The sequence below is a fragment of the Dehalococcoides sp. genome, assembly GCF_041654235.1.
In the GTDB taxonomy this organism is placed as follows: domain Bacteria; phylum Chloroflexota; class Dehalococcoidia; order Dehalococcoidales; family Dehalococcoidaceae; genus Dehalococcoides; species Dehalococcoides mccartyi_B.
In genome coordinates this window covers 1-56,066 of sequence record NZ_JBAZDW010000001.1, presented here as the reverse complement: position 1 = coordinate 56,066, position 56,066 = coordinate 1, and the positions used below count along the sequence as shown (strand labels likewise).

62 protein-coding genes and 2 tRNA genes (1 of these 64 running past the window's edge) are annotated in these 56,066 nt (G+C 49.1%); 35 read left to right on the top strand and 29 right to left on the bottom strand.

The window, feature by feature from the left end; all coding sequences use genetic code 11:
* The 9 genes from WC259_RS00320 to WC259_RS00280 form a co-directional block, all read left to right on the top strand.
* Positions 1-387, top strand: the 3' end of a protein-coding gene (locus WC259_RS00320) for a cation diffusion facilitator family transporter (protein WP_236888135.1). The gene continues 522 nt to the left of window position 1, outside the view; only the last 387 of its 909 coding nucleotides appear in the window; the start codon falls outside the window, past its left edge; it ends in the stop codon at positions 385-387.
* Positions 388-674: 287 nt separating this feature from the next.
* Positions 675-2,039 (top strand): Trk system potassium transporter TrkA, encoded by a 1,365-nt coding sequence (gene trkA / locus WC259_RS00315; RefSeq protein ID WP_011928565.1) that lies wholly within the window; start codon positions 675-677, stop codon positions 2,037-2,039.
* A gap of 3 nt (positions 2,040-2,042) precedes the next feature.
* Entirely contained in the window at positions 2,043-3,488 is a 1,446-nt protein-coding gene (locus WC259_RS00310) for a TrkH family potassium uptake protein (RefSeq protein ID WP_011308666.1), read from the top strand.
* A gap of 76 nt (positions 3,489-3,564) precedes the next feature.
* Entirely contained in the window at positions 3,565-3,993 is a 429-nt protein-coding gene (locus tag WC259_RS00305; protein ID WP_011308665.1) for a universal stress protein, read from the top strand.
* A 3-nt stretch (positions 3,994-3,996) separates the two neighbouring features.
* Positions 3,997-4,401: a TrkA family potassium uptake protein gene (locus WC259_RS00300; protein WP_011308664.1), complete on the top strand. Its 405-nt coding sequence runs from the start codon at positions 3,997-3,999 to the stop codon at positions 4,399-4,401.
* Positions 4,402-4,405: 4 nt separating this feature from the next.
* Positions 4,406-5,071, top strand: a complete 666-nt coding sequence (locus WC259_RS00295) for a TrkA family potassium uptake protein (protein ID WP_011308663.1) — start codon at positions 4,406-4,408, stop codon at positions 5,069-5,071.
* 177 nt (positions 5,072-5,248) lie between these two features.
* On the top strand, positions 5,249-5,749 hold the full coding sequence (locus WC259_RS00290; protein WP_011928563.1) for a helix-hairpin-helix domain-containing protein: 501 nt from the start codon (positions 5,249-5,251) through the stop codon (positions 5,747-5,749).
* Positions 5,746-8,136, top strand: a complete 2,391-nt coding sequence (locus WC259_RS00285; RefSeq protein WP_372642727.1) for a DNA internalization-related competence protein ComEC/Rec2 — start codon at positions 5,746-5,748, stop codon at positions 8,134-8,136. Before WC259_RS00290 ends, WC259_RS00285 begins: the two co-directional genes overlap by 4 nt.
* Before the next feature lie 56 nt (positions 8,137-8,192).
* Positions 8,193-8,333, top strand: coding sequence for a hypothetical protein (locus WC259_RS00280; RefSeq protein WP_011308660.1), 141 nt, complete (start codon positions 8,193-8,195; stop codon positions 8,331-8,333).
* Between the two features lie 81 nt (positions 8,334-8,414).
* Here the strand turns inward: WC259_RS00280 and WC259_RS00275 are convergent, their stop codons facing one another.
* On the bottom strand, positions 8,415-8,801 hold the full coding sequence (locus WC259_RS00275; RefSeq protein WP_012983979.1) for a PH domain-containing protein: 387 nt from the start codon (positions 8,799-8,801) through the stop codon (positions 8,415-8,417).
* Between the two features lie 102 nt (positions 8,802-8,903).
* Here WC259_RS00275 and WC259_RS00270 point away from each other — a divergent pair, with 102 nt between their 5' ends.
* Positions 8,904-9,656 carry a hypothetical protein gene (locus tag WC259_RS00270; protein WP_011308658.1) on the top strand — a complete coding sequence of 251 codons (753 nt, stop codon included), beginning with the start codon at positions 8,904-8,906 and terminating at the stop codon, positions 9,654-9,656.
* A gap of 53 nt (positions 9,657-9,709) precedes the next feature.
* On the opposite strand, the gene WC259_RS00265 is transcribed toward WC259_RS00270, so the two are convergent.
* Positions 9,710-10,138, bottom strand: coding sequence for a Fur family transcriptional regulator (locus WC259_RS00265; RefSeq protein ID WP_011308657.1), 429 nt, complete (start codon positions 10,136-10,138; stop codon positions 9,710-9,712).
* Between the two features lie 51 nt (positions 10,139-10,189).
* Positions 10,190-10,651 (bottom strand): D-aminoacyl-tRNA deacylase, encoded by a 462-nt coding sequence (gene dtd, locus WC259_RS00260; protein ID WP_011308656.1) that lies wholly within the window; start codon positions 10,649-10,651, stop codon positions 10,190-10,192.
* A gap of 302 nt (positions 10,652-10,953) precedes the next feature.
* On the opposite strand from dtd, the gene WC259_RS00255 reads away from it, so the two are divergent.
* A complete protein-coding gene (locus tag WC259_RS00255; protein ID WP_011308655.1) occupies positions 10,954-11,217 on the top strand; it encodes a hypothetical protein in 264 nt (87 codons plus the stop codon).
* Positions 11,218-11,230: 13 nt separating this feature from the next.
* A complete protein-coding gene (locus WC259_RS00250) occupies positions 11,231-11,446 on the top strand; it encodes a hypothetical protein (RefSeq protein WP_011308654.1) in 216 nt (71 codons plus the stop codon).
* On the opposite strand, the gene WC259_RS00245 is transcribed toward WC259_RS00250, so the two are convergent.
* From WC259_RS00245 to WC259_RS00235, 3 genes are read right to left on the bottom strand one after another with little or no spacing between them, the layout of a single operon-like run.
* Positions 11,429-12,745 (bottom strand): folylpolyglutamate synthase/dihydrofolate synthase family protein, encoded by a 1,317-nt coding sequence (locus tag WC259_RS00245; RefSeq protein WP_012983976.1) that lies wholly within the window; start codon positions 12,743-12,745, stop codon positions 11,429-11,431. The two genes, WC259_RS00250 and WC259_RS00245, sit on opposite strands and share 18 nt — an antisense overlap.
* A gap of 45 nt (positions 12,746-12,790) precedes the next feature.
* A complete protein-coding gene (locus WC259_RS00240; protein WP_034376960.1) occupies positions 12,791-13,585 on the bottom strand; it encodes a GIN domain-containing protein in 795 nt (264 codons plus the stop codon).
* A gap of 38 nt (positions 13,586-13,623) precedes the next feature.
* Positions 13,624-14,319 (bottom strand): GIN domain-containing protein, encoded by a 696-nt coding sequence (locus WC259_RS00235; protein ID WP_015406701.1) that lies wholly within the window; start codon positions 14,317-14,319, stop codon positions 13,624-13,626.
* 146 nt (positions 14,320-14,465) lie between these two features.
* Between WC259_RS00235 and pyrF the strand changes: the two genes are divergently transcribed.
* The 5 genes from pyrF to WC259_RS00210 all read left to right on the top strand — a co-directional run bounded on the left by pyrF (position 14,466) and on the right by WC259_RS00210 (position 18,439).
* Entirely contained in the window at positions 14,466-15,278 is an 813-nt protein-coding gene (gene pyrF, locus WC259_RS00230; protein ID WP_011308650.1) for an orotidine-5'-phosphate decarboxylase, read from the top strand.
* Between the two features lie 70 nt (positions 15,279-15,348).
* Positions 15,349-15,537, top strand: coding sequence for a DUF951 domain-containing protein (locus WC259_RS00225; RefSeq protein WP_011928553.1), 189 nt, complete (start codon positions 15,349-15,351; stop codon positions 15,535-15,537).
* Positions 15,537-16,709, top strand: a complete 1,173-nt coding sequence (dinB, locus tag WC259_RS00220; RefSeq protein ID WP_015407363.1) for a DNA polymerase IV — start codon at positions 15,537-15,539, stop codon at positions 16,707-16,709. The genes WC259_RS00225 and dinB overlap by 1 nt, the downstream gene beginning before the upstream one ends.
* 153 nt (positions 16,710-16,862) lie before the next feature.
* Positions 16,863-17,783: a branched-chain amino acid transaminase gene (locus WC259_RS00215; protein WP_078409423.1), complete on the top strand. Its 921-nt coding sequence runs from the start codon at positions 16,863-16,865 to the stop codon at positions 17,781-17,783.
* 32 nt (positions 17,784-17,815) lie between these two features.
* Positions 17,816-18,439, top strand: coding sequence for a glycerol-3-phosphate acyltransferase (locus WC259_RS00210; RefSeq protein WP_011308646.1), 624 nt, complete (start codon positions 17,816-17,818; stop codon positions 18,437-18,439).
* Here WC259_RS00210 and WC259_RS00205 read toward each other — a convergent pair.
* Together WC259_RS00205 and hisS are read right to left on the bottom strand one after the other, a co-directional pair.
* Complete coding sequence (locus tag WC259_RS00205) at positions 18,436-19,599, bottom strand: saccharopine dehydrogenase NADP-binding domain-containing protein (RefSeq protein ID WP_372642720.1); 1,164 nt, start codon at positions 19,597-19,599, stop codon at positions 18,436-18,438. The genes WC259_RS00210 and WC259_RS00205 overlap by 4 nt on opposite strands.
* Entirely contained in the window at positions 19,596-20,852 is a 1,257-nt protein-coding gene (hisS, locus tag WC259_RS00200; RefSeq protein WP_034376966.1) for a histidine--tRNA ligase, read from the bottom strand. Before hisS ends, WC259_RS00205 begins: the two co-directional genes overlap by 4 nt.
* Positions 20,853-20,979: 127 nt before the next feature.
* Between hisS and WC259_RS00195 the strand changes: the two genes are divergently transcribed.
* On the top strand, positions 20,980-23,166 hold the full coding sequence (locus tag WC259_RS00195) for a bifunctional (p)ppGpp synthetase/guanosine-3',5'-bis(diphosphate) 3'-pyrophosphohydrolase (protein WP_011308643.1): 2,187 nt from the start codon (positions 20,980-20,982) through the stop codon (positions 23,164-23,166).
* A gap of 204 nt (positions 23,167-23,370) precedes the next feature.
* The gene (gene gyrB, locus WC259_RS00190; protein ID WP_011308642.1) at positions 23,371-25,299 is read left to right on the top strand and encodes a DNA topoisomerase (ATP-hydrolyzing) subunit B; all 1,929 of its coding nucleotides are present in this window, start codon (positions 23,371-23,373) and stop codon (positions 25,297-25,299) included.
* 82 nt (positions 25,300-25,381) lie between these two features.
* On the opposite strand, the gene nadD is transcribed toward gyrB, so the two are convergent.
* The 3 genes from nadD to dnaA form a co-directional block, all read right to left on the bottom strand.
* Positions 25,382-25,996, bottom strand: coding sequence for a nicotinate-nucleotide adenylyltransferase (gene nadD / locus WC259_RS00185; protein ID WP_012983966.1), 615 nt, complete (start codon positions 25,994-25,996; stop codon positions 25,382-25,384).
* Positions 25,984-27,258 (bottom strand): GTPase ObgE, encoded by a 1,275-nt coding sequence (gene obgE / locus WC259_RS00180; protein WP_015406697.1) that lies wholly within the window; start codon positions 27,256-27,258, stop codon positions 25,984-25,986. The genes nadD and obgE overlap by 13 nt, the downstream gene beginning before the upstream one ends.
* Before the next feature lie 330 nt (positions 27,259-27,588).
* Positions 27,589-28,923, bottom strand: a complete 1,335-nt coding sequence (gene dnaA / locus WC259_RS00175) for a chromosomal replication initiator protein DnaA (RefSeq protein ID WP_012983965.1) — start codon at positions 28,921-28,923, stop codon at positions 27,589-27,591.
* Positions 28,924-29,206: 283 nt separating this feature from the next.
* On the opposite strand from dnaA, the gene fmt reads away from it, so the two are divergent.
* The gene (fmt, locus tag WC259_RS00170) at positions 29,207-30,154 is read left to right on the top strand and encodes a methionyl-tRNA formyltransferase (RefSeq protein ID WP_015407361.1); all 948 of its coding nucleotides are present in this window, start codon (positions 29,207-29,209) and stop codon (positions 30,152-30,154) included.
* On the opposite strand, the gene WC259_RS00165 is transcribed toward fmt, so the two are convergent.
* The 3 genes from WC259_RS00165 to rpsT form a co-directional block, all read right to left on the bottom strand.
* Positions 30,151-30,732, bottom strand: a complete 582-nt coding sequence (locus WC259_RS00165; protein ID WP_015407360.1) for an aldolase — start codon at positions 30,730-30,732, stop codon at positions 30,151-30,153. The genes fmt and WC259_RS00165 overlap by 4 nt on opposite strands.
* Before the next feature lie 11 nt (positions 30,733-30,743).
* Positions 30,744-31,388, bottom strand: a complete 645-nt coding sequence (gene lexA / locus WC259_RS00160; protein WP_015407359.1) for a transcriptional repressor LexA — start codon at positions 31,386-31,388, stop codon at positions 30,744-30,746.
* Positions 31,389-31,488: 100 nt separating this feature from the next.
* Positions 31,489-31,755, bottom strand: a complete 267-nt coding sequence (gene rpsT, locus WC259_RS00155) for a 30S ribosomal protein S20 (protein ID WP_011310072.1) — start codon at positions 31,753-31,755, stop codon at positions 31,489-31,491.
* Positions 31,756-31,893: 138 nt separating this feature from the next.
* Here rpsT and WC259_RS00150 point away from each other — a divergent pair, with 138 nt between their 5' ends.
* Entirely contained in the window at positions 31,894-32,592 is a 699-nt protein-coding gene (locus tag WC259_RS00150) for a zinc metallopeptidase (RefSeq protein ID WP_015407358.1), read from the top strand.
* Between the two features lie 119 nt (positions 32,593-32,711).
* A complete protein-coding gene (gene mazG / locus WC259_RS00145) occupies positions 32,712-33,497 on the top strand; it encodes a nucleoside triphosphate pyrophosphohydrolase (RefSeq protein ID WP_011310070.1) in 786 nt (261 codons plus the stop codon).
* Between the two features lie 11 nt (positions 33,498-33,508).
* Here the strand turns inward: mazG and WC259_RS00140 are convergent.
* Positions 33,509-33,586, bottom strand: a tRNA-Pro gene (locus WC259_RS00140).
* Between the two features lie 72 nt (positions 33,587-33,658).
* Between WC259_RS00140 and WC259_RS00135 the strand changes: the two genes are divergently transcribed.
* From WC259_RS00135 to WC259_RS00125, 3 genes are all read left to right on the top strand, one after another.
* Positions 33,659-34,840 carry a cofactor-independent phosphoglycerate mutase gene (locus WC259_RS00135; protein ID WP_011310069.1) on the top strand — a complete coding sequence of 394 codons (1,182 nt, stop codon included), beginning with the start codon at positions 33,659-33,661 and terminating at the stop codon, positions 34,838-34,840.
* Positions 34,841-34,863: 23 nt separating this feature from the next.
* A complete protein-coding gene (locus WC259_RS00130) occupies positions 34,864-35,067 on the top strand; it encodes a hypothetical protein (RefSeq protein WP_011310068.1) in 204 nt (67 codons plus the stop codon).
* 114 nt (positions 35,068-35,181) lie between these two features.
* Positions 35,182-36,399 (top strand): aspartate kinase, encoded by a 1,218-nt coding sequence (locus WC259_RS00125; protein WP_012984569.1) that lies wholly within the window; start codon positions 35,182-35,184, stop codon positions 36,397-36,399.
* A gap of 57 nt (positions 36,400-36,456) precedes the next feature.
* Here the strand turns inward: WC259_RS00125 and WC259_RS00120 are convergent, their stop codons facing one another.
* Positions 36,457-36,675 (bottom strand): NifU family protein, encoded by a 219-nt coding sequence (locus WC259_RS00120; RefSeq protein ID WP_011310066.1) that lies wholly within the window; start codon positions 36,673-36,675, stop codon positions 36,457-36,459.
* A 212-nt stretch (positions 36,676-36,887) separates the two neighbouring features.
* On the opposite strand from WC259_RS00120, the gene WC259_RS00115 reads away from it, so the two are divergent.
* Positions 36,888-37,694 (top strand): tetratricopeptide repeat protein, encoded by an 807-nt coding sequence (locus tag WC259_RS00115; protein WP_011310065.1) that lies wholly within the window; start codon positions 36,888-36,890, stop codon positions 37,692-37,694.
* Positions 37,695-37,697: 3 nt separating this feature from the next.
* Positions 37,698-40,127: a DNA gyrase subunit A gene (gene gyrA / locus WC259_RS00110; protein WP_011310064.1), complete on the top strand. Its 2,430-nt coding sequence runs from the start codon at positions 37,698-37,700 to the stop codon at positions 40,125-40,127.
* 76 nt (positions 40,128-40,203) lie between these two features.
* Here gyrA and WC259_RS00105 read toward each other — a convergent pair whose 3' ends face one another.
* A complete protein-coding gene (locus WC259_RS00105; RefSeq protein WP_372642709.1) occupies positions 40,204-42,036 on the bottom strand; it encodes a TIGR03960 family B12-binding radical SAM protein in 1,833 nt (610 codons plus the stop codon).
* Positions 42,037-42,090: 54 nt separating this feature from the next.
* The gene (locus WC259_RS00100) at positions 42,091-42,864 is read right to left on the bottom strand and encodes an MBL fold metallo-hydrolase (RefSeq protein WP_011310062.1); all 774 of its coding nucleotides are present in this window, start codon (positions 42,862-42,864) and stop codon (positions 42,091-42,093) included.
* A gap of 154 nt (positions 42,865-43,018) precedes the next feature.
* Between WC259_RS00100 and WC259_RS00095 the strand changes: the two genes are divergently transcribed.
* The 5 genes from WC259_RS00095 to WC259_RS00075 all read left to right on the top strand — a co-directional run bounded on the left by WC259_RS00095 (position 43,019) and on the right by WC259_RS00075 (position 46,458).
* Positions 43,019-44,722 carry a cation:proton antiporter gene (locus WC259_RS00095; protein ID WP_015407355.1) on the top strand — a complete coding sequence of 568 codons (1,704 nt, stop codon included), beginning with the start codon at positions 43,019-43,021 and terminating at the stop codon, positions 44,720-44,722.
* A 55-nt stretch (positions 44,723-44,777) separates the two neighbouring features.
* Positions 44,778-45,803 carry an N-acetyl-gamma-glutamyl-phosphate reductase gene (argC, locus tag WC259_RS00090; RefSeq protein ID WP_012984566.1) on the top strand — a complete coding sequence of 342 codons (1,026 nt, stop codon included), beginning with the start codon at positions 44,778-44,780 and terminating at the stop codon, positions 45,801-45,803.
* A 49-nt stretch (positions 45,804-45,852) separates the two neighbouring features.
* Positions 45,853-45,928, top strand: a tRNA-Glu gene (locus tag WC259_RS00085).
* Positions 45,929-46,049: 121 nt separating this feature from the next.
* On the top strand, positions 46,050-46,259 hold the full coding sequence (locus tag WC259_RS00080) for a hypothetical protein (protein WP_012984565.1): 210 nt from the start codon (positions 46,050-46,052) through the stop codon (positions 46,257-46,259).
* A gap of 31 nt (positions 46,260-46,290) precedes the next feature.
* Complete coding sequence (locus tag WC259_RS00075; protein ID WP_011310058.1) at positions 46,291-46,458, top strand: desulfoferrodoxin FeS4 iron-binding domain-containing protein; 168 nt, start codon at positions 46,291-46,293, stop codon at positions 46,456-46,458.
* Positions 46,459-46,624: 166 nt separating this feature from the next.
* Here the strand turns inward: WC259_RS00075 and WC259_RS00070 are convergent, their stop codons facing one another.
* From WC259_RS00070 to WC259_RS00035, 8 genes are all read right to left on the bottom strand, one after another.
* The gene (locus WC259_RS00070; RefSeq protein ID WP_011310057.1) at positions 46,625-47,068 is read right to left on the bottom strand and encodes a PPC domain-containing DNA-binding protein; all 444 of its coding nucleotides are present in this window, start codon (positions 47,066-47,068) and stop codon (positions 46,625-46,627) included.
* Positions 47,069-47,162: 94 nt separating this feature from the next.
* Positions 47,163-48,461 (bottom strand): InlB B-repeat-containing protein, encoded by a 1,299-nt coding sequence (locus tag WC259_RS00065; RefSeq protein WP_078409802.1) that lies wholly within the window; start codon positions 48,459-48,461, stop codon positions 47,163-47,165.
* Positions 48,462-48,495: 34 nt separating this feature from the next.
* Positions 48,496-49,257 carry an ABC transporter permease gene (locus WC259_RS00060; protein WP_012984563.1) on the bottom strand — a complete coding sequence of 254 codons (762 nt, stop codon included), beginning with the start codon at positions 49,255-49,257 and terminating at the stop codon, positions 48,496-48,498.
* Positions 49,254-50,195 (bottom strand): ABC transporter ATP-binding protein, encoded by a 942-nt coding sequence (locus WC259_RS00055; protein ID WP_012984562.1) that lies wholly within the window; start codon positions 50,193-50,195, stop codon positions 49,254-49,256. Before WC259_RS00055 ends, WC259_RS00060 begins: the two co-directional genes overlap by 4 nt.
* A 3-nt stretch (positions 50,196-50,198) precedes the next feature.
* Complete coding sequence (locus WC259_RS00050; protein ID WP_015407352.1) at positions 50,199-50,390, bottom strand: PLDc N-terminal domain-containing protein; 192 nt, start codon at positions 50,388-50,390, stop codon at positions 50,199-50,201.
* A gap of 18 nt (positions 50,391-50,408) precedes the next feature.
* The gene (locus tag WC259_RS00045; protein WP_011310052.1) at positions 50,409-50,723 is read right to left on the bottom strand and encodes a YbjQ family protein; all 315 of its coding nucleotides are present in this window, start codon (positions 50,721-50,723) and stop codon (positions 50,409-50,411) included.
* Positions 50,720-50,992 carry an AbrB/MazE/SpoVT family DNA-binding domain-containing protein gene (locus WC259_RS00040; RefSeq protein WP_011310051.1) on the bottom strand — a complete coding sequence of 91 codons (273 nt, stop codon included), beginning with the start codon at positions 50,990-50,992 and terminating at the stop codon, positions 50,720-50,722. The genes WC259_RS00045 and WC259_RS00040 overlap by 4 nt, the downstream gene beginning before the upstream one ends.
* A gap of 146 nt (positions 50,993-51,138) precedes the next feature.
* Entirely contained in the window at positions 51,139-51,630 is a 492-nt protein-coding gene (locus tag WC259_RS00035) for an HIT domain-containing protein (RefSeq protein ID WP_011310050.1), read from the bottom strand.
* Positions 51,631-51,791: 161 nt separating this feature from the next.
* On the opposite strand from WC259_RS00035, the gene WC259_RS00030 reads away from it, so the two are divergent.
* The 3 genes from WC259_RS00030 to WC259_RS00020 are packed head-to-tail and all read left to right on the top strand — an operon-like array spanning position 51,792 to position 54,189.
* Entirely contained in the window at positions 51,792-53,039 is a 1,248-nt protein-coding gene (locus WC259_RS00030; protein ID WP_011310049.1) for a homocitrate synthase, read from the top strand.
* 53 nt (positions 53,040-53,092) lie between these two features.
* Positions 53,093-53,536, top strand: coding sequence for a tRNA (N6-threonylcarbamoyladenosine(37)-N6)-methyltransferase TrmO (gene tsaA / locus WC259_RS00025; RefSeq protein ID WP_015407350.1), 444 nt, complete (start codon positions 53,093-53,095; stop codon positions 53,534-53,536).
* Positions 53,518-54,189: an endonuclease III domain-containing protein gene (locus WC259_RS00020; RefSeq protein WP_015407349.1), complete on the top strand. Its 672-nt coding sequence runs from the start codon at positions 53,518-53,520 to the stop codon at positions 54,187-54,189. The genes tsaA and WC259_RS00020 overlap by 19 nt, the downstream gene beginning before the upstream one ends.
* A 26-nt stretch (positions 54,190-54,215) precedes the next feature.
* Here the strand turns inward: WC259_RS00020 and WC259_RS00015 are convergent, their stop codons facing one another.
* The 3 genes from WC259_RS00015 to WC259_RS00005 form a co-directional block, all read right to left on the bottom strand.
* Positions 54,216-54,914 (bottom strand): glycerol-3-phosphate acyltransferase, encoded by a 699-nt coding sequence (locus WC259_RS00015; RefSeq protein WP_011310046.1) that lies wholly within the window; start codon positions 54,912-54,914, stop codon positions 54,216-54,218.
* Complete coding sequence (locus tag WC259_RS00010; RefSeq protein WP_012034250.1) at positions 54,911-55,774, bottom strand: PHP domain-containing protein; 864 nt, start codon at positions 55,772-55,774, stop codon at positions 54,911-54,913. The genes WC259_RS00015 and WC259_RS00010 overlap by 4 nt, the downstream gene beginning before the upstream one ends.
* Before the next feature lie 2 nt (positions 55,775-55,776).
* Positions 55,777-56,066: YmdB family metallophosphoesterase (locus tag WC259_RS00005; protein WP_372642699.1), on the bottom strand; the 290-nt coding region annotated here is incomplete at its 5' end.

The following is a 56,066-nucleotide window of genomic DNA, read 5'->3' as shown; positions in this document are numbered from 1 at the left end:
AGTGTAATTATCGGCCTTATTATCAGTCTGGGAGGCATAAATATTTTCCGCCAGGGTCTGCGGGTAATACTGGAAGCCAGTCCCAAAGATATAAACATCAGCCAGTTGGCTACTTCAGTTAAAAACATTCCGGGGGTAAAAGACTTTCACCATATACACATCTGGAGTATCAGCCCCGAAATCCACGCCCTTTCCGCCCACGTGCTGATAGACGACTGCCCAGTAAGCCAAGCTGATTATATCCGCCAGCAAATAGAAACCTCCCTCAGAGAAGGCTTTGCTCTAAATCATATCACCCTTCAGATGGAATGCCGGGTTTGCCGGGCAAACGATATTCTCTGCCAGTTGGAAATAGGCCGGCAATCTCACTCCCATAAACACCACTAAAATATCCATCATAGCTAAATATGCCCATTATTTGACAGCAGCCCTTCAACTGCCTAAAATGCCTAAGCCTGAAAAACACACTTGACCATTGGGTGGCCTAGGTGCCATGATAGAAATATATTTTTGAGAATATGCTAAAAGAAGAAATACTTAAACCTATCTCTCATCACGAGCACTGCCATCATAAGGTCTTTCGGGTAGAGAGAAAACAGAAAAGCCGGATTAGTTCGCTTTTGAGCCAGCTGAAGCAATTCAGAAACTCTATAAGCAAACAGCGAGACTAGAAAATGTATATTGTGATTGCCGGCGGCGGCACGGTAGGCTACAATATAGCCTCCATGCTGGTCGTGGAAGACCACGAAGTGGTAGTTGTTGAGCAGTCTGAAAAGGCTGTTGAATACCTTAACCAACAGCTGGACATTAAAACTATTTTCGGTAATGCCGCCATTCCCCGCATACTGCGTGATGCCGAAGTTCAACGGGCCGATCTGGTTTTAGCAGTAACAGACCGTGATGAAACCAATATGGTTATCTGTTTTATTGCCAAAGAAATGGGCGCCGCCACTACTGCCGCCCGAATCCGCAATTCCGAATATACCGGTTATTTTATACCTCCCGCCAAGTCCACTCTGTCTGCCAGACGGATTATCCGCCCCAAATCACTGGGTATTGATGTATTTATAAACCCTGAAGTAGAGATGGCTCGTGAAATACTGGGCATTCTGTCCAGTTTCTATTCCACCCCGGTGGAACAGCTGGCTAACGGGCTGGTCCAAATACGGAGTTTTACTATTGAAGGCTCACCCATGGCCGGCAAGACCCTGAGTGAGTTAAATTTTGCCAAACCCTGCGTGGTGGCCGCTATTGCCCGTAAAGAAGAGCTTCTCGTACCCCGGCCTGACCTGGTTTTGGAAAACGAAGATGCCCTTTATCTGGTGGCCGAACGTGACAATATGGACTATCTGGGGCGGATGTTCAGTGCCATCCAACGCCCTGCCCGCAGCGTTTTTATACTGGGAGGCACCCAAATAGGAATGCTAGTTGCCGAGGGGCTGGCAGACCATGACGTTGTTGTAAAGCTGATAGAACCTGACGAAGAAAAAAGCCAGAAGGCGGCTGTAAGGCTGGAAAAGGCGGTGGTACTCAAAGGAGACCCTACCGACCGGGATTTTCTGACCGAACAGGGCGTACCTTCGGCTGATGCTTTTGTGGCCACTACCGAAAATGACGAATTCAATATTTTAAGTTGTCTGGTAGCCAAAAATCTGGGGGTAGACCGTAGCCTGACGGTTATCAACAAACCTTCTTACATACCCTTGGCCGAAGCTGTAGATATAGATGTTGCCGGTTCTCCGGCTATTATTACTGCCCGGAAAATAGCTCACTTTGTGCTTTCCGGCGGAGCTATTGCCGCTACTTTGCTGGAAAGCGGCCAGCTGGAAGCCGTGGAATTTGTGGTAAGCCCACAAGCCGGTATCATAAACCAAAAGGTTAGCCAGATTGAAATCCCCAAGGAAGCCACCATCGGGGCTGTTGTCCAGAATAATCAGGTTATTATTCCCCCTGACGAAGCTGTTATCCATGCCGGAGACCATGTTATTGTGGTCTCCCAGCTAAACGTTCTGCATGACGTGGAGAAGCTGTTTAAATAAACCATGAAAATAAATAACGTTCTCCATTACCTGGGGCTGGTTATTGCCATTGTGGGTGGCTTTATGCTTATCCCCTTTATCTTCAGCCTGATAAACGCAGAGCCGGACCAAATGGCCTTTGGCATTTCCATTGTCATCACCTTAAGTGCCGGCTTTCTGCTGTGGCGTTTCACCCCCATCACCGAAAGGCGTATCAGCCTGCGCGAATCTCTGGCTATTGTAGCCGGAAGCTGGATTATGGCCGCCCTGTTCGGTTCACTCCCTTTTATCATTTCAGGGGTACTCCCCAGTGTTATTGACTGTATCTTTGAAGCTATGAGCGGCTTGACTACCACCGGTGCCAGTGTGTTCAGCAGTGTAGAAAACCTGCCTCACGGCATACTTGTCTGGCGCTCCCTGACCCAGTGGATAGGCGGCTTGGGTATCATTATGCTGTTTGTCACCATCCTGCCCATGCTGGGCATTGGTGCTTCCCAGCTTATGGAAGCTGAAACACCCGGTCAGCAGGAACGGCTGACCTCACGTATCCGGGATACCGCCAGAACCCTGTGGCTACTGTATCTGGGTTTTACAGTGGCAGGCTTCATAGCCCTTGTTATTGCCGGACTGCCCGGATTTGATGCCTTTAATGTCATTTTGGCTACTACCCCTACAGGCGGTTTTGCACCCGTAAGCAGTATCGGAGTATATAACAACCTGGCTGTTGAACTTATTCTTATTTTCTTCATGGTGGCCAGCGGGGTAAACTTCGGACTTTATTACTACCTGCTCTGGAAAGGCCGTCCCGCCAAATTTTTCGGCAACCCGGAGTTCAAGTTATATATAGGTATTCTGGCAGGCTGTATACTCCTTATAAACTGGGATCTGGTAGCCAATGCCGGCATAGGTATTTTTGAGGGTTTGCGTCAGGCCAGCTTCCAGACTACCTCAGTTATGACTACCACCGGTTTTGCCACCGCTGATTTTGCCACCTGGCCGCACTTCTCACAGGCTATTTTACTGGTACTGATGGTAGTGGGTGCATCTGCCGGTTCTACCGGCGGCGGTCTGAAAGTAATCCGCCTGCTGGTTTTGTTTAAATACACCTACCGCCGCATACTCCTGACTTTCAACCCCAACGCAGTTATACCCATAAAAATAGGCGGCAATGTTATTTCCGACAAGCTTATCTCGCGTTCAGTAGGCCTGACTATACTCTATTTTGCCGCCCTGTGGGCAGGTTTTCTAATCATGAGTGCTATAGGGCTGGATTTTGTTACTGCCCTATCCAGCATTACCTCCTGTTTGGGAAACATAGGCCCGGCTCTGGGTACTGTCGGCCCCATGTCCAGTTATGCGGACATACCGGGCATAGGCAAACTGGTACTCCTTATAGCCATGCTGGTAGGCAGAATAGAGCTTTTCACCTTACTGGTTTTATTCGTGCCGGCCTTCTGGCGCTGGCGTTAAACACCCCCTTAGTTGTAAAGTATTAAACTGCAGTTTATAATGGACTTTGTGGAAATGAGGGGCTATCCGATAAACTATGGAATTTGAACGTATACTGGTACCTGTAGACGGCACGGAAACTGACGAAGAGGCTATAAGCCTAGCTTGCACTATATCTAAAGTTTCCGGCAAAACCAGAGTATTTGCTGTTCATATCATTCCGGTTGAGCGGGCTTTGCCTCTTGACGCAGAGCTTTCATCTGCTATAAACAAATCCGAAGGCATTCTGGCCAAAGCTGAAGAAATAGCTGAAAAACAAGGCGTCAAACTGGAAACAGACCTTCTGCAGGCACGCGAAGTAGCCAACGCCATTATTGACGAAGCTGTAGAAAAAGAAATAGACCTCATACTTATAGGTCTTAGCTATAAAACCCGTTTCGGAGAGTTTTGCATGGGTGGCGTACTTCCCTACATACTCCAAAACGCCCCCTGCCGGGTAATAGTTTATCATCAGCGCAAGGTGTAAAAGATGAAAGTAGTCATAATGGGTTGCGGGAGAGTTGGCGCCCAGTTGGCCACCATGCTGGATAAAGAAGGCAACGAAGTTATCTCTCTGGATATAGATGCGTATAGCTTCCGCCGCCTGCCGGCAGATTTTAAAGGTACAGCCCTTTTATGCAACGGCATGGACGAAGAGTCCCTGAAGAAGGCTGGTATTGAAACCGCAGATGCCTTCGTAGCCGTTACCCAAGGTGACAACCGCAATATTATGGCCGCCCAGATAGCCAAAAAGATTTTCAACGTACCAAAAGTGGTCTGCCGCATATATGACCCCCTCCGCCGTGACCTTTACACTCTGCTTGGGCTGGACGCCATAAGCCCCACTACTATCTTTGCCCAAATGCTAAAAGACAAGATAGAGAGCAAGGAATAAACCTATGTATGTTGTAGTAATTGGCGGCGGACGTTTGGGTTATTACCTCCTCAAAGCCCTTCTCAATGACGGACACGAGGTGCTTCTTATTGAAAAAAATTCTTCCCTGTGTGACGGCATCAACAAAGAAATGGGCAGTGTTTGCCTGCATGGTGACGGCTGTGAAACCGCCGTTCTGACCGAAGCCGGCACTTCCAGAGCTGACCTGCTTATTGCCGTAACCGGAGATGACGAAGATAATCTGGTAGCCTGTCAGGTTGCCAAGTACAAGTTTAACGTACCCCGCACCATTGCCCGGGTCAGAAACCCCAAGAACGAATCCGTCTTCAGGCAACTGGGGGTAGACTCCACCGTAAACTCCACCAATATTATACTTGAGCATATTGAACACGAAGTGCCCAGCCACGCTATGACCCACCTGCTGACATTACATGGCAAAGACCTTGAGATTATAGATATACGCATTCCTGAAAATGCTCTGACTGTAGGCAAGCAGATACACGAGCTGGTACTGCCGCCCCAAACCATTATCTCCCTCATTGTACGCAAGGACGGCAAACCGATACTGCCCCGCCCCGAAACCACTGTTCAGGTCGGTGACCAGTTTATGATAGTCACTTCGGCAGCCAAAGAAGCCGAGATACGTGATATCCTGACCGCCACCGCTTAAAGCCCGGTAACCCTCTTGCCCCCATGCCTGAAATATTTTTATATCGCCCCTTTTTATTTATCTCTCAGCCCGCGTCAGACTATTTACAGCCTTCTATCCAATATATATTGACGGGTAAATCCTTTTGGTATAGCCTAGAAACATTTATACATCCCTTTTACAGCTTCGGGAGGACATATGAAGGTTTCCAAAAGGTTTGGTCTGCTGCTGGGACTTGCTCTTTCGGTCATAACCGCCCAAGGGTGTTCGGAAACTACACCACTTGCGGTATACACCCCTCCTCAAATTACCGAAAAACCACTTGAGATATATATTTCAGGAAATATAAACTTGCCGGGTATTTATCCTGCCGGTACCCAAGACACTCTCCAGAGCCTGCTTGAATCCTCAGGCGGGTTAAAAGACAACTCTGAACTGACAACTATCTACCTCAGTTTCAACCCGCCCCCATTAGCCTCTTCAGCCCAGAAAATAGACCTGAACCGGGCGGAAATCTGGCTGCTGGTTGCCCTGCCCGGCATAGGTGAAGCACGGGCGAGCGACATTGTCAGCTATCGCAACCAGAACGGGGGGTTTAAGAATACTCTGGAGCTAATGCTGATACCCGGCTTCAGTCAGAGCCTGTATGACCAGATAAAAGATATGATATGCGTTTCTGAAACGGCGGATATATCTTGATTATCAGCCTGTGCAGTCTGGGACTGATTGCCGGAGTGGCATTAAGCCGCCTGGGTTTACCTGTTTTGCCATTTATTATTTTGGCACTGGCACTAGGCGTATTCTGGTTTATTTTCAGAAAAAAAACCCGCTTATTACTGGGCTTAAGTCTGGGTTTTTTGGCTCTCTCAGGCGGATTGTGGCTGGCAAACAGCCAGATTACCATAAATTCAGACCCTTCCCGGCTAGATTACTATAATGACAGCGGCAAACTGGAACTTCAGGGCATAATAACCGAAAACCCTGACAAACGCGACCGCACCAGCCTGATATTACTGGAGGCAAGCGGGATTGCCACATCAAGCGGCTGGCAAGAAGTATCCGGAAATGTCCTGCTTACCCTGCCAAGTTATCCTGAGTACAGTTACGGTGACCAGATTCGGATAAGCGGATACCTAAAAACTCCGGAAAACTTTGACGGGTTTGATTACAAGTCCTATCTGGAAAACCAGCAGATATACTCTGTCATGGTATACCCGGAGACAACCCTACTTTCTGAAGACAACGGAAACCCGGTGATGACGGCTATTTTCAGCTTCCGCCAAAGCCTGTCCGAAAGCCTGAGCAGGGCTATGCCCGAACCCGAAGCCTCCCTTGCCAAAGGGATACTGCTGGGTGAACGAAGCGGCATACCCGAAGATATTCAGACGGAGTTCAGTATATCCGGCACTACCCACCTGCTGGCTATATCCGGTGCCAATCTAAGCATACTCTCAGGCATACTTCTGGCGGCTCTGGGCTGGATACTGGGCAAGAGGGGATACATTTATATATACCTAACCCTGATACTTATCTGGGGATATTCCCTGCTCAGCGGATTTGACCCGCCAGTGGTCAGGGCAGTGATTATGGCCAGTATATTCCTTTCAGCCGAACTGCTGGGACGCCAGAAAAATGCTATGCCGGCTTTGTGTCTGGCGGCGGCAGTCATGGTGGCCTTTTCACCCTCTATCTTGTGGTCTGTCTCTTTCCAGCTCAGTTTCATGTCCATGCTGGGGCTGATACTGGTTTACCCCATGCTGAAGGAACTAAACATCAGGCTGCTTGACCGCTTAGGCCTTGCCGAAGGAATATTCAGAGCAACTCTGGGATTGGTACTGGACGGTCTGGCGGTTTCTCTGGCCGCCATTGCCGGCATCTGGCCGGTACTTCTATATTACTTTGAAAATATATCTCTGATAGGACCGGTGGCTACCCTGCTGGCCATGCCTGCCATGCCGTTTATCATTGTACTGTCATTTTTAACCGCCTTGCTGGGTCTGGTTTTTCCGGCTGGGGCAATATTTATGGGCTACCTGACCTGGCTGCCCTGCCGGTATATGCTGGTGGTGGTATCCCTGACTGCTTCTGTGCCGGGAGTGCTGATGTCCGGGTTACGCCCCGGTGCCATGCTGATGGGCATTTATTATTTCCTGCTGGGAATGCTCTACTGGCTGTATAAACATATACTGAAAATGCCCCCTTCCCGCCCCAATACCAATCCGGCTTCTACCCTGAACCTGCGCTGGCTGCTGGCGGGTATTGCCGTGCCGGTGCTGTTTTTTTCTTTCAACCTGAGCCCATCAACTGACCAGAAACTCCACGTTTATTTTCTGAACGTGGGACAGGGTGATGCCATACTTATCCAGTACCAGAACCAGGATATCCTGATAGATGGCGGCCCCAGCCCCCAGACACTCTGCAGCGAACTGGACAAGCACCTGCCATTTTTTGACCGCAGTATAGAAATGGTTATCCTGACCCACCCGGATTCAGACCATTTGAACGGGCTTTTGGAGGTACTGGAACGTTACAGAGTGAAAGAAGTGATTTTGCCCCAAACCCGGAGTCAGGACAGCCTCTACCAGAGCTACCAAAACCTGATAGCGGAAAAGGCCATACCGGCCAGAATTGCCGAAACGGGTATGCAAATAACTATGGCAAACGGGGCAGTACTTGAGGTAATAAGCCCGTTTGGGGGGCTTTCAAGTAAGGCAGCAGATACGGACAATAACCACAGCACAGTGCTGAATCTAAGCTGCGGGCAAATAAACTATCTCTTTTGTGCCGATATTGAAACTACCGTGGAATACCAGTTAATAACCCAACGCCTGCTTGCAGATACTACCGTCCTGAAGGTATCCCACCACGGCTCAAAATATTCTTCAAGTGCATGGTTTCTAGATGTAACCTCACCCGAATTCGGGCTTATTTCGGTCGGCGCAGACAACCGCTACGGACACCCCCATCCCGAAACCCTTTCCCGCCTGATTTCGGTTATGGCTGAAAACTGCATCTACCGCACAGATATATGGGGCAGTCTGGATTTTGCCACCGACGGCCAGAGCCTTTATATTTTGCAGTCATAACCTTTCCCCGCCGGTTGCGTTATATTAAGTAACGAACACCGGAAAGGAGAAAAGAAATGGCTAACAGAATTGCTGAGCAAATTGACCGCACCTTTTTCCAGTTCAAGTGGCTTTTTATGCCCCCGAAGGCAAAATATGTCTACCTCTGGAACAGAAGCCGTGCAAGCCTGCAGGCCGACTATTACGGCTTAAGATAACCGCTTTAGCCTGGTCTGCTTGTCCTGCATGCGGGCAAGTTTATTATATGGCAGGGTGAACGTTCACCCTGCCAATATTTTTTAATTAAGCACGTAGGTCATAATAATATCATGAGCCTGATGGGCCTTGTCACCACCCCGAAACTCAAATTCTTTGACCGCCTGGCCGGATACGCCCACGTAGAGTTTGTCACTCACCATAAAACCCTTACGGAATATGAGTCCCCCTTTGTCTTCACTGCCCACTGTTGCCACCCGGTTGTAGGGTATACTGACAATAGCCTTGGCCTTTTTGGCAAACTCCTTGTCATAGAAAATTATCCGTTTGTTGGTCAGTCCGATAAATCCGGTACCCTGCCCTTTCAGGTCAAAAACTGCGTGGATAAGCTCATCAGGCAGGCAAATACCTTCAATCTGCTCCAGCTGGTCTTTTTTGTCCGCCACCATATCCGGTGCGTACTTTGCCATATCAGCCTCCTTTTTAGATCTGTCAATATTTTAGTTGAGGGGATAAAGGCGGTCAATCCTGTATATATTGACAAGCAAGCCATTATAAAGTTAAATAACCCTATGGAAAGCCGTAAATTAAGCCGTTTTATTATCATCGTAGCCATAATCAGCCTAGCGGCTTCGGCCCTTCTGTACTTGCTCCATTACTATATTTTTCAGGACAGCCACCACATATTTATTTACATGCTGGGAGACCTAGCTTTTATTCCGTTGGAAGTTTTTCTGGTGGTAGTGGTTATTGAAAGGATACTTACCAGCAGAGAAAAGCACGCCATTTCCCAAAAAATGAATATGGTCGTGGGGTCTTTTTACAGCGAACTGGGTAATGCCCTGCTGGGTAAAATACTGGGTAGCTTTGATGACCCCGAACAGATTGACTCACACATGGGAGTAAATAAAAACTGGTCAAGTCCCGAATTCAAACAGGCACTGGTTTATTCGTCACATTTCAATCACACGCCAAACCCCGGCAAGCTGGACTTACAGCACCTTAAAAACCTGCTGGCTGCCAAACGTTCCTTCATGCTAACCCTGCTGGAAAACCCGAACCTGCTGGAAAAAGACGACTTTACCGACCTGCTCTGGGCAAGTTTCCATCTGGGGGAAGAGCTGGATGCCCGCCCCAGCCTTGAAAACCTGCCGGAAACAGATAAAGCCCACCTGGCCAATGACGTAAAGCGCATGTATGCCCTGCTGCTGAACCAGTGGATAAAATACCTTATCCACTTAAAATCCCAGTATCCCCATCTGTACTCACTGGTGCTGCGCACCCACCCCTTCCAGGCAAACCCGAATGCGATCATAAAGGAATAAAAAAACCGCCCATTTTTAGGCGGTGAATATATTTCACTCTAAATTTCGGTTGGTTAGTCAGAAGCACTACACTTTTGGCATTGCCCGTAGATTACCAGATTCTTAAAATCAGCCGCAAAGCCATATGTTTTAAAAATACTCTGTTCCAGCTGTTTTACCATATCTTCACTCAAGTCTGTTACTTGGCCGCACTTTCGGCAAACCAGATAATGGTGTGACTCTTTGTTGACACTATGATAGCGTAACCGCCCGTCACCCATATCTGTTTCCAACACCAGACCCTGCCCTTTCAGAAGCTCCAGTGTACGGTAAACAGTGGATATATTTATATTAGGGTATTCCTGCCCAACCTCAGCATAAATATCCTCTGCACTTATATGCCCTTCAGCCATATCCAAGGCTTCCAGAATAAGCACCCTTTGTGGAGTCAGACGGAAACCGTCACTTGCCAGTTCACCGGCTATGGAATTTTGTTTGTGCATAAAGTTAGTCTAACAGTTGCCTTTCATTATTGCAAATAGTTGCAACTACTATTACAGGCGGGGGTTCAAACGATCACGACTGTCCAGAATAATAGTCACCGGACCGTCATTATAGATTTCCAGCATCATCATAGCCCCGAACTGTCCGGTTGCCACCTGCGTACCTTCCTCACGGCAAAGACGGATAAATACATTGTACAGCCCGTCTGCTTCCTGAGGCTGGGCAGCCTCAATAAAACTGGGGCGGCGCCCCTTGCGGGTATCTGCAATAAGGGTAAACTGGCTGACCACCAGCATCTCGCGGCAGAGGTCTTTTAAAGAAAGATTAAATTTGCCTTCGGCATCAGAAAAGATACGCAAATTTATTATTTTGGATGCCAGATATTCAGCATCTTCTTCGGTATCCCCTTCCGCCACTCCCAGCAGAACCGCAAGGCCAGGCCCTATTTCCCCAACAGTCTCTCCGCTTACCCTGACAGACGCCCGGCTAACCCTTTGGACTACCGCTTTCATACTTTCCTTACCTCCATACCGTTTTATTTTAAACCAAGTAGCTGGCAAAAACGAAATGAGAGGCATAAGAGAGATACAGCTACTTCCAGAGATTTATCAGGCACAAATAAACTTGCTATAAGACGGCATCTGGTGTTGTTGCCTCTAGACTTCTGGCACAAGCAGGGATTACAATGTAATTAGTAAAAGCGAGAGTGAGAGCAGATGCTGAAAATTCTCATTTTTTATCACTCAATTGAACCTTGGGTATAAGGCACCGGTCATAGCTGACCAGTGCCTTTAATATTTTAGGAGGTGGCGAAATGCAGTCTAGCCTGATAGGCAAAATAGAAAAAGCCAAACGCTATGCTCAAGAGAAAGACCGCATAAGATTTAACCAGCTGTCTGTCCAGTTCCGGGGTGAAAATGATATCCACACCACCGAATATATAAACAGCAAATGGCATTGCACCTGTAATTTCTTTGCTGCTTGGGGTATGTGCAGCCATACCATGGCTATGGAAAAAGTACTGGAGAATATGCTGCCGGATGAGGCCCTAAGCAACGTATTTGCCGAACTGCCTTAACAAGGAGCACAAAATGTCCTGCTATTTCAGGCATATGGGGGATATTTTTCTGGCCGCCGGGGTAGACCCGCAAGGAGAAAAACGCCGGGAACTGGATAAAATAATCCACCGTTTTCTGGGAATAGAATACAAAAGCTGCCCGGAAACCTGGAAAAAACTGAAAGAAGAAGTTATCCCCTACCCGGACAAGAAAATTAAACTTATAGAATTACTAAGAGCCAGTTCCTGACCGGGGCTGGCTCTTCCCTTTTAAGGCCTCGGCGGCTACAAAGAGAGAACCGGTGGCACATATGAGGCCGTCTGCCGGGCTAATTTCCCCTGCCAGTTCCAGAGCCTTAGGCACTCCATCCGCTTCAAGAACCTGCAAACCCCTACCTTCAAAAGCCTGCTTCAGCAAATCCATTTTCATAGCCCGCGGGTGAGCGGAGCGGGTAAGCACCACTGTTCCGAAATACCCCCCAAGCAATGCCGCCATGGCCTGAGCGTCTTTATCAAAGGAAGTGCCGAAAACCAAAACCCTTTCCCCTTTTTCTATTTTGGCGGTAGCGGGATATTCTTCAAGTGAAAGCACCAATTCGGCAACTGCTTCTTCATTATGGGCACCGTCAATAACCAGTAGCGGATTCCCCTTTATAACCTCAAACCGTCCCGGCCATCTGGCCTGCCTGAAACCTTCACAGATATCTTCAGGGCTTATTTTAAAACCAGCTTCTATCAGCACCTCTAAAGATGCCACAGCGGTAAGGGCATTTTGACGCTGGTAATGCCCCAGAAGGGACAGACAAAGACAGTATTCACCCAACCTGCCGGTAAGTTTAACCAACTGGCCATTGCCTAAATAACCTAAAAATTCCGCCTTGTACCCGTCACTCACCTCAATCAGCCTTGACTGGTTCTTAAGGCAACGTTCGCGGATAACTGCCATAGCTTCCGGCCTTTGGGCGGCAGATACCACCGGCACAGACTGTTTGATAATGCCGGCTTTTTCAGCGGCTATTTTGTCCAGACTGTCACCCAGGACCTCCGTATGGTCCAGACTGATGGGGGTAAGCACCGAAAGGTTGGGGGTAATAACATTGGTAGCATCCAGCCGTCCGCCCAGCCCGGTTTCAATCACCTGAAAAGTGGCCTGCTGGCGGTGAAAAAATTCAAAAGCCAGAGCAGTCATCACTTCAAACGAAGTTATCTTGCCCAAATAGGCATGGGCATTCATTTCATCTACCAAAGGCCTGATAGAAGCCATAAGCCGCACCAGATGGTCTTTGGAAATCATCTTGCCATCCAGACAAATACGTTCGCGGAAATCCAGCAAATGGGGCGAGGTATAAAGACCGGTACGATAACCGGCCACAGACATAACCGAAGCAATCAGGGAGGCGGTACTGCCTTTGCCCTTGGTACCGGCCAGATGCACAGCCGGAATACCCATGTGGGGGTTTCTGAGCCTCATCAGAAGCTCCACTACCCGCCTGAGATCATAATTGGCAGCCGCCCGGCTGGTAGCAGATTCATAATCTGTCAGCCCCAATATGTAGTTTAAAGCCTGCTGGTAGCTGTCTTCCAGAGTATCCCCCTAACCCTTGCCTGCCGAAGAAATATCCGAAATGTTTATATCTTTGATAATCGGGTTGCCAAAATATTTTACTGAAGAGACACCGCTGGCTGTTATATACAAATCGCCATTTGTATATACCCGGATATTGCTTACGCCGGTAGCCGTAACTTCAGCACTTGCCGCCAAAAACTTTTCCAGATTAACAGTACTGGCACCTTCAGTCAATACATCTATATCAACGCCCTGCCCCGAAAGTTCCAGACGGGAAGCCCCGGACACTTCTAGACTGGCATTTCCGCAGATCAAATCTCCGCTAGCGAAACTGGCACCGCTTATATAAAGACGGGTTTGCCCGACCCTCATGTTAAAAAGAGTAATGCGGCTGGCACCGGACACCAAAGCCGTAAAATCATTTACCGAGTTAAAACCGCTTACTGTAGCTTTGGAAGCGCCAGAAATATCCAGCCCCACCAGCTCCGGCAGACGAATACTGGCCTCTATTTTTACATTTGTAAAGCTGTAATTATCTTTTAACCCAATCTTGAGGGTCTGGCCGCTTTTCTCCAGTTCCAGATATTCAAAAATATTTTCATTAGTAGAAACAGATACTTCAAAAGAATCTGCACGGGAGATGTCAGCCGTAATAACATTTGATATCTCCACCCGGTTAAAATCAGCATAATCAAAAGGCTGGCTCTCTACCTCACCGCTGCCCGTAATAAACCCGCCAACCCCCGGGATACACCCGCCTCCAAGCAGGACAAGCATTCCCGTAAAGCATATAGATAAACACAAAAGAACTGCCTTTTTCACCTGAAGCCTCCTTGAAAGGGATTGATTATACCATTTTATCAGCTTTTGCTCAGGCTGGAAGAACCTTTTATTTCCACTTCATTAAAACAGGGACTTCCGGCATATTTCAGTTCAGAAGCGCCGTTCAGTTTCACGTTAAGCACTTCTTCAACCCGGAGTTCCGCCTGACTGGCATTTTCCAGTTTTACTTTTGCCTGCTTGCAGACCATTTTATCCAGTTCAATCTGGCTTACGCTTTTTGCCTCGGCTTCCAATTCCTCAGTCCAGCCTTCCATCTGCACCTTGCTGCCGCTTTCCAGTTCCAGTTTCAGCTTCTTAAAAACCCCTTTTAGCCTTACCTCGCTAGCCGCTTCAGCCTTAATTTCGGCTTCCCCCGCCTTCACTTCACCCTCAAGCTGACTGGCACCGCTTAGCTTTATTTCCAGTTTCCCGTTCGAATCAAAACCTTCCAGTTTAGCTCTGGTTGCCCCGTTTATGTAGAGTCCGCCCAACCGGGGCATTTTAACGGTAGCTCTGGGCAAGTACCAGCCCGGCAGCAGGTTTTTCAGGCTGAAAATACTGGGGCTATACATCAGCCACAGCTTGTCGCCTTCCTGCTTTATTTCAATATTTCTAAACCCGTCTTCAGATGCATCTACAGTTACTTCAAAACTATCTGACCGTATCAGGCTTATCTCAAAACCATGCCCGGCCTCTATCCGTTGAAAATTTTTATTCGGAAATTCTTTCTTCATGGCGCATTCCTCCATGTTTATTCTCCCGCTTTATGTTACCACCTGAAATAAAGCATTTAAATATACTGCCCTCCATATTTCCTGATTTTATTCTCTTGACTGGAAGGCATTACAGTTGCTAATATCCTTTCCAGAGGATTACACACATGAAGTTTTTAGAAAAACTAAAACAGGCCGGCAACAGAAACAAAAGCCTGCTTTGCGTAGGGCTGGACCCCGACCCGAAACTTATGCCGGTGGGCATGAGCGCACTGGAATTTAACCGCGAAATTATAGAAGCCACCGCACCTTTTGTCTGCGGATACAAAATAAATCTGGCCTTTTACGAAGCTTTGGGCAAACAGGGCTGGGAAATTTTATCTGAAACCTGTGAGTTTATTCCCCGTGAACTCATAACCATAGCGGATGCCAAAAGGGGAGATATAGGCAATACCTCAAAAGCCTATGCCAGAGCCATATTAGACGAACTGGATTGTGATGGCGTAACTGTCAGCCCGTATCTGGGTTATGACTCTCTTGAACCCTTTATTGAGTATCAGGACAAGGGTATATTTATCCTCTGCCTCACCTCCAATCAGGGCTCAACAGATTTCCAGATGCTGAAGACCGAATATCTGGGGCAAAAACGCTTTCTGTATGAAGTGGTGGCAGACAAGGCTTCCCTTTGGAACCGTTATGAGAATATTGGGCTGGTGGTGGGTGCTACCCAGCAGGAAGAGCTTAAAAAACTCCGCCTCAGCTACCCCAAACTACCTTTTCTTATTCCGGGTATAGGCGCTCAGGGCGGAGACCTGAAGGCTACCATAGAAAACGGGACTAACCCCAACGGTGAACTGGCTATTATATGCGCTTCCCGCGGCATACTTTACGCCCGTAGCGGCAGTGAATTTGCCCAAGGGGCAGCCGAAGCCGCCGAACAGATGCGGGACGCCATAAACCATTACCGAAAACGTTTTTAATATACGGAAAAGGCTGCTGCTTTTATATCCGGCACATTTCGGATAAACGCACACGCCATACGGAAGTAAAATGCCAGAAATAAACCCCGGAGATGTATACAAGCTGCGTAAACCCCACCCCTGCGGCGGTACAGACTGGAAGGTGGACTTTGCGGGGTCAGATATAGGCATTACCTGCCTGCGTTGCGGTCACCACCTGCTACTATCCCGACCCCTGTTTGAGAAAAAGGTTAAATGCCTGATAAAGCCCGGCGAGTAATGAGTATCAGACGGGTAATGCACGTAGACTTGGATGCCTTTTTTGTTTCGGTAGAACAGGCAGTCCGCCCTGAACTCAAAGACAAACCGGTTATAGTAGGGGGCAAACCCGAACGGCGGGGCGTAGTAGCCGCCGCCTCATACGAAGCCCGCAAATTCGGTATCCACTCCGGCATGCCGCTTATCACCGCCAAAAATCTCTGCCCTCAAGCTATATTTATTGAAGGCAATCACCAGCTTTACCGTGAGTATTCCGAAAAATTTATGCTTATACTCTCAGATTTCTCACCCTTCCTTGAACCCATGGGTCTGGATGAAGCCTATCTGGAAGTAACCGGCTTTGAATCCCTGCACGGCAGCATTGCCGAAATGGCCTCTAAAATCCGCCGCCGCATCACTGCCGAACTGGGTATAAACGCCAGTATCGGCATTGCCAATTCCAAAGTAGCAGCCAAGATAGCTACCGAACGGGCCAAACCCAATGGCCAGTGCGAAGTACCTGCGGGTGAAGAAGCCTCCTTTTTAGCCCCTTTGGATATAGCCGTAATGCCGGGTATAGGCAAAAAAACCGAACAGCACCTGAAATCACTTGGGATAGATACTCTGGGCAAGCTGGCTGCCCTGCCTGCTTCATTTCTAAAAAGCCGTTTGGGGGCATATGCCCCGTACCTTTCAAATGCCGCCATGGGAATAGACAACCGCCCGGTTGAAATGCCCTCTGAAGCCAAGTCTATCAGCCGCGAAACCACCTTTGAGACAGACACCCGAAACCAGACTTTTCTGGAAGCTAAGCTAAGTTATCTCTCCGAAAAAATTACCGCCACCCTCCGCAAACGGGGCAAACAGGCTCGGGTAGTCCAGATAAAAATACGCTTTGCAGACTTTACCACCCTGACCCGCCAGAAGCACCTTGGACAACCTGCCTCCGGCAACCGCGAGATATTCCAGACAGCCCTTAGTCTGATGAACGGCATACTGGATTCAGACCGCCAAACCGTCAGACTGCTGGGGGTAGGCATAAGCGATTTCTGCGGCCCGGAAAAACAGCTGGAAATAGACCCAGCCAAAGCACGGCTGGAAAAACTGGACGCCTCTCTGGATAAAATCCGCCAGAAGTACGGTTTCAGTTCAGTCCAAACCGGGCGGACATACAGGCTGAAGGATATGTTTTAGGCAGTATTTTATTTACAAGATTGGGCATTTACCTCTTACCCCCTCCCTCTTAACCCAAAATAGTCTTCTTCAGATTAATCCCCTACCCAATCTCGGCTTGTCCTTTAATACCCGGCGGACTATAATCTATCTTCAAAGAAAGGAGTCCGCAAGATGGGAACGTCATATGCTTACTTTAAAAAACAGATAATACCGCTGGAGGATGCCAAGATTGGGGTAATGACCCATGCCCTGCACTATGGTACCGGGGTATTTGAAGGCATTCGCGGCAACTGGAATGATGAAAAGAAGCAGATGTACGTATTCCGCCTGAAGGAGCACTATACCCGGCTGCTTTCCGGTGCCAAAGTGCTCAAAATGGACCTCCCCTACACGGTGGATGAGCTTTGTAAAATTACAATTGAGCTGGTCCGCAAGTGCGGTTTTAAGGAGGATATATATATCCGACCCCTAGCTTATAAAAGTTCCGAGAGCTTCGGGGTCAGACTGCACAATCTGGAATGTGATTTGCTGATTGTGGCCATACCCTGGGGCAGATATATAGATAAAGATACCTGCCACTGCTGTGTTTCCACTTGGCGCCGCCCTGACGACAACGTTATGCCTCCCCAGCTGAAGTCCACCGGCATTTACCTGAATAATGCCTTTACCAAGACCGAAGCAGTTGAAAATGGCTTTGACGAAGGCATTATGCTGACCCCGGACGGGCATGTCTCTGAAGGCAGCGGTGAAAACCTGTTTTTGGTCCGCAAGGGGAAGCTTATTACCCCTCCCATTTGCGACAGCATACTGGACGGCATTACCCGTAACTCGGTTATGGAGCTGGCCGAAAAAGAGCTTGGCCTGCAGGTGGTTGAAAGAAGCATTGACCGGGTGGAGCTTTATATGGCCGAAGAATGTTTCCTGACCGGCACAGCCGCCCATCTGACTCCTGTTTCTGAAATTAACCACCGCAAGGTGGGCAACGGCGAGATTGGGCCGTTAACCGCTAAACTGAAAGATTTGTATTTTGAAGCCATCAAAGGCAATATCACCAAGTATGAAAACTGGTGTACCCCGGTTTATAACCTGTAAATGATCCGTAGGAGGGCATTATATATACTTTACTGTCGCTCCTGACAGGATATTTGCTGGGTTCTATCCCCTCAGCTTATCTGGTCACCCGCCGCCTTATCGGGCGGGACATACGCCAGATGGGCGGGGGGAATGTGGGGGGATTAAATACCTTCCGTGAAGTAGGTACGGGGGCAGGCATCAGCGTAGCCTTTATAGATCTGGTTAAAGGCACTCTGGCAGTTTCTGTTTCCTATTATCTGCTTACCCAAAATGCCCAGTGGGTTATTCTGACCGGTTTCATGGCCGTAATCGGGCATAACTGGTCTGTCTGGCTGGATTTCAAAGGCGGCAAAGGGCTGGGGCCGGCATTCGGGGCAATGCTGTTCTTGCTGCCTGTTTACGGTCTTCCCCAACAGCTGGGTATACTGGCACTGCTGGTTTTTATACCTTTAGCCCTTACCCGAAATATAGCCCTAGCCACCGGGATTGCCCTTTTCAGCCTGCCCTTTTTAGTCTGGTACGGCAGCCATTCCGAATTTGCCACCCTGATATCAGTTTTGCTCTTTTTAATGATAGGGGGCAAGTTCGTACTGGACAACAGGAAAAGCCTGCGTGACCCGGCTAACCGACGCAACCTGATAGTTGACCACTGGAAACGGCCGGATAAGGGCTAATCCTCTATGCGGGGGCGCGCTACCGAAGGTTTATCCACCATCTGGGTTTGGAAACGGATGGTCATACCCATTTTTTCCATATCTCCCACCAGCCGCTTTGAATCTACCAGATGCCCCATATAATACAAACCGGAGCGGCGGGCAGAGCCGTCTAAATACTGTTTCAAACAGGCTACTAGAGGTATAGCCGTAAACATATAAGCATCTTTATGGGAAAGAAGTATATCCTGCCTCTCCCTTATCCCACCCCGTTCGCCTCTGGCGGAAACTTTAATCGCCATTCCATAAGGCTGGTTGTCAAAATTGCGAAGCCCCCAGACAAGCAGTTTACCCAAAGAACGTTTGGCTTCTTTACCAAAAAAGCGCAGCCCAAGGTTTAAAAGGGGTATGCTTATCCAGTTGGTAAACCAGTTAAACCCGCCCATATAAAAACCCAGCTCTTTGAGAGTAGTGTACATGCCGGGCAGCGGACGCATCTCTTCAAGGGTCATAGGGCCGCAGGATAAACGGCCGAAAGGTCCGAAATTAAAAGTGCGCGAAGTGCCGGGGTGAAACCAGCCCAGACGCTTCCAATGATAATTTTTGTAAACATAGGGTTGGTAATCAGAAAGCTGACGCATAACCTCGTTGGTACGCTCTTCAGATATGGCTGATTTCCAGTTCTGGCAGATAATGGCTCCCACCGAAACCCTTTCCAGAGTGGTGAAATCCTGATGAACTAAATGAACCAGCGCCGAAGGCAGTCCCGGTAAAGAGCCGGCCTCGGTTATAAAGCACAAATTAGCGTTATTTATCTTCTGGGAGAGCAGTTTCAGCTGGTGAAGTTTGCGGTCTGAATACTGGATATCAATATAATCAACTTTGGCTTCCAAAGCAGCAACGGCAATCTGGCGGGCATATTCAGGTGTATTGGAAGCCACCACTACTATATCCATGCCGCTAAAAGCTTCTTTCAGGCTCTGGGGGTCTTCTACATTCAGCCGCACACCCTCCACCCGCTGGATATTTTCCAGCCGGTTTAAGCCTTCGGCCACATATTTGGCTTTCTCCAGACTCCTGCCGCCCAGAAATATACGGGCATCTGTTTCCTGCATCAGCAGCATAGCTATACAACTGCCGGCATTGCCATAACCGCCGATAATCAATATATTTTTTGTCATATCTGCTTCTTTATCTCACATATAAGTTGGTCAAGAGGTATATTTGCCTGCCCGGCTTCCTTCATATTCCGAAGAACGGCACAGCCCTGCTTCAGTTCTTCTTCACCCAGTATTACCACCCAGTCTACCCCCAAACTGTTAGCCTGCCTGAGCTGAGCCTTGATGCTTTTCTGGGCATATGTCTGGTATATCCCTATGCCTGCTTTACGCAGGTCTGATGCCAAAGCAAATGAAGCCAAAGCCGCTGTCTCTCCCATATAGGCCAGAAAAACAGCGGGAGACGGCAAGGGAGAAGGCACAATACCCTGACGCTTCAGGTTTAAAATAATCCGCTCAATACCGGTAGCAAACCCCATAGCCGGGGTAGCCTCTCCGCCAAGCTGTTCTATCAGCCCGTCATAGCGTCCGCCGCCGCCAATGGTGCTCTGGGCACCCTCTGCCATGGGCTGAATTTCAAAAACCGTGCGGCTGTAATAATCAAGACCCCTTACCAGACGGAAATTCTCATGAAATGGCAGGTCTAAAATTGTCAGACACTCTTTCAGGCGGCTATAGTGGGCAAGGCAGTCCGGGCAAAGGTAATCTGCACTTCTAGGGGCATTTCCAGCCACAGCTTGGCATTCCGCCCGTTTACAGTCCAGCAGGCGCAGAGTATTTTTATCCAGACGGGTATTACAGTCAGGGCAGAGTTTGCCCGAATGTTGCTGGTAGTAATCTTTAAGTGCCGAAATATAATTCGGGCGGCACTGCCGGCAACCTATGCTGTTCAATTCCAGCGAAAGGTCGGTAATGCCCAGCAGATTGTAAAAACTCCAGGCCATTTCTATTATCTCGGCATCCAGCGAAGCATCAGCCTCGCCAATAGCTTCAAAACCAAACTGATGGTGCTGGCGGTAACGCCCGGCCTGAGGGCGGTCATAACGGAAAATAGAGCTCAGGTAATAAAGCTTGACCGGCTTGGTACGGGTCTGCATGCCATGCTCCAGGTACGCCCGGCAGACAGGTGCAGTCCCCTCAGGGCGCAAGGTCAGTTTATCTCCGCCCCGGTCTTCAAACGTATACATTTCTTTGGAGACAATATCCGTCCCTTCACCCACACTGCGTACAAACAGCCCGGCATCCTCAAATACAGGGGTATCTGTTCTCTGGTAACCATACAGGGCGGCTATACGGGCGGCTTGTTGCCTGACGAAATGCCAGTAAGGCTGGTCTTCAGGCAATATATCTTCTGTACCTCTGGGTGACTGGTACAAGCTGGTATCTCCTTTAACTGGAAGTGGTCTCTATTATAGACCTTAGTTGCGCCTGACGCCAGATTTTGTACACACTGCTGTCAGTGCGCTATACTTTTAGTTATTAAATCAAGGGCGGTATTTCAAAATGGAATTCGCCGATCTTAAAGAAAAGGCCTCCAAATACCTCCCCCCGGAAAAACTGACGCTTCTGGAGGAGGCATATAACTATGCCGCCGCAGCCCATGCCGGCCAGATGCGAAAATCCGGCGAACCATTTATTGAACACCCCTTAAACGTGGCCATGACTTTGGCTGACCTCCAGCTGGACGCCGCCACGCTTTCGGCTGCCCTGCTCCATGACGTACCCGAAGATGCCAATATCAGCCTGGAGCAGATAGACAAAAAATTCGGGGCAGATGTGGCCAAACTGGTAGACGGGGTAACCAAACTAAGCAAACTGGCACTTGGTCCGGCCATAGAAGATGCCCGACGCCCCGGCGGCAATGCCAGCCTCCGTCAGGCCGAAAACCTGCGTAAAATGCTGGTGGCCATGGCCGAGGATTTGCGGGTAGTTTTTATAAAGCTGGCAGACCGCTTTCACAATATGCGCACCCTTCAGGCACTCTCACCCGAAAAACGCCGCAGTATAGCCAAGGAAACCATGGAGATATATGCCCCGCTGGCCCACCGTCTGGGTATCTGGGAACTGAAATGGCAACTGGAAGACCTGGCCTTCCGTTACCTTGACCCCCGCCATTACCGGCAGGTAGCCAATCTGGTAGATTCAAAACTTGCCCAACGCCAGAATTATCTTGAACACGTAAGTGCCATTCTGCAAGGTGAGTTTGAAAAAAACGGACTGAACGTTGAAGTCTCCGGCCGCCCCAAACACCTTTACAGCATTTATCAGAAAATGGAAAAGTATGCCTCGCAGGGCAAACAATTTGAAGATATTTATGACGTACTCGCCCTAAGGGTGCTGGTAAATGACATACCGGACTGTTACCATGCGGTAGGCATTGTCCACAGCCTGTGGCACCCCATACCGGGTGCTTTTGATGATTATATCGCCAACCCCAAACCAAACGGCTACCAATCCCTCCATACCGCCGTTATGAGCTTGGGCACTACCCCGCTTGAGGTTCAGGTACGCACCTACCAGATGCACCATATTGCCGAATACGGCGTAGCCGCCCACTGGCGTTATAAAACCGCCGGTAAAGAAGACGTAAACTTTGAAGACCGCATAGGCTGGTTAAGACAGCTTATAGAGTGGCACCGGGATATGCGCGGTGCCGAAGAATTTCTGGAATCTGTCAAGACCGATATTTTCAATGACCAGGTCTTTGTCTTTACCCCCAAAGGAGAAATAAAGGATTTGGCCAAGGGGGCTACCCCCATAGATTTCGCTTACCGCATTCATACCGAACTGGGCAACCGCTGTATAGGTGCAAAAGCTAACGGCAGGCTGGTACCGCTGGATTACCAGCTAAAAAACGGCGAGGTGGTAGAAATAGTCACCACCAAGAAAGACCGCGGGCCCAGCCGTGACTGGCTGAATGTCAATATGGGTTATATCAAAACCCATCACGCCCGCGAAAAGATACTGGCCTGGTTCAAGAAGCAGGAACGAACCGAAAATCTGGACCGCGGACGGGAACTGCTTGAAAAAGAGCTTAAGCATATCGGCATCAAAACAGTTGACCGTGATGCTTTGGCCAAAACCTTTAAATATGAAAACGCAGATGAATTTCTGATGGCAATAGGTTACGGGGCAGTTTCAGTTCATCAGGTATCCATGAAACTCCTCAGCCAGCAGGAACAGCCGCGGGTGGTCACTCCCCCCACTCAAACCACCAAACCTACCTCCCAGAGCAGTGTTTCGGTGATGGGCACCGGTTCTCTTTTAACCAATATTGCCAAGTGCTGCAACCCGGTACCCGGGGACGATATTATAGGTTATGTCACCCGTAACCGGGGCGTTACGGTACACCGCCAAGACTGCCACAATATTCTGCACGAGGAAGAAAGGGAGAGACTAGTGAGCGTAGACTGGGGTATGCCAAAAGAAGAACTTTACCCGGCATCTATCCGCATTCAGGCATGGGACAGGGTGGGTCTGGTACGGGATGTTTCCACCGTGGTAGCTGAAGAAAAAATCAGTATCCTCTCCATGACCGTAACCGAAAATGACGATAAAACCACCACACTGGCCATGACTACCCAGATAAAAAGCCTTTCCCAGCTGACCAGATTGATGGCCAAACTTGAAGGTATACGCGGAATAATAAGCATAAACCGGGTGGGCGCGGACGGCTCAAGATCCGGCTAATCCTTCTCCTGCCAGCCAAAGCTGGCGTATAGCTAAATTCTTTACCCCTTTAACCCTCTGTGCTATAATTGGATATCTAATGAAAGCTTTTAGAGTCTGTCAAAATCTACCTCTGAAACCTCTCTTTTTTTGTCTCTTTTTAAAGAGCCTTTGTCTCAGCCTCTTATCATTTATATATTTTAAGCCGCAGGATGAAATGAAATTATGTTAGATGCAAATAAAGCCAAACCGGGTGCCAATTCAGAAACCTATACAGCCAGTGATATCCAGGTACTGGAAGGTCTGGCCGCTGTCCGCAAAAGGCCGGGCATGTATATCGGCTCTACAGACCAGCGGGGGTTGCATCACCTGGTTTATGAAATTGTTTATAACAGCGTAGATGAAGCCATGGCCGGGGTATGTGACCGGATTAAGGTCATAATGTTTAAAGACGGCAGTGTCAGCGTTGAGGATAACGGCCGCGGTATCCCGGTAGACATTCACTCTACTACCAAGATTTCCGCCCTTGAAACGGTTATGACCGTCCTGCATGCCGGTGCCAAATTCGGCGGCAAGACCTATCAGGTATCCGGCGGTCTGCATGGTGTGGGTGCTTCAGTGGTAAACGCTCTGTCCGAATGGACTACAGTCAAGGTCAGGCGCAACGGCAAAATTTACCAGCAAAGCTACCTGCGCGGCAAGCCCAGCACCCCGCTGGAAGAAGTGGGAGTATCAGAAGGTTCCGGTACCACCACTATATTCATGGCTGATTCACAAATATTTTCCACCACGGAATATGACTTTGAAACCCTGACTGACCGCCTGCGGGAGATAGCCTATCTCAACAAGGGGCTTGAGGTATATATTTACGACGAAAAATCTGATCAGGAACGTACTTATTACTTTGAGGGTGGTATTACCGGCTTTGTACGCCATCTAAACCGCAACCGCGAAGTACGCCACCGCCAGCCTATTTATATAACCAAAAAATCCGACAGCACTATTCTGGAAGTAGCTATCCAGTACAATGACGGCTACTCGGATTCCACCCTTACCTTTGCCAACTGTGTAAATACCGTAGACGGCGGTACCCACCTGACCGGTTTTCGTTCCGCCCTGACCCGGGCTTTTAATGACTACGCCCACAAGTCCAAATTTCTTAAAGACACCGACCCGAACCTGATGGGTGATGACGTACGTGAAGGCATCGTAGCCATCGTCAGCGTCAAACTGCCCGAACCCCAGTTTGAGGGACAGACCAAGGGCAAGCTGGGCAATATTGAAATAAAGAGTTTTGTGGAAAGTGCCGTTGCCGAACAGCTTTCCCTTTATCTGGAAGAACATCCGGATGATACCAAACGCATATTAGAAAAATGTATAACCGCCGCCAAGGCCCGTGAAGCCGCCCGCAAGGCCCGTGACCTGATTATCCGCAAGAGTGCTCTGGATACAGGCACCCTGCCTGGCAAGCTGGCAGACTGCTCAGAGCGTGATGCTTCGCTGTGCGAACTGTTTCTGGTAGAGGGTGATTCAGCCGGTGGTTCAGCCAAACAGGGCCGAAACCGCCGCTTTCAGGCCATACTCCCGTTACGGGGTAAAATTTTGAACGTAGAAAAGGCTTCACCTGACAAGATGCTGGCTCACGAAGAAATCAGGGCCATCATCACCGCTCTGGCAGCTGGTATAGATAATGATTTTGACCCCTCTAAACTGCGCTACAACCGTCTGGTACTCATGACAGATGCTGATGTGGACGGCTCTCATATACGGACACTCCTTTTAACCTTTTTCTTCCGCCATATGCCCCGCCTTATTACCGAAAGCCATTTATTCATTGCCCAACCGCCTCTCTACAAGATAAAAATAGGCAGTACCGAGCACTGGGTATACAATGATGCTGAAAAAGAGGCTATCCTTGCCCAGACCAAGAGCACCAAGGTAGATATCCAGCGGTATAAAGGTCTGGGTGAAATGAGTGCCGAGCAACTCTGGAGGACTACCATGGACCCGGCCAGCCGCACCCTGCTTGAAGTAAAAGTGGAAGATGCCGCCAAGGCTGACCAGATTTTTAACCTGCTGATGGGCGGTGAAGTAGCTCCCCGCAAGGCCTTTATCCAGTCTCACTCCCGCACCGTCAAGAACCTGGATATCTAAGCCTTTATTAAAGCCTTAGAAAACAGCTAAGGGGCGTCTAAGACGCCCCTTAATTTTTATCTGACAGTTTTTAATACCGGATTTATTTACGACAGTACAGGTTGTGCTCTTTGATATACGAAGCAACTGCCGCCGGCACCAGATGTTCCACTCCCTGCCCGTTTTCTACTCTTTCCCGTACCAGAGAAGAAGATATATCCACCTCCGGCTTGGAAAGCAGGATAAGGCTCTGCTGTAAACCGGGCAATTTATCATCAAGTTCGTCCACATCCGGTTTCACCTGCCCTATGCGGGGTACGGCTACCAGCCGGCAAAGCCGTATTATTTCAGAAGCCTTGTGCCAGCGCGGCAAAGCCTCCAGATTATCCCAGCCCAGCATAAAGTAAAGCTCGGTCTTTTCGGGCAAAATAGTCTTCAGGTCGTTTAAGGTATCAGCCGTATAGGTGGGACCGCTTCTTTTTATTTCAATATCCATAACCCTGAAATAGGGCTTGTCCGATATGGCCAGCTTAACCATATTCAGGCGGTCTTCAGCCGGGCTGATAGTTTTATCCGCTTTATAATAGGGCTGACCGGTGGGTATAAAAATAACCTCGTCCAGTCCCAGCCTGTTTTTTACCTCATCGGCCAGTATCAGGTGGCCGGTATGAATGGGGTCAAAAGTTCCCCCCAGTATGCCTGTTTTTAAAGATACCATTCCATCCTGCCGGTTATAATCTTTTGGCCGATAACTGCCCCGGACTTTATCAGAGATTGCTGGACACTGCGGTGTTTCAAAAGCACCATTACCTGCCTCCTGACCTCCGGGTCTTCAATATCAGAGTGCTCAATAATCCGCTCAATCTCAGGGGCTTCCACCTGCCAGCCATCTTCCAAACGGGTAATACGAAAACCCATTTTACCCTTGGGGGCAGGCCGGAAAATCTTTACTTCATGGTCGGGAGCTGTTTCGGATATATCCGCCGCTTTAAGAATGTCCAGCTTTTCAGCTACTTTAGCCAGCAGTACATCCACCCCTTCGCCTGTCAGGGCGGAAATAAAAAATACCTCCAGCCCGGCTTCTTTAAAAGTCTCCTTAAGTTCTTCCCGCCTGAGCTGTACCAGCTCATCATCTATCTTGTTTATAGCTACCACCTGGGGGCGTTCGGACAAAGAGGCATCGTAAAGATACAGCTCGCTGTTGACCTTTATCATATCATCTATAGGGTTTTCCGAAGTGCCATCCAGCAGGTGGATAACCATACGGGTGCGGGAAATATGGCGTAAGAAATCGTGCCCGAGACCCTTGCCCAGATGGGCATTTTCAATAAGTCCGGGTACTTCTGCCATGACAAAGACACCCTCCGGACGTTCGATAACCCCCATTACCGGTGATAGAGTAGTAAAAGGATAGTTGGCCACCTTGGGTTTGGCCGCTGTCAGCAGGGAAAGCAGTGAAGACTTGCCCACATTCGGGTAACCTATAATAGCCACATCGGCAATAAGTTTCAGTTCCAGTATCAGGTCATATTCGCCGCCCGGCTGGCCTTTTTGAGCCAGCATGGGGGCTTGATTGGTAGAGGAAACAAAATGGGTATTACCCAGCCCTCCCTGTCCCCCGTGAGCTACCAGGGTGCGGTCTCCGTCGGCCGCTAAATCAGCCAGAACCCTTTTATGGCCGTTTTCCTCCAGAATAGTAGCCACCGTACCAACCGGCACTTTTATCACCAGGTCTGCCCCGTTGTGGCCAGTGCAACGGCTGCCCATACCACCTTCACCGTTAGAGGCTTTATGAACTCTTTTATGCTTAAAATTTAAAAGGCTGTAAAGCCCGGAATCAGCTTCCAGATATACGTTGCCGCCGTCTCCGCCGTCGCCCCCGTCAGGCCCGCCGTAAGGAACGAATTTTTCACGCCTGAAGCTCACCTTGCCGCTACCGCCGTCTCCAGCCTTGATATTAATTTCTACTCTGTCAAACATCTCTAAAACACCTTATCTAAAAAGTTATCTAATTCTTAGGTTATCGAAATCACTTAAACTTTAACTTGTTTATTTTTAAGTATATCAGAAATAATAATAATAAGACTTTACGAATAAAATCGCTATTTTAAAGCACGAAGCCATTTTTTAAAGCAGAGATTTCTTAAAGTTATCTAAAATTTAGTCCGGTTATCGAAAAATATACCGAAGTTATAGAAAGACTGTCGAAAAGGAATAGAAAAAACCTGTAAATGCCCCCGGTGGGCAACCAAGTATTACAGAAAAAACAACAACCGTGGAAATGTCAGGAATAAATGGCAGTTAAAGGAATCAGGGAAGGCGCTGTTGGGAAAGGTGGTTTTGAACCTCGGTCATTTTCAGACGCAGAAAGGTGCTGTTTTCCAGCTCCAGCTGGATTTTATCACAGGCATGGCTGACGGTAGAAGCACTTCTTCCGCCTAAAGACTGACCTATCTCTACCAGAGAGGCAGAATTTTGTTGTTTGAGTATAAACATGGCAAACTGGCGGGCCAGAGCAGTATCTTTGTCACGGGCGGCACCCAAAAGTTCGGTTGTCGGTATCTGAAATACTTGGGATACGGCTGAAATTATATTACCCGGACGAAGGGGGCTGTTTTCCCTGACCGGACGGGAGCCAATGTCCGAAAGGGCTCTGGCAGCCAGGTCGGGGGTAATGGCAGCCCTTAGCAAACGGGCATACGCCAGCACCCGGTTAAGGCTGCCTTCCAGTTCGCGGATATTGTGCTTCACTGCCTGTGCCAGATATTCCAGAGTATCCATATTCAGTTCTGTACCGGATTGCTCAGCTTTAAGCTGCAGAAGCTCAAGACGGGTTTTTTCATCCGGCGGTTCAATCTCAATAGTGAGCCCCCACTCAAAGCGTGACCGTAATCTTTCGGCCAGCTGGGGCAGTGACTTGGGTGGGGAATCTGCCGAAATAACTATCTGACGGTTGGAATTATGCAGATCATTAAAGGTATGGAATAAACATTCTTCGGTCTGTTCCTTACCGCCAATAAACTGGACATCATCCAAAAGCAATAGGTCTACATCCCGGTAACGGGAACGGAATTCTTCAGTTTGGCCGTTTCGGATAGAAGATATAAAGTCAGTGGTAAACTGTTCTCCGCTGACATACAGAGCCTTGCGGCGGTTCAGGTTTGCCAGATGTCCGATGGCCTGCAGGAGATGGGTTTTACCTAAACCAGCCTCTGCATAAATATAAAGAGGGTTATAACTCTTTCCGGGATTCTGGGCGGCTGCCAGCGAGGCAGCGTGAGCCATGCGGTTGCATGACCCCACTATGAAAGATTCAAAGGTATAACGGGGATTAAAGGGAGATTCCTGTTTCTGTTTGTTTGTCTGAGGAACAGCAGCCGGTACCTGCCCGGACTGGATAAGCTGAAAACAGAGCTCTACCGGACTGTGGGTAGTATTTATCAGGGTTTTTTCAATCAGCGAACGCTGATTAAGCTCCAGATATTCGGCCACAAAAGTATTGGGAACGCCTATAACAAATTCACCGCCGTCGTATTTAAGGCCGACAGTTTTGGCAAACCAGGTACGGAAATTGGGCTTGTTTACCTGAAGTTCAATCTCCCCCAGGGCTGCTTCCCATAGTTCTTGTGCAGGCCGAATAGACAAAAATATCCCTCCCAGTAATTAAACCGTGTTTGAAATCAAGGGGGTACACACTCTGCCATGAAAATGATCCACCCCTGTAAGAATAAGTACCAATCTGTTAAAGACTAGATAAATAGTAACAATGGCGGTTGACAACAAGCAAGGTGCCTGTGATAGGGATAGAAGGTCACTTGACACTCTGTTACTCTCCAAATCTCTCTGGCAGGCTTGATTTTAGCCTCTTTTAGCCCTCCTAGATACATAAATTAAAATAAAGTTGTTATGGTAATTAGGCGGTGTTAAAATGGCGGTGATGAATAAACTCAAGATGGTCTTTATGGGCAGTCCCGCATTTGCCCTTACCCCGCTTAAAATGCTTCTTGCCGAAGGATACGATATCTGCGGCGTTTACACCCAGCCTGACCGTCCGGCCGGGCGGGGGCGTGAGCTTTGTCCTCCCCCGGTAAAGACACTGGCACTGGAGCATGGGCTGGCGGTTTACCAGCCCCAGAGTCTCAAGAAACCTGAAGAGCAGGCTTTTTTAAAGGAGCTTAAACCGGATGTGATAGTAGTGGCTGCTTACGGTCTTATTTTGCCTCAGGAGGTCCTGGATATACCTGTTTACGGGGTGCTCAATATTCACCCCTCCCTGCTGCCCCGTTACCGGGGAGCAACTCCGGTTGCCGCCACTCTGCTGGGGGGTGACGAATGGGCTGGCGTTTCTCTGATGAAACTGGAAGCTGGACTGGACACCGGACCGGTTTATTCCCGTTCTATGGTAGCCATCCGCCCTGAAGATACCACCCCCATTCTGGCAGACAAACTGGCCTTTATCGGCGGGTGTATGCTTTTGGAGTTATTAAGTCAAATCCCCTCTCTGCCGGAACCGAAGGTGCAGGATAACACTCAGGCCAGCTATTTTGGTATGGTCACCAAAGAGATGGGACTGATAAACTGGCAGACTTCGGCTGTTGAAATTGAACGCCGGGTAAGAGCTTTTTTCCCTTGGCCGGGGGTTTTTACCACCTTCAATCAAAAAACTCTGAAAATACTGGAAGCAAAGCCCCGAAATCTGGGGCTTGGGTTGAAGCCTTCTGAAGTCAGGGTTTATGAGCAATCCCGAGTAATGGTTGGCTCAGCTTCGGGAGAGCTGGAGATAATCCGTCTTCAGCTGGAAGGTAAGGCCGGTTGCAGTGCGGCAGATTTTGTCCGCGGGCAACGCAACTTTGACGGGGTTAATCTGGGAGTTTAGTCAGCTTTCTTGAGGATACGAGCCAGATAGGTTACCTGGCACATTTCTTCCAAAGCAAAAGTGTATTTCAGGGCTTCTTCTATGTTTTCCCCTGTTGCAAAGCTGCCATGACCGGCTACCACTATAACCCGGTGTGTTTCCAGTGCTGTAGCCACTTCTTCTGCCAGACTGCCGGGCTGAACCCGCTCTCCGAAACCGATAACCGGTATAGCTCCCAGGCAGTAAAGCCCCTCACCGCAGTCCGGTATTATTTCCCCCTCAAGCAGGGAGAGAGCGGCCGCATAAGGCGGGTGAGCATGAACTATGGCTTTGGCGGATGTGCGGCGGTAAATAGCCCGGTGAACGGGCAGTTCGCTTGAGGCAAGCGGGGTAAACTGGTCATTATGGTCAAGACCGGTCAGTATCAGGTCTGTTTCGCTAAAAAGAGGCAGTGAACTGCCGGTTCGGGTTATGTAAAGCTTGTCTTTCCATCGTTGGCTGAGGTTGCCGGAGTGTGAGGAAACCAGTCCCCGCCCGAAAAGCAGTTTTCCAGCCTGTATAAACCAATGCAGGGTTTCAGAAGGTGTTTGACCGTTCAACTTAAGCTATCCTAATCCAGCTGGCGGATTACAGCTATAACCCGCCCCTGTATTTCAACATTATCCGGTTTGGTATAAATGGGCGGCATAGTGCGGTTGGCCGGCTGCAGGCGTACCCTGCCCGGTTCCATGTAGACCCTTTTCAGGGTGACTTCTTTCTGGTCTTTCAGCCAGACAGCGGCCGTTTCACCGTTGTCCACCGTTTGGGTATGCTGCATTATTACCAGATCGCCGTCATTGATCAGGTCTTCTATCATGGAGACGCCCTTAACCCGCAAAGCATAAATATTTTCCCGCCCTCGGGTAAGGTCTTCGGTAACCTCTATACTTTCGTCAGAAGTTACCACGGCAAAGCTGTCTGATTCGGGGACGGGTATGGGAGTGCCGGCGGCAATCTGACCGATAACAGGTATGCTTATGCGGCCTTCGTTGGTTTCTTCCGTGCCCACCAGCTCTATCCCGCGGGATATTTCGGCCTGGCGGCGGATAAGCCCCATTTTTTGCAGGATTTTGAGGTTGTAATCTACAACAGAGGTAGAGCTGATATTACAGCCGCTTACGATATCCCGAATGCTGGGTGGATACCCGTAACGGCGGCGGAAACGGGCAATAAAATCTATCATAGCCCGCTGTCTGGTAGTCAGTTTAGCAATCAACTCTGTCCCCGCATAAGAACAATTGTTCTACATAATAAACCAAAAACACCTTCCCTGTCAATACACAAAGGAAGGTGGAAAACGCAAATAAAAAGCGGTGTTACTTAGCGGCTTGGTTGAGCTTTTTCATCAGGCGGCTCTTGCGGCGGGCGGCATTTTTGGGGTGGATAATACCCTTTTCGGCAGCCTTATCTAAATTGCTCTGAGCGGATACAGCGGCGGTTTCAGCTTCGTTTATAGAACCGGCATCAACCAGTTTCTTGACCTTGGTTAAGCTGGTCTTAACCTGGCTCTTGGCCCGGCGGTTCTCCTGACGGTTGGCATCTGCTACACGCAAAGCTTTTTCCGCAGATTTTGTGTTAGGCAAGTGAGTCTACCTCCAATAAAATGTACCTATGGAATATAGCAAATATACAACCCAAATGCAACCGCAGGCACAGTAACTTTATCAGCAGGGCTGTTTCTGCTAAAATATAATATATTTATGTAATCTAAGGAGCACAGTATGTTTTTATATTTGCTGTTTATGCTGCCTCCCCTGGCGCTTATGCTATATGCCCAGTGGCGGGTCAGCAGTTCTTTTAAAAAATATTCCAAAGTGGGAAATCTTTCCGGTCTGAGCGGTGTTCAGGCGGCCAGACGCCTGCTGGACGAACACGGGCTGGGGAATGTTCAGGTAGAGCTTACCAAAGGCAAGCTTTCAGACCATTATGACCCCAAAGCCAAGGTACTGCGGCTTTCACTTGAAGTAGCCAATACGGCTTCGGTGGCTTCTATAGGCATTGTCGCCCATGAAGTAGGCCACGCCGTTCAGGATAAAGAACTGTATGCTTTTTTGAAAATCCGTAACGCCCTTTTCCCGGTTGCCAACTTTGGCAGCCAGTTCGGCTTTATTATGGTGCTGGTGGGTCTTTTTCTGTATGGCTTCTCTTTGTCATTCGGTCTTTCGGTGGCTTGGGCGGGGGTAGCTTTATTTGCGGTGGCGGTAATATTCTCGCTCATTACCCTGCCGGTGGAGTTCAACGCTTCCAGCCGGGCCATGGCTATGCTTAGCGGCGGTTCACTGGTTTCGGTGCAGGAATCAGCCGGGGTCAAAGCGGTGCTGGGTGCGGCTGCCCTTACCTATGTGGCGGCTTTGCTGCAGGCGGTCGGCCAGTTGCTTTATTTTGTACTTATGCTGGTGGGATTCGGGCGGAGAGACTAAAATATTTAATTCACCGCTTATCCATTTAAATATAAAAGCCCCGCCGGAAGCGGGGCTTTTTCTTGTCAAGCCAAGGGTGATAAACGTATAATCACATCAGTAGTCTTAGGGGGTAGCTAATGAAACAGCCGCAAGACCTGCGCAGTTTTGATAGCCTGCGGGAAATTCTGGGTATACTTCGCAGCCCGGAGGGATGTCCCTGGGACAGGGCTCAGACCCATAAATCCATGCGGGACAGCCTTCTTGAAGAAACCTATGAAGTGCTGGAAGCTCTGGACGCAGATGACAAGGATCGTTTTTGCGGTGAACTGGGAGACCTGCTTCTCCAGATAGTATTCCATGCCGAAATGGGCAGTGAAGCCAAAGAGTTTGATATGGGTGACGTGATAGAGGCTATAAACACCAAGCTAATCCGCCGCCATCCCCATGTATTCGGGGAGACCAAGCTTTCGTCCTCGGCAGAGGTTTTGCACAACTGGGAAGAGATAAAAAAGACCGAGCGCGGCCATGACAAACCCATGCTTTCCGGGGTACCCAAACAGTTACCGGCCCTTAGTTACAGTCAGGAAATACAGGGACGGGTGGCCAGAGTGGGTTTTGATTGGAAAGAAGACGAAGGGGTGCTGGAAAAGCTGGCTGAAGAAGTGGCTGAGTACAGTTCTGCCCCAAACGCCCTTGAAAAAGAAAAAGAATTTGGGGATATACTCTTTACACTGGCCAATTACGCCCGCAGGCAGGGAATAGACCTTGAGTCTGCCCTCAGAGGGGCAAACAGGCGTTTTTACAGCCGTTTTGAACACATGGAAGAGCTTTGCCGCAAAACAGGCAGGGATATTGCCAAGATGAGTTTTGCTGAACAGAATGAACTCTGGCAGGCGGCTAAAAGGAAAGAAAACGGAGAATAAGCAAATTAGAATGGTCGGGGCGAGAAGATTCGAACTTCCGGCCTCAGCGTCCCGAACGCTGCGCGCTAACCAGGCTGCGCTACGCCCCGCCAGATTTACTATTATAGAGACAATTGCTAATAAGGGCAACTTGAAGCTAAAGCAAGCAGGGGTTGGATGAAATGAAATATTGCGTACTTATTACTGATGGTGCCTCCGGCTGGGGGCTAAAAGAACAGGGCGGTAAAACTGCACTGGAACTGGCTCACACCCCCAATCTGGATAAGATGGCCCGAAACGGTTTTATGGGATTAAGCGCCAATGTGCCCCCCGGCATGGAGCCCTCATCTGCCTGTGCCTGCATGTCCCTGCTGGGGTATGACCCCGAAATTTATTATAAAGGGCGGGCGGCTATTGAGGCTGTCAGCATGGGGGTAAGTGTTGCCCCTGACGAAGTTATTTTCCGCTGTAATCTGGTATCTATAATAGACGGCAAAATGGCCAGTTACTCAGCCGGGCATATTTCCAGCCAAGAAGCCTCCGAACTGCTGGACGCAGTGTCTAAGCAGCTTGGCAGTGAACGGGTAAAGTTTTACCCTGGGGTAAATTACCGTCATCTGCTTAAACTAAAGGGTATGGGCAATACGGCGAACGCACTCTGTACCCCTCCCCACGATATTTCCGACCGGGAGGTATCTCCTTATCTGCCGCAGGGTGAGGGAAGCCTTATCTTAAACCAGCTTATCAGCTCCTCCCAGCAGATACTCAGGGATCACCCGCTAAACCTTCACCGCCAGAGTCAGGGTAAACTGCCGGCCAATTCCATCTGGCTGTTCTGGGGCAGCGGTCCCATTCCGCCCATGCCCTCTTTTAAAAAAGCTTACGGGCTGGATGCCGCTCTAACCTCAGGCGTAGACCTGCTGCGGGGTTTGGGGCTGATGATGGATATGAAAATACTGGAACTACACGGCATAACCGACGGGTTGAATAATGATTTTTCAGGGCAGATGCAGGGCGGTCTTTCTGCCCTGCGGGATAATGATATGGCGGTAATTCATGTAGAAGCACCGGATGAAGCCGGCCATGCCGGCAGTCTTTCGGATAAAGTAAAGGCGATAGAGCTTATTGATGAGTTTATGGTGAGTAAACTTCTTTCGTACCCGGAAGATATTCGGGTGCTTGTTATGCCTGACCATCCCACCCCCATCAAGCTTAAAACCCATGTGGCAGAGCCTGTACCCTTCCTGATGTGGGGCAAGGGTTTTTCAGCTAACGGAGTATCACGTTTTACAGAGAAAGAAGCCCTTAAAACAGGTATAATATTTGAAAAGGGCTGCACCCTGATGCAGGCTTTTCTTAAATAGATTTATTTAGAGGTAGATAAAATATGCCCAGAGAAGATGACAGATACCGAAACGCCATGTACGGGGGGCATCCCCCGGCCTGTACCTGTGTGGATTGTACCCGCAGGCGGCTGGCAGGAAATACCCGCCGAAAAAGCGTGGAACGCAGCCTTTTCACCTGGATTATAGTAGGTGCGGTAGTTTTGGTGATAATTATGTTTGTACTGTGGTGGGGTAGCAGACCCTAAGTCTTTTATTTTCAGGCTAAAGGTTTATAATAGATGGCAAAATCCGGCTTTCCCGCCGGTGCAGGTCTATTAAAACAAACAGGCAAAATATAAACAGAATGTTTGGGGTTTAGTATGGCAGTTGTAGTTCATAAATACGGCGGCACTTCGGTTGGTGATGCCGAAAGGATTAAACACGTAGCCAAGCGGATTATTGCCGCCCGCCAGAAGGGCAATGATGTGGTGGCGGTGGTTTCGGCCATGGGAGATACTACCGATGACCTGATTGAGCTTGCCCACAAGCTCAATGATTGTCCCGAACCGCGTGAGATGGATGTTTTGCTCTCTACCGGTGAAATAGTTTCCAGCACCCTGCTGGCTATGGCACTTAAAAATATGGGTCAGGATGCTATCAGCCTTTCCGGCCAGCAGGCAGGCATTCGGACGGACTCGGTCCATTCCAAAGCGCGTATCACCGGCATTGATCCCAAACGTATCCATGACGAACTGGATAAAGGCAGGGTAGTAATTGTGGCCGGTTTTCAGGGTATTTCAGACTGCCAGGATGTTACCACTCTGGGGCGGGGCGGTTCCGATACCACAGCGGTTGCATTGGCGGCCAGTTTGGGAGCTTCCATATGCGAACGTTATACAGACGTGGACGGCGTTTATACCGCTGACCCCCGCCTGATACCGGACGCCCGGCGGCTTTCGGAAATAAGTTATGAAGAAATGCTGGAACTCTCGTCTTACGGGGCAAAGATAATGCACCCGCGGGCGGTGGAAATAGGCCAAGTGTACAATATACCCATTCTGGTGGCTTCCAGTTTTAATGAAAATCCCGGCACACTTATACATGGAGGGGAAAAGATGGAAATACGAAACAGGGTCAGCGGAATAGCCCATGATTTTGAGGTAGCCAAGATAACCATTTTAGGAGTGCCTGACAAGCCGGGCATAGCGGCAGGTCTCTTTGCCCCGCTGGCAAAGGCCGGGGTTAGCGTGGATACCATCGTCCAGAACTCCAGCCAGGACCATATCACAGACCTGACCTTTACGGTAACCAAGTCAGATTTGGGCAAGGCACTGGAGGTTATAGGCCCCATTGCCAAGGAACTTCAGGCCAGAGAAGTGCTGAGTGATTCCAAAATAGGCAAAGTCAGCATTATCGGCACCGGCATGCTGAATGCCCCCGGTTATGCCGCCCGTATGTTCAAGGCTCTTTCAGATGCCGGCATAAATATTTTGCTCATTTCCACTTCGGAAATACGCATAACCTGCATTATAGAAGAAGACAAGGTAAAAGATGCGGTCAGAGCCATACACAAGGCCTTTGAGATGGAAAAAGACTAGGGTTTTTTAGCGGTATAGTGTTTGGTTTAAATTGTATATAAAAAGAGAGTGGCTGCTTTAGGCAGCCACTACTTCTTTGATTTCGGGTATCTCGCGCTTCAGGATACGCTCAATGCCATTTTTCAGGGTCATTGTAGACATGGGGCAGCCGGCACAAGCGCCAACCAGTTTTACTTTTACTACTCCGTCCACAACATCTACCAGTTCAACATTGCCGCCGTCGGCTTCCAGGGCCGGTCTGATTTTATCCAGAACGGCTTCTACTTTTTCCAGCATCAGTAGCTCCTTCCAGTAGTTAAAAATTATTAAAACACCTATAAATTACAGTACCATAGCCTAGAAATGGTGTCAATTTGCCCCCGGGCTAAGCGAATTTTTAAGCTAATTGGAGTATAATAACCAAATAAATGGTTTCTCATACTTGTAGACGGGTTTAGCATACAGTAAAATAACTACTCGTTTAGCAAATAACTAAAAATGAGGAATCTATGGCATATCAAGAAGAGGAACAGCTAAGACTCAAGCGCCAGAGCAGTAAACAGGCTGTAGATTTAGCCATGGAAGGACGCTGGCAAGAGGCGGTGGAGGTTAATAGAAAAATTGTTGACCAGTTCCCGAATGATGTAGAAGCCTTTAACCGTCTGGGGCGTGCCTATCTGGAGCTGGCTATTTATCCGGAAGCTATTGCTGCCTACACCCGTGCCAAAGAAATAGATCCTTATAATGTAATAGCTGAAAAAAATCTGCACCGGCTGGAAGTGCTCAGCAAGGAACGCACCGCGGCCGGGCCGGTTATTCACCGTGTTCAGCCTCAGGATTTCCTGGAGGAAATAGGCAAAGCCGGGGTGATAAACCTGACCCGCCTGGCTCCCAAAGGGGTACTGGCCAGAATTGTAGCCGGTGACCAGCTTTGTCTGCGGATAGACGGTATGAATCTGTGGGTGGAAAACTGCGGCGGGGAAGTGCTGGGGATGGTGGATATACCTACTTCCAAGCGGCTTATAAAACTGATGAAGGGCGGCAACAAATATTCTGCCACCGTTATCAGTTCCAATGAAGAAAAACTGGTGGTGATTATACGTGAAACCTTCCAGCACCCCTCACAGATGGGTATACCTTCATTCTCTTCCAGAGGGATTTCCAAGAGTTCTGTCAGCACCGAGCCTGATGAGAGTGACAAAGAAGAAGGCGGATACGAGATAGAAGTAGATGAAACCGAACTGATGGCAGAAGAAGCTGAGGCTGAAAGCCAGACATATACTGATGATGAAAACGAGGGTGATCTGGAGGTTTAGAATATGGTAACAGGTAATACCAGGCCGATAAATATAGAAGATGAAATGAAGGGCTCATACCTTGATTACGCTATGAGTGTAATAGTCTCGCGTGCCCTGCCGGATGTGCGTGACGGGCTTAAGCCGGTACAGCGGCGCATCCTCTATGCCATGAATGACCTGGGTATGAAACACAATACCCCCTATAAAAAGAGTGCCCGTATCGTGGGTGAAGTTTTAGGTAAATACCATCCCCACGGTGACTCTTCCGTTTATGACGCCATGGTACGCATGGCCCAGCCCTTTTCTTATCGTTACCCGCTGGTGGACGGTCAGGGTAACTTTGGCAGTGTGGACAACGACCCCGCGGCTGCCATGCGTTATACCGAAGCCCGTTTGGCTCAGATAGCCGAACATCTGCTGGCAGATATAGACAAAAATACCGTAGACTTCATGCCCAACTTTGATTCCTCGCTGGAAGAGCCTACTGTTCTGCCGGCCCGCATACCTAACTTGCTCATGAACGGCAGTTCGGGTATTGCGGTGGGTATGGCTACCAATATACCTCCCCACAATCTGGCCGAACTCTGTCAGGCCATTTGTTACCTGATAGATAACCCTGATTGCGGGGTGGACGAACTGATGCAGTTTGTTTCCGGTCCGGACTTTCCTACCGGCGGTACTATACTGGGTACTGATGGCATAAAGAGTGCCTATGCTACCGGTAAAGGCAAGATTGTTATCCAGGCCAAAGCCCATATTGGCGAAGTGGAAACCCGCAAGGCTATATTTGTTACCGAGATTCCTTATCAGGTAAACAAGGCCGAACTGGTGGCTAAGATTGCCGAACTGGTCAAGGAACGCAAAGTGACCGGTATTTCCGACCTGCGTGACGAATCTGACCGCCAGGGCATGCGGGTAGTTATTGAACTAAAGAGGGATGCCGAACCCCAGCAGGTTTTAAACAGCCTTTACAAACATACCAATATGCGCACCTCTTTCTTTGTAAATATGCTGGCGTTGGTAGACGGACAGCCGCAGGTTCTCAGCCTGAAAGAAGTACTTAAAAACTTCATAGATTTCCGCCATCTTATTATCACCCGCCGAAGCCAGTTTGAACTTAAAGCCGCCAAAGACCGTGCCCACATATTGGAAGGTCTTAAAAAAGCGCTGGATTTTATTGATCGTATCATCGCCATTATCCGCGGCTCCGAAAACGGTGATGCCGCCCGTAAAAACCTGATAGCCGAATTTGATTTCTCGGTAGTACAGGCCCAGGCTATTCTGGATTTGCAGCTTCGCCGTCTGGCCAATCTGGAACGCCAGAAGATACTGGATGAATATGCCGAACTTATGAAACGGATAGGTTATCTGGAAGACCTGCTGTCTCACCCTGAAAAGATTTATGCTCTGGTGAAGGAAGATGCCAAAGACCTTAAATCCAGCTATGGCCAACCCCGTGCCACCGAGATTTCTAACCAAGGTGTTATAGAATTCCGGGTGGAAGACCTGGTGCCTCATATGGATGTTATAGTTACCCTAAGTGAGCGCGGCTTTATCAAACGGGTACCGGCTAATGTATTCCGTCTGCAGCATCGCGGCGGTACCGGCATAATGGGTATGCCCACCCGCGAAGCAGACGCTGTCCGGTTCCTGTCGGTTTCGGATACCCATGATACCCTGCTCTTCTTTACCAACCGGGGCAAGGTATTCAGCCTGCGCTGTTTTGATATACCTGATGATTCCTCCCGTATCGCCAAGGGTACAGCTATCGTAAACCTGATACCTGTTACCCAGGATGAACGGATAACCGCCATACTGGATTTGAAAAGCTTCCCGGCAGACCATTTCCTGCTGATGGCTACCAATAAAGGTGAAATCAAGAAAACCTCCCTGCAGGAGTTTACAGCCGTCCGTTCCTCCGGCCTGATAGCCATGGATCTGACTGCTTCTGATGAACTGGTAGCGGCGGTAGAGACCATAGAAGAAAAAGATATTCTGCTGGCTACCCGTCTGGGTCAATCCATCCGCTTCCCGGTGAGTGAACTCCGCACCAGTCTCAGGGCTTCCGGCGGTGTCAAGGCTATAGTCCTCTCCATGGAGGACGAAGTGGTCAGCATGGACGTTGCCCAAGAGGGAACGATGGTAATAACCGTAACTGAAAACGGTGCCGGCAAGCTGACTGCCATAGAGGAATATCCCCAGCAGCACCGGGCTGGCAGCGGGGTTATAAACTTCAAGGTAGTAGATAAAACCGGTGAAGTGGTTGCCTCCAAGGTAGTCAGTGTAACTGACCAGATGATGCTTATTTCAGCCGATGGCATGGTTACCCGTACCCAGGTCAAGGAAGAAGACCCCTCACATGGCATACCCATCATGGGCAGAGCCACTCAGGGTGTGAGGGTAATGCGTCTTGAAGAAGGCGACAGAGTGGTTGCGGTAGCTACTTTTTAGCTGAAGTCTTTTGGTTAAAAATAAAGGGGGGGCTTTTTCAAGCCCCCCCTTTTTATTCGGATTTCAAACAGCAGGTTTATTTTCTATGCAGGCGGTCGGCACATTCCGTTACCGCTTTTTCCAGCCCGCAGGCATGGCATTTGCCTTCACGGCAGTCAGGAGTATCCTGCTCTTCCAGCGAGCGGGTATATTCCCTTTTCAGAAATTCGGCGCTTACCCCCGTATTTATATGATTCCAGGGCAAAGTCTCATCTAATGAACGTTTGCGGTGGGCATAGAATGAGGGGTTTAAGCCGCATTCGTCAAAAGCCTCCTGCCAGAGAGAAAAATTGAAACATTCACTCCAGGCATCAAATTTGGCACCCTTTTGCCAAGCGGTGTATATCACTTTGCCCAGACGGCGGTCTCCTCTGGAAAATACCGCTTCCAGCAGGCTCATTCTGGTATCAGACCAGGAAAGCTTTATCCCCCAGCGTTTCAGCCCCTGCCTGACTATATCTGCCCTTCGGTAGAGAGATTCCTCGTCCAGCTGGGCTTCCCACTGGAAAGGGGTATGGGCTTTGGGTACATATGATGCCAGACTCAGGCGTATCTGGGGGCGGCGTCCGGGAGCGATTCGGGACAGGGCGTTTACCTTGCCCACCATCTGGCAGATAGCGGCTGCATCTTCGTCAGTTTCGGTCGGCAGTCCTATCATGAAATACATCTTAAAGCTGGTCCAGCCGCTTTCAAAGGCAGTTCGGGCAGTAGCGCACAACTCTTCTTCAGAGGTAAGTTTGTTTATAACCCTCTGCAGACGCGGGCTGGCTGCTTCCGGGGCAAAGGTTAAGCCGCTTTTTCGGGCACCTGCCAGAACATTTACCAAACTGACCGAATCCGGGGTCAGGCGTAAACTGGGCAGTGACAGGGCAAGGTGTTTGTCTGCGTATTTTTCAGCCAGAGTTTTTACCAAACCTTCTATACCCGGATAATCCGAACAGCTTAGCGAAAGCAGGGAAATTTCATCATAACCGCAGTTGTCCATTATGCCTTCAACTGCAGTTATAACCTCTTCCGCCGGGCGCACCCTGACCGGACGGTACAGAATGCCGGCCGAACAAAAACGACAGCCCCTGCTGCAACCCCGGCTTATCTCCACTGCCCCCCTGTCCTGCACCACCTCTATATAGGGTACTACCGGTTTGACGGTTGGCGGCGGCAAAGTGGGCAAAATTCGGCGGTTCACCACCGAAGGCGCTTCAGGTACGGTTGGGGTGATGGATTTTAAAGTTCCGTCAGGGTTATATTCAGCCTGATACAGGCTTGGTACATAAATTCCGGGGATTTTGGCCAGCTCCCTCAGAAGCTGTGGTTTGGAAAGAGTGCGTTTTTTAGCATCAATAAAGCCTTTACACAGGTCTTCCATTGCCTCTTCGGCATCGCCTATTACAAAAGCATCTATAAAATCTGCCAAAGGTTCAGGGTTCAGGCTGCAGCTTCCCCCGGCAATTACCAGCGGGAAATTCCCTCCCCTTTCGGCTCCCAGTATGGGTATGCCGGCCAGAGACAGCATATTCAGTATATTGGTATAGGTAAGTTCATATCCCAGTGAAAAGCCCAGAATATCAAATTCTTTTAATGGGTGGCCGCTTTCCAGACTGGCAAAAGGCAGGTTGTGCTCACGGATAAGGTTTTCCATATCCAGCCAGGGGGCAAATACCCTTTCGGCCAGTATACTGGGGTTGCGGTTTAAAATATCGTAAAGCAGGGGTATGGCCAGGTTGGACATGCCTATTTCATATGTATCTGGAAAGCTCAGGGCAACCTTCAGGGGGATATCAGCCCATTCTTTGCAAACGGAATTCCATTCCCCGCCGGTATAACGGCCGGGCTTTTCAACCTGATGGAGAATATGTTCGGGATAGTTCAAAAGCGTTCCTCTCTGGGACTAATTCTGGTAAAAACAATAAACTGTGTTTCGGGTTTATTCCAGCTTGAAAAGCAGGTCATCGCCGGCGGCTATGACGGGTATGCCGGTTTCACTTGCCAGCTGTGCCGCCATTTTAGCCGGGTCTGCCCGGTAAAGCTGCAGACCAAAGTGGGTAAGTATAGCCGTTTTGGGTTTAGCCGCGGTAATAAGTTTGGCGGCATCCGGTATGCTCAAATGATAAATACGTTCTATAGCTTCCTTCAGGACTACGTTTATTATAAGGACATCGCAACCTGCGTAAACCTGCGGCATCTCCTCAAAATAACGGGTATCGCTTACGTAACCTATGCGGTGGCTGGAAGATTCAAAGATAAATCCGTAGGTTTCCACTGGGTGCTGATGACGCCGGGTGGTGAAAACCTTTATCCCGTCCAGATTGTATTCACGGCCTTCTTCAAGCATGGTCAGGTCATTTAAAAACGGCTTCAGATAAGAGTATATAACCGGCTCATTATCAAACGCGTCTTTAGGGGCCAGAAAATGGCCGTGTTTCTTAAACCCTCCCTGGGTCATGGCTTCTATCATTACGTTCACATCGCCGGAGTGGTCAAGGTGGCGGTGAGACAAAAGAATAGCACTCAGTTTTTCCGGGTCTAAGCCCAAGCGGCATACCTGCACAATACTGCCCGGACCGGGGTCAATCAGGAAACGCTTGCCGTCAAGGTTTAGCCAGATTCCGCCCGAAGCCAGTATCTGGCGGCTGACCATAAATCTGGCACCGCCGGTACCCAGAAAAGTTAGGCTGTTTGTTTCTTCGGTGTAGTTCATATCAGACACTTAGTATAGACATTATTTATCCAAATGCCAATTTATAAAATATTTAGACCTGCTTTGGGCACTAGTTATAAAAGCTTGTGTAGAAAGTGTGGGGCTATGTGTTAGAATATTGCATCCCTGATTTTCCCCGAATAAGGAGAGGGCTTTGGAAGAATTAGGCTCCAGCTTCGGGTTGGACTTAATCATTGTTCTGGTGGCGGCTGTTCTGGCCGGGTTACTTGCACGCCGCTTCAAACTGCCCCTTTTATTGGGGTATCTGGGGGCGGGTATAGCCATAGGCCCAAACGGTTTCGGGCTGGTACAGTCTCCGGGCGTAATTGAATCTATGGCTACAGTCGGGGTAATTCTGCTCCTTTTTACACTGGGGCTGGATTTTTCACTGGATGAACTCAAACGGGTAGGACGGGTGGCGGTACTGGGCGGTCTTATCCAGATAATTGTGACTGCCGGATTTGGCTTTTTGCTGGGCAGAAGTCTGGGCTGGGATATAAATGCCTCTATCTTCTTCGGGTTTATGGTCTCACTTTCCTCTACCCTGATAGTCCTTAAGATACTTATGGACAGGGGCGAAATGGAAGCCCCTCACGGGCGGGTGATGCTGGGTATTTTACTGGTGCAGGATATTTGCCTTATTCCCCTGATGATTATTTTACCGGCTTTGGGGGGTGACGGCGGGGATATCGGCTTTACCATGGGCATTGCCTTTGCCAAAGCCACAGCCTTTATTCTGGCTATGTTTGCACTGGGTTTCTGGGTTTTCCCCCGTTTGCTGGGGAGAGTGGCTTCCCATTCCCACGAGCTTTTTTTGCTGTCCGTTATCACCTTGTCTCTGGGGGCGGCCATGGGGGCAACTGCGCTGGGGCTTTCACCGGCGGTAGGTGCTTTTATAGCCGGACTTCTTATAGGACAGTCCATGTATGCAAAGCAGGCATTGGCAGATATAATCCCCCTGCGGGATATTTTCGGGGCTTTGTTCTTTGTTTCTCTGGGTATGCTGGCTAACCTGAACTTTGCGGTGGAAAACATGGGTTTGGTTCTGCTGGTAGTGGCCTTTCTGGTGGTTATCAAGAGTCTGGTGGCCGGGGTGGTGCCCTGGCTTTTCGGCTATACCTTCCAGACGTCTTTTACTACCGGTATCGGCCTGATGCAGATAGGTGAATTCAGTTTTGTACTAGCCGGGGTAGGTCTGGCCGCATCGGTCATTACAGACAGCATTTACGCCATTACTATCAGCGCTGCGGTTATTACCATGATAATCACTCCTTTTGCCTTAAGTTTCAGCGGTGCGGCCTACCGGAAGGTCAGCCAGTGGCCACTAGCCAGCAAACTGGTCAGCCTGCGTACCTCCGGGCAGACGGAATATAAGGATTTGGATATTTCCAACCATGCGGTTATCTGTTCGCAAGGGGGTGTAGCCAAGACCCTGACCCGTGTGATGAGCCGCCGAAATTTCCCCTTTCTGGTTATAGATTTAGACCCCCAGACCATAGCTGAACTTCGCCGCCAGAAAGCTCCCGCCATATACGGTGATGCCGCCAATCCGGAAATACTCAAATTTGCCCGCTTGGATAAAGCCCGCCTGCTTATTTGTGCCATGCCCGGTTTTGCAGATACTGAACAGGTAGTCAAAAATGCCCGCAAGATAAATTCGCGGCTGGATATTGTAGCTAGAGTAACCAGTGACACGCAGGCGGAAAAACTTAAAAAAATGGGCGTTAGCGAGGTTGTCCAACCCGAATTTGAAGTAGGTCTGGAACTCTCCCGCCACGCCATGCACCGCTTCGGCATGACTACTATTGAAATCCAGTACATTTTGAACAGCCTGCGGAATATGGGCAAACCAGAGTAGCTTCAGGTACAGTCGAATATGCTATACTTTTAGCATCTTTTAAAGGGAAAAGCAGATGAAGAAATATAAAGCAGGGATTATAAACGTAACCGGTTATGCAGGGCTTGAGCTTGCCCGTATTCTGGAAAGCCACCCCTCGGTAGAGCTTTGTTCGGTAACCGGCAGGAGTCTGGCTGGTAAAAAACTTTCGGATGTATTTCCCTATCTGCATCGCCTTGATTTGCCTATTACTGAAAATCTGGAAGGGCAAGTGGATGTTGCCTTTCTGGCTCTGCCTCACAAAGAAGGGGCAGCTTTAGTACCCGCTTTGCTGGAAAAAGGTATGCGGGTAATAGATATCAGCGCCGATTTTCGTTTGAAAGACCCGGCTCTGTATCAGGCATGGTACGGATTTGAACATCCCTGCCCGGGGCTCTTGGAGGAAGCGGTGTATGGTCTGCCTGAGCTTAAGCGTAAGGATATTGCCGGCGCCCGTCTGGTGGCAAATCCGGGCTGTTACCCTACCTCAGCCATACTTGGGCTTGTCCCGGCTTTTAAAAGTGACCTGATAGAGCCAAGTGCCATTATAGATGCCAAGTCCGGGCTTTCCGGTTCGGGGCGAACACCCACTGTAAAAACCATATTTTGCGAGGCTGACGAAGATGTTTGTGCCTATTCCATCGGCACTCACCGTCATCAGCCGGAGATAGTTCAGGAGCTTTGCCGCGCCAGCGGAGGGGTAATCCCGCGGGTTACTTTCTGCCCTCATCTGGTACCCATGAGCCGAGGTATACTCTCAACTGCCTATGCGCGTTTGAAACAGCCGGTTACAGACGAAGAAGTCAAAGAGATTTACCGACAGTTTTATAAAGATGAACCTTTTGTAAAAGTAACTGCCGAACCACCCCACACCCGTTATACCCGGGGTACTAATATGTGCTTTATATATCCGGTGGTGGATGCCCTGAATGAACAGTTGATAGTCATAAGCTGCATAGATAATCTGGTAAAGGGTGCGGCGGGGCAGGCTGTACAGAATATGAATATTATGCTGGGTCTGGCTGAAACGGAAGGCCTTGAAGCTATGGCCACCCTGCCTTAGCTTTAGTTTGCCAGCCACTTGCAGTTTTGCTATACTAATTACCCTGTGTGCCCCCATCGTCTAGAGGCCCAGGACAGCGGCCTTTCACGCCGTCAACAGGGGTTCGAATCCCCTTGGGGGTACCAATTTACCTTCTGGTTTTTCTGATATTTAGCTGCTCTGGCTAAATATTATCTATTTTTCAGCTATCCTTCTTAACCGGGTGGTATAATATATATCCGACAGTCCTTACAGGAGGTAACCGATATGCTGGAATACTTTCGTACCCACGTCATAGCCTATACCATTGTTCTTCTGGTGTGTTTCTTTATCATGCTGGCAGGTATATTATACTGGCCGCTCTTTATTGCGGGCGGGATACTTTTTATGGGCCTGTTTCTGCTCGGGTTTAAACTTATCCGCGAACCCGAAGAATACGAAGAAGAAGTAACAATTAAACCTGTCCAAAAAGACTAGTGTCCCCTTAATGAAACGGAGGCTTTGAGAAATGGGAGTAAAACAGCTGGGTGAAACCTACAAGTGCGATATATGCGGCAATATTGTTCGGGTTATAAAAGTTGGCGGCGGTACGCTGGTCTGCTGCGGGCAGGATATGAAACGGATTGAAGATTCGTATAAAGCACCCATAAATCTGCCTGATTCCAGTGGTGAATAGCTACAGATTTTTATTTTCCGATTAAGTTTTCAAGCGGGACAGCGGGGTTTTGGTAAACTTCTGCAGGTTAGCCAAAAACGGCAGGCAATAATGAATAAATCCTGCTGTCCGGACCAAGGGGATTTAATTTTTCTGTTTAGTGTATAAGCTTAAGGTTTGGCAGTGGTTATTCAGTCTGAAGCAGATTGAATTTTGTGGCTTCATCAAAACGGCGGACAGCTTTTGCGCCCAGTATTTCATACATAACCGCTTCACCTACAATCCAAGTATTAACCCCTGGCCTCAGGCAACCGGTGGTGGTTTTACCCATTCGGCCTAAAGCGGCATGGATATGCAGTTTGGGTGTACCGTCTTCACCAGGTGCTATTATACCCACCCCGGCTACTTCGTGGGCTCCGTCCAGCGGTATCAGGACAGGCTCAGGCGGATACTCACGGCTCTGGCGCGGCCCTACTACTACCTGCCCGCCCTCAATCCCGCCAATCAGTACCACCTGGGCATGGCTTATCTGCTGGGTGCGGGCAAAATCTTCCAGGCAGGTTGGCACTCTGTCGCCGTCTTCCAGCCGTATTATAAATACTCTTCCCAAACTTCCCTGACTGGCTTTCATTTTCTCTCTCCTTGAGTTATGTCTGTTAATAAAAAGACCGGCATAGTTTAGTATCTACACCGGTCCAGAAGTCATGCATGTAAAGCCTTTTGCTCTAGCTCCAGGAATTACCGTTTATAATCCAGCCGCCGGGGCTGAAGGTCATGGACAAGTCTTTGATGAATGAGCTGTAATGGGATATCTTTACCACATACGTTCCGCTTATCTGGGCCTGGAAAGCAAAGACATGCTCCGGAGTCAGCCAGTAGTCTCCAAACCAGTTGTCAATATATTCTCCGTCCGGACTAAATACCTCTACCCTCCACAAATGGCTGGAGTCAGAAAGGTTAAAGACACCGGTCAGGCCGGAATTTATGACTATATACTGCCCTGCTATCAGGTTTTTACTCCAGCTTATCCAAGTTGAGTCACCGATGCGGTTGGGCAGTACCATAGATGTTGACTGGATAATGGGGGCAAAATTGGCGGTTAAGGTGTAGTTTTTGTCCATGGTAATATTTATGGTGGCTGAGATATTAGTTAAGTCTCCTGTCCAACCTACAAACTGGTATCCGGGTGCAGCCTGAGCAGTCAGAGTGACGGTAGCCCCGTAATCAAAGTACTCTGTAGCCGGGCTGACAATGCCGGCTGAGGTAGGGGTAAGATTAACTGTAAGCAGTAGCAGAGGTACAAAATTGGCTACGATGTTTTTATCGGTATCCATAGTAATACTGACAGAGGGGTTGGTACCGCTTACGTCCCCGCTCCAGTAATCAAAACGGTAACCCGGCATGGGAGAGGTGGTAAGGCTAAGGATAGTGCCGGCATCAAAATCTCCGCTTATGGTACTAAGGCTACCGCCTGACTGGGGAGCGGTGCTGATATTCAGGTGGTGTTGCCTTATAAATGTAGCCGTTACAGATTTAGATGAATTCATACTCAGGCTGACAGATGGGTCTGTGCCGCTGGCATCCCCGCCCCAATAACCAAAGCGATATCCGTTGGCAGGCACAGCATTCAGGTCTACTCTTGAGCCGCCGCTGTAAGATGCTTGGTCAGGACTTAGATTGACTGTGCCGCCGCCGACAGGAGTTGTAGCAACATCTACAGAAAATCCCCAGGGCGGGAAATGTCCCGCCGCTAAACCCCAAGTGCCGAAAATCACTGCTATTATCAGCAGTGTGGTAAGGCTGATATTAAACCAGCCGGGCATTTTGAAGTGTTTTCTCTTCAGCTTGGTTTTGGCCTTTTTGCGCCGGTAAAAATAGTAGCCCGGTATTTTCTCCGATTGTGAAATCTCCGCCGGAGTTTCAAGTTCCAGCGGAGGTTCTTTATATTCATCTTCGGGCTCGAAGTTTTCTTTAGGGGATTCTTTGTAATCTTCGGGTTCAGGGTTTAGCTCTTTTTCAGCCATATCCTTCCAACCCTCCTCAATATATTGTCCCTTATTATAACTCTTTTTGTTCTAGCCTGATACGGGCAAAGTACAAACAAAGACCAATAATGACCACCGCTACCACCAATGCTCCCCAGGCCGGTTCACCACTGCCTGAGAGCAGTTGGGTAGACCAGCTGGAAAGGTTGCCGGGCAGATACTTGCCTATCCAGGGCAATTGGGTGGCCAGGCCTTGGGCTATGAGCAGTACCAGAGCAGTGCCGCCGGCCGCCAGAGAGCTTTTAAAAAAACTGGAGAAAAACAGGGTGACTGCCAGACAAAGCAGCAAAAACAGGGTCAGAAGGAGAGTGCTGCCTAAAAATGGTATAAACGCAAAATCGCCAATCAGCATCAGGGTATAGGCATAGCACAGGCCTGCGCTAAGCAGCATGGACACAAAGACTAGCATTCCCAGAGCCAGATATTTGGACATTACAAATGCCCCGCGGCTGACCGGTTTGGACAAAGTCAGCATGGCGGTCCCTTTTTCTTTCTCCCCTGAAATTGTACCCATGGTAATCAGTATGCAGATAAGTACCCCTACCTGAAGCATAGTCTGCCCAAACTCCTGCATGGACATAAGGGGGGTGGGATCAGGCATGTTGATGGGCATATCTGCTCCCTGTCCGCTAAACTCAATAATCTGGGGCAGATAGGCCAGCAGCAGCGGAGTGGATATGCCAAAGAAAACAAAGGCAATGCCCACAATAAGCATTTTATAGGTCTTCAGTTGCTCTCGCAGTTCTTTTTTGAATAAAACTTTCAGTCCGTTCAAGCCTTTGCACCATTCCCTACAAGCTGGATAAATACATCTTCTATACTGGGGGTAGTAAGTTCATAATGGGTCAGGGTCAGTCCGCTTTGGGCAATCACCCCGGGTATTTCGGTTTTGGCTTTGGTAAGGTCACTGGCCTGTACATATAGTACTCTGACCTCACCTTCGGTTCGCACCTCGGCTGTTTTTATGTAAGGCATTTTTAAAAGCTGGGTGAGAATGGGGGTAGGTTCTTCTTCAAACTGGATTTCAAAGGCCGAAGTGGAGTATTTGCGTTTAAGTTCCTCCACACTAGCGGAGGTTATCAGCTTGCCTTCGTTTATGATAGCTACCCGGTCACATACTCTTTCCACATCTGAAAGTATATGGGTGGACATGAAAACGGTAGTATCCCCGCTTAAGCGCTCTATAAGGTTCAGTACATCCCTCCGCCCCATAGGGTCAAGGGCCGAGGTGGGTTCGTCCATAAAAAGCACTTCAGGTTTATTTACCAGTGCTTGGGCAATACCCAGGCGCTGTTTCATGCCCCGTGAGTACCCTCCAACCCGGCGTTTGCCGGCTTCGCTAAGGTCTACCAGCTCCAGCAATTCATCTGCCCGCAGGTTATTTTCTCTGGGGGATAATTTGTGGAGTTCGCCTGAAAAAAGCATAAATTCACGTCCCGTCATCCAGCTGTAAAAAGCAGGTACATCTGGCAGAAAACCAATCTTGGAGCGGAGTGACAGGTTTCGGGGTGTTACTTCTTCTCCGGATACATAGGCCTTGCCGGAAGTAGGTTGGGAAAGCCCGGTAAGCATTCGGACAGCGGTAGTCTTGCCTGCCCCGTTCGGGCCTAAAAAACCGAAAACCCGGTTTTTCTCAACTGCAAGATCCAGTCCGTCCAGGGCGGTAAAATCACCGAATTTCTTGGTCAGCTTTTGGCAAAGTATAGCATCCAAAGCTTAGTCTTCCTCCCGTCCCAGAGTCAGGTAGATTATCGGGCCTATAATGCCTGCAAATACAATTATCACCGCCCAGACCCACTTGTTATTCCAGCGGACTTTGGGGCGTTTGACCAGGTCTATCACCGCTATTATCAGCAGTATCAGCTGGAGGACAACAAGTGGAGCAATAAGTGCCCAGTTAATATCCATTTTATTTTTCCTGCCTTTTTATTCCACTATTACGGCTGTGCCGTAAGCCATTACTTCAGAAGCATTTTGCATCACCGCCGAGGTGGAAAAGCGGACACAGATTATAGCGTTAGCCCCTTTTTCCTTGGCATCGGCTTCCATGCGTTTCAGGGCCTCATTTCGGGCTTCGTCCAGCATCTGAGTGTATTCCTCAATTTCGCCGCCCACAATGCTGCGCAGGCTGGCCATGATATCCTTGCCTATGTGCTTGGCACGGATAGTGTTTCCCTTTACCAGACCCAGATTCTTTATAATTTTGTGTCCGGCTACAGCTTCGGTATTTGTCATTATCATTTGGTTTTAGTCTCCTTCTTCATTTCATTTGCCAGTTCGGCATTTGCCCTTTCTATTTGGGCTTTTGCCTGGTCCAGCTGGGTTTGCATGGCGGACAGCTGGTCAGCTCTCATCACCGCAAACGCATTCTGCTGGGGGTTTCCCATAAAAATAACCTGGTCTCCGGGGTGGATATTGAATATCTTGCGGAATTTTACCGGTATGACTATCTGCCCCTTCGCTCCCACCGAACCCGAACCGTAAAAGATTTCCATTTGCTGCGGGTTCATCTTTACTCCTCCTGTCCAAGTACTACAAGTAATACATATCTTACTAGTACGAATAGTATAACAAGTATTACTAAAATGCAAGACCCTGCGGAAAATATTTCTAATAAACTGCAGTTTACGTATGGACTGATATAAATAAAGGGGTTTTAAAGGGATTGAAAGCCGGGTTTGAGACGACGGTAGGTATCTGACGGAGATTCGTTCTGGACCTTGGTCTGGCCGATAACCGGCATGAAGTTGGTATCTCCGTTCCAGCGGGGCACAATGTGAGTGTGTATGTGTTTGTCTATACCGGCACCGCCTACCCGCCCCAGATTCATGCCTATATTAAAGCCTTCAGGTTTGTATTCGTTTTTAAGGATTGCTACCGCCCGGTAGACTAAACGGTAATGTTCGTTACGTTCTTCCTCTGTCAGCTCTTCCGGAGCGGAGGTATGGCGGAAGGGCACAACCATAAGGTGTCCGGTATTGTAAGGAAAGGCATTAAGGATAACAAAGTTGTATTTGCCGCGGAAAAGTATCAGGTTTTTACGGTCTTCATTTACAGCCGGAAAGGTGCAGAAGATACAGCCGGTATCTTCGTTTTTAACCGCCTGTTCTATATATTTCGCCCGCCAGGGTGCCCACAAATTATCCATTTCATCTCCTTGCCTGTTTATGATTTTAAACGTAAAAATCCCTTAAGTCAAAGAGTATTTGAGGTGTGTAATAAATAAAATAGATACAGGGGGTTTGTGGGGCGAAGCAGGCTATGATAAAATGTTATATTTAGCGCATCTATTACAGGGGGTATAATTACGTGGGAAAAATTTTCATAATTGACGTTACCAATAGAGACGGTGTCCAAACGGCTCGTCTCGGCCTTTCCAAACTGGAAAAAACCCTGATAAACATTTATCTGGACGAGATGGGTATATTCCAGTCTGAGTTTGGCTTTCCCACCACCAAACATGAGCGCGGTTATGTTGAAGCCAACCTTGAGCTGGCCAAAATGGGCGTTATCAAGAATTTGCGTCTGGAAGGCTGGATAAGGGCTATTGTGGCTGATGTAGACCTGGCTTTCCGCCGGGCACCCAGCCTTAAACACCTAAATTTGTCTATATCCACTTCGGAACAGATGATAAACGGCAAATTTCAAGGTCGCAAGGTTTTTAAAGATATAATTGAAGATATGACTATTGCCGTCAATGCCGCTTATGCCAAGGGGGCTGAGACAGTGGGGGTAAACGCCGAAGATGCCTCCCGTACCTCCATTGTAAACCTGATAGAATTTGGCAAGGCGGCTAAAGAGGTGGGTGCTACCCGCCTGCGTTACTGTGATACTCTGGGTTATGACAACCCTTTTACCATATACGAAACCGCCCGCACTTTGGCGGAAAAGGTGGGAATGCCCATAGAGATTCACTGCCATGGTGACTTGGGTATGGCCATAGGTAACTCTTTGGCCGGTGCCAAGGGTGTTATTGACGGCGGACAGGACGTGTACGTAAACACCACCGTAAACGGTATTGGTGAGCGGGCCGGCAATGCAGACCTGGTAGCCTTCCTGCTGGCTATACTGAAGTCCAAGGGCTTTGGTGAAAAATACCAGCTGGGCCATGAGGTAGACCTTTCCAAGGCCTGGAAGATAGCCCGCTTTGCTTCATATGCTTTTGATGTGGAAATACCCATAAACCAGCCGGGAGTGGGACGTAACTGTTTTGCCCATGCCTCCGGCATACATGCTGATGGTGTTATCAAAGATTCTCAAAACTACGAGCTTTACGGCTACGAAGAACTGGGACGGGGTGAAGCCCTGATGGTGGAAACCGGGCGTGAAATCTGTGCCGGCCAGTATAGCGGCATCTCAGGCTTCCGCCATGTCATGGGCAATATGTCTGTGGAACTGCCCGAAGACAAAGACGAAGCCAACAAGATACTGGAACTGGTGCGTTATGCCAACGTAGAGGCCCATAAACCTCTGGTTGAAGACGAACTTATCTTTATTGCCAAGTATCCGGAGATAAGCCGTCGCCTGCTAACCCTGACACCGCTTATGAATGACTAATCAGACAGATGATAAAAGGGGGGTGGTGACCCCCCTTTTTGTTTGGAGAAAAAATGAATATGCAAATGAAACCTATCGGCACTGTCATAAATGCTATTACCCAAAAACCTGAACAAACGTTTAAATGGGAAGATATGGTTTCTGAAATACATCTAAAACCGGAACTGGCCGAAGGGCTTACCCGTATAGAGGAATTTTCCCACCTGAATATTATCTGGTCTCCCCATCAGTCCCAGCCCGAGGGCATGGCCTTGCTGGTTTACCCCAGAGGTCAAACAGAGTTTGGTAAAGTAGGGGTTTTTGCCAGCCGCTCTCCCTTTCGCCCCAACCCCATCGCCAAGACTCTGGTCAGGTTGCTTGAGCATAAAGGCAACGTGCTAAAAGTGAAAGGGCTGGATGCCATTAACGGTACGCCGGTACTGGATATTAAACCCTTTATTACAGATTATGACTCTGACAAAGAGGCAACGGTAGCACCTTGGATAAAGAAAACTTAGCCCAAAATCTGGCTGATATATACCAGCGTCTTTTAAAGAAATACGGCCCTCAGCACTGGTGGCCGGCCGAAAGCCGGTTTGAAATGATGGCGGGTGCAGTACTTACCCAGAGTGCCGCTTGGACAAACGTTGAAAAGGCTATTTCAAGGCTGAAAGAGGCTAATTTGCTCTCGGCAGAGGCTATATTGCAGGCCGCTGACAACGCTCTGGCTGAATCTATCCGTCCCTCAGGCTACTTTAATGTAAAAGTCCGCAAACTGAAAGCCCTGTCAAATTGGCTTCAGACTGGCTGCGGCGGACAAGCTGAAAAACTGCTGGAGATAGAGAGTAGTGTTCTTCGTGATGAATTGCTGAGTGTGTGGGGCATAGGTGAAGAAACAGCCGACTCCATACTTTTATATGCCTGCGGAAAGCCCGTTTTTGTTATAGACGCTTATACCCGAAGGATTTTCAGCCGTTTGGGTCTGACGGAAAAGGAAGCGGGTTATGACCGTCTTCAAAGGCTTTTTACGGCAAATCTGGCCGCTGATGCCGCCCTTTATAACGAATACCATGCCCTTATAGTCAGGCATGCCAAAGAGCATTGCAGGGTCAAACCCGGTTGTGAAGGGTGTGTACTGAAAGATGTTTGCCGTTTTGACTATCGGGAATAAATTTTGCGGCAGGTGAGGACGGGTTATTAAATACCCAGACCTTCTTTATGGGCAGCGGTATTGCGGTTTATCCAGACAGAGCGGCTTCGTATATCCCGGTCAAGAAACATGCGGTTAAATACAAGTTCAGCTTTGGAAACGGTGCTGGAGTATTCGCTGTCAGGTGCCATCAGGCGGCGGACAATCATAATCAAAAAAAGCCCCGCAAAACCCCAGGTTACCGTCTGGTGTTCCTGCACGCCAAAAAAACCGTGAAAATACCCTGACATAACCGGCAACGCCCCTACTCCCAGAAAAACCCCCGGAGCCATTTTTTTGAAAAAACCGAAGGTGAGTGCAGTACTCAGCGCTATCAATGCCGGAACAGGAGCCATTACCAGAGCCACTCCCAGTGAGGTGGCAATACCTCTTCCCCCGTTAAAGCGGAGGAAGACCGGCCAGTTATGCCCGGCAATGGTAAGCAGGCCGACTACTATTTGTTGCCAGAGTTCCAGCCCCAGCCAGCCGGCTAACAGGATAATAATAGCCCCTTTGGAAACATCAAAAACAAAAACCGCCAGCCCCAGTTTTTTGCCGGCTGTTTTAATCACATTGGAAGCACCGACATTGCCGCTTCCGTAACGGCGGATATCTATACCCCGCCGCCACCTTGAAAGCAGATATGCCATGGGGATAGCCCCTACCAGATAGCCTGCCGGTATCATAATAAGAAATACAGGGCTCATTCCATATCCTCCGCCAGGCCTTTTGCCTTAATTTCACGGGCTTTGGCAATAAGTTTTTTAGCATCCTGCATGGGTACTTCCGCCCCGCCGATGGGTGTTTCGGTAAGTTCGTCCAGACCGTGGTAATCGCTGCCGCCGGTAGTCAGTAGTTTGTGTTTGGCGGCAAGTTTGACTAAGCCGTCTATTTGCTGGGGGTTGAACCCCCCGTAGTGGCATTCCAAACCCATCAGCCCGGCCTGAACCAGCCGTTCCACCATGGGTTCGTGATCCATTATGGTCAGGGGGTGGGCCATAACCGGTATCCCTCCGCAGTTTAGCACCAGCCGGACGGCTTCTTCGGGGCCCATTTTTATCCGTTCAACATAGGCCGGGCCGCCCCGACCTATGTATTTTTCAAAGGCCTCGCCCATGTTCTGGATATAGCCCTTTTCCAGCAGGGCAGTGGCAATATGCGGCCGTCCCACAGTGCCTTCACCGGCAATTTCGGAAACTCTCTGCCAGCTTATTTCCATACCCAGTTCATTAAGTTTTATTACCATGTCACGGGCTCGTTCCACTCTGGAGCGGCGCATTTCAGTCAGAGTTTCATTCAAAAACGGGTCTTTGTAATCTACAAAATACCCCAGAATGTGGACATCCCCACCGCTGTAATCAGTGCTGATTTCCACCCCGGGTATAACCCTTAGTTTGGGGTATTTTCGGGCAGTCTGTATGGCAAGGCCAATTCCGTCCAGATTGTCATGGTCACATATGGCAATATACTCCATATGTACTTTGGCGGCTTTGGCAATAATATTCTCAGGTGAGTGAACACCGTCTGAAACGGTGGTGTGGATATGCAGGTCTACTTTAGAAGCCATTTCTAGCTTATCTCCCGGTAAATGCGTTCGATACTTGTGGCCAGTCCGGTTTTGGTGTTTACCGTAACCACTACGGCATTAAGCATTACCCTGCCTTGGGCTACACTCAGGCGGCCGGGTATACCGGTCAAAAAACGCTGGATAACCGAATCAGGTTCATCCCCTATTATCGAATCAATAGGCCCTACCATGCCAATATCACTGACATATGCAGTGCCTTTGGGCAGCAAACGGGTATCACAAGTGGCTACGTGGGTATGAGTGCCCAGTACGGCGCTTACCCCTCCGTCCA

Excerpts from the sequence above, each read along its gene's own strand:
- trkA (WP_011928565.1), top strand. The coding sequence starts at position 675 with ATGTATATTGTGATTGCCGGCGGCGGCACGGTAGGCTACAATATAGCC.
- WC259_RS00310 (WP_011308666.1), top strand. The coding sequence starts at position 2,043 with ATGAAAATAAATAACGTTCTCCATTACCTGGGGCTGGTTATTGCCATT.
- WC259_RS00305 (WP_011308665.1), top strand. The coding sequence starts at position 3,565 with ATGGAATTTGAACGTATACTGGTACCTGTAGACGGCACGGAAACTGAC.
- WC259_RS00300 (WP_011308664.1), top strand. The coding sequence starts at position 3,997 with ATGAAAGTAGTCATAATGGGTTGCGGGAGAGTTGGCGCCCAGTTGGCC.
- WC259_RS00295 (WP_011308663.1), top strand. The coding sequence starts at position 4,406 with ATGTATGTTGTAGTAATTGGCGGCGGACGTTTGGGTTATTACCTCCTC.
- WC259_RS00290 (WP_011928563.1), top strand. The coding sequence starts at position 5,249 with ATGAAGGTTTCCAAAAGGTTTGGTCTGCTGCTGGGACTTGCTCTTTCG.
- WC259_RS00280 (WP_011308660.1), top strand. The coding sequence starts at position 8,193 with ATGGCTAACAGAATTGCTGAGCAAATTGACCGCACCTTTTTCCAGTTC.
- WC259_RS00275 (WP_012983979.1), bottom strand. The coding sequence starts at position 8,801 with ATGGCAAAGTACGCACCGGATATGGTGGCGGACAAAAAAGACCAGCTG.
- WC259_RS00270 (WP_011308658.1), top strand. The coding sequence starts at position 8,904 with ATGGAAAGCCGTAAATTAAGCCGTTTTATTATCATCGTAGCCATAATC.
- WC259_RS00265 (WP_011308657.1), bottom strand. The coding sequence starts at position 10,138 with ATGCACAAACAAAATTCCATAGCCGGTGAACTGGCAAGTGACGGTTTC.
- dtd (WP_011308656.1), bottom strand. The coding sequence starts at position 10,651 with ATGAAAGCGGTAGTCCAAAGGGTTAGCCGGGCGTCTGTCAGGGTAAGC.
- WC259_RS00255 (WP_011308655.1), top strand. The coding sequence starts at position 10,954 with ATGCAGTCTAGCCTGATAGGCAAAATAGAAAAAGCCAAACGCTATGCT.
- WC259_RS00250 (WP_011308654.1), top strand. The coding sequence starts at position 11,231 with ATGTCCTGCTATTTCAGGCATATGGGGGATATTTTTCTGGCCGCCGGG.
- WC259_RS00235 (WP_015406701.1), bottom strand. The coding sequence starts at position 14,319 with ATGAAGAAAGAATTTCCGAATAAAAATTTTCAACGGATAGAGGCCGGG.
- pyrF (WP_011308650.1), top strand. The coding sequence starts at position 14,466 with ATGAAGTTTTTAGAAAAACTAAAACAGGCCGGCAACAGAAACAAAAGC.
- WC259_RS00225 (WP_011928553.1), top strand. The coding sequence starts at position 15,349 with ATGCCAGAAATAAACCCCGGAGATGTATACAAGCTGCGTAAACCCCAC.
- dinB (WP_015407363.1), top strand. The coding sequence starts at position 15,537 with ATGAGTATCAGACGGGTAATGCACGTAGACTTGGATGCCTTTTTTGTT.
- WC259_RS00215 (WP_078409423.1), top strand. The coding sequence starts at position 16,863 with ATGGGAACGTCATATGCTTACTTTAAAAAACAGATAATACCGCTGGAG.
- WC259_RS00205 (WP_372642720.1), bottom strand. The coding sequence starts at position 19,599 with ATGACAAAAAATATATTGATTATCGGCGGTTATGGCAATGCCGGCAGT.
- WC259_RS00195 (WP_011308643.1), top strand. The coding sequence starts at position 20,980 with ATGGAATTCGCCGATCTTAAAGAAAAGGCCTCCAAATACCTCCCCCCG.
- gyrB (WP_011308642.1), top strand. The coding sequence starts at position 23,371 with ATGTTAGATGCAAATAAAGCCAAACCGGGTGCCAATTCAGAAACCTAT.
- nadD (WP_012983966.1), bottom strand. The coding sequence starts at position 25,996 with ATGGTATCTTTAAAAACAGGCATACTGGGGGGAACTTTTGACCCCATT.
- obgE (WP_015406697.1), bottom strand. The coding sequence starts at position 27,258 with ATGTTTGACAGAGTAGAAATTAATATCAAGGCTGGAGACGGCGGTAGC.
- fmt (WP_015407361.1), top strand. The coding sequence starts at position 29,207 with ATGGCGGTGATGAATAAACTCAAGATGGTCTTTATGGGCAGTCCCGCA.
- WC259_RS00150 (WP_015407358.1), top strand. The coding sequence starts at position 31,894 with ATGTTTTTATATTTGCTGTTTATGCTGCCTCCCCTGGCGCTTATGCTA.
- mazG (WP_011310070.1), top strand. The coding sequence starts at position 32,712 with ATGAAACAGCCGCAAGACCTGCGCAGTTTTGATAGCCTGCGGGAAATT.
- WC259_RS00135 (WP_011310069.1), top strand. The coding sequence starts at position 33,659 with ATGAAATATTGCGTACTTATTACTGATGGTGCCTCCGGCTGGGGGCTA.
- WC259_RS00130 (WP_011310068.1), top strand. The coding sequence starts at position 34,864 with ATGCCCAGAGAAGATGACAGATACCGAAACGCCATGTACGGGGGGCAT.
- WC259_RS00125 (WP_012984569.1), top strand. The coding sequence starts at position 35,182 with ATGGCAGTTGTAGTTCATAAATACGGCGGCACTTCGGTTGGTGATGCC.
- WC259_RS00120 (WP_011310066.1), bottom strand. The coding sequence starts at position 36,675 with ATGCTGGAAAAAGTAGAAGCCGTTCTGGATAAAATCAGACCGGCCCTG.
- WC259_RS00115 (WP_011310065.1), top strand. The coding sequence starts at position 36,888 with ATGGCATATCAAGAAGAGGAACAGCTAAGACTCAAGCGCCAGAGCAGT.
- gyrA (WP_011310064.1), top strand. The coding sequence starts at position 37,698 with ATGGTAACAGGTAATACCAGGCCGATAAATATAGAAGATGAAATGAAG.
- WC259_RS00100 (WP_011310062.1), bottom strand. The coding sequence starts at position 42,864 with ATGAACTACACCGAAGAAACAAACAGCCTAACTTTTCTGGGTACCGGC.
- argC (WP_012984566.1), top strand. The coding sequence starts at position 44,778 with ATGAAGAAATATAAAGCAGGGATTATAAACGTAACCGGTTATGCAGGG.
- WC259_RS00080 (WP_012984565.1), top strand. The coding sequence starts at position 46,050 with ATGCTGGAATACTTTCGTACCCACGTCATAGCCTATACCATTGTTCTT.
- WC259_RS00075 (WP_011310058.1), top strand. The coding sequence starts at position 46,291 with ATGGGAGTAAAACAGCTGGGTGAAACCTACAAGTGCGATATATGCGGC.
- WC259_RS00070 (WP_011310057.1), bottom strand. The coding sequence starts at position 47,068 with ATGAAAGCCAGTCAGGGAAGTTTGGGAAGAGTATTTATAATACGGCTG.
- WC259_RS00065 (WP_078409802.1), bottom strand. The coding sequence starts at position 48,461 with ATGGCTGAAAAAGAGCTAAACCCTGAACCCGAAGATTACAAAGAATCC.
- WC259_RS00050 (WP_015407352.1), bottom strand. The coding sequence starts at position 50,390 with ATGGATATTAACTGGGCACTTATTGCTCCACTTGTTGTCCTCCAGCTG.
- WC259_RS00045 (WP_011310052.1), bottom strand. The coding sequence starts at position 50,723 with ATGATAATGACAAATACCGAAGCTGTAGCCGGACACAAAATTATAAAG.
- WC259_RS00040 (WP_011310051.1), bottom strand. The coding sequence starts at position 50,992 with ATGAACCCGCAGCAAATGGAAATCTTTTACGGTTCGGGTTCGGTGGGA.
- WC259_RS00035 (WP_011310050.1), bottom strand. The coding sequence starts at position 51,630 with ATGGATAATTTGTGGGCACCCTGGCGGGCGAAATATATAGAACAGGCG.
- tsaA (WP_015407350.1), top strand. The coding sequence starts at position 53,093 with ATGAATATGCAAATGAAACCTATCGGCACTGTCATAAATGCTATTACC.
- WC259_RS00015 (WP_011310046.1), bottom strand. The coding sequence starts at position 54,914 with ATGAGCCCTGTATTTCTTATTATGATACCGGCAGGCTATCTGGTAGGG.
- WC259_RS00010 (WP_012034250.1), bottom strand. The coding sequence starts at position 55,774 with ATGGCTTCTAAAGTAGACCTGCATATCCACACCACCGTTTCAGACGGT.